The following is a 57671-nucleotide window of genomic DNA, read 5'->3' on the forward strand; positions in this document are numbered from 1 at the left end:
CGCGCGCGGCCACGCGCTGCGTCGGCTGCTTGTCTTCGATCTTCCGCACCGTCGACGCGGGGATGTAATACCCGTCGTTATCGCGCGAGCTGTAGATCACGAGCGTCGCGACGATTCCGACGAGCCCGCCGATCGCCATCCACCAGATGTGCCACACCAGCGCGAAGCCGAGCACCAGGCTGAAGATCGCAACCACGAGGCCCGCGCAGGTATTCGACGGCATGTGGATGTCGCGAATCGCTGCCGGATTCGGCCGGCCTTCACCGCGTGCCTTCATGTCCGCATACGCGTCGAGCGTGCGCACTTGCGGGATCACCGCGAAGTTGTAGTCGGCCGGCGGCGACGAGGTCGCCCATTCCAGCGTGCGGCCACCCCACGGATCGCCCGTCGTGTCGCGGTACTCGGGCAGGTTGCGGTTGCGGATGCTGACCACCAGTTGCAGCAGCTGGCATGCAATGCCGATCGCGATCAGCACGGCGCCGAATGCGGCGACCAGCAGCCACGGATGCCAGGCCGGGTTGTCGTAATGGTTGATCCGGCGCGTCATGCCCATGAAGCCGAGCACGTAGAGCGGTACGAATGCAACGTAGAAACCGATCTGCCAGAACCAGAACGCCGCCTTGCCGAGCTTCTCGTTCAGCTTGAAGCCGAACGCCTTCGGGAACCAGTAGTTGAAGCCCGCGAGATAGCCGAACAGCACGCCGCCGATGATCACGTTGTGAAAGTGCGCAATCAGGAACAGGCTGTTGTGCAGCACGAAGTCCGCACCCGGAATCGCCATCATCACGCCGGTCATGCCGCCGAGCGTGAACGTGACCATGAAGCCGATCGTCCACAGCACGGGCGTCGTGAATTCGATCCGGCCGCGATACATCGTGAACAGCCAGTTGAACACCTTCACGCCCGTCGGGATCGCGATGATCATCGTCATGATGCCGAAGAACGCGTTCACGTTCGCACCCGAGCCCATCGTGAAGAAGTGATGCAGCCACACGAGGAACGACAGCACCATGATCGCGCAGGTCGCGTACACCATCGTCTTGTAGCCGAACAGCGGCTTCTTCGCGAACGTCGAGATGACTTCCGAGAAAATGCCGAACGCCGGCAGGATCAGGATGTACACCTCCGGGTGACCCCATGCCCAGATCAGGTTCAGGTACAGCATCGCGTTGCCGCCGGCTTCGTTCGTGAAGAAGTGCATGCCGAGGTAACGGTCGAGGCCGAGCAGCGCGAGCGTCGCGGTCAGGATCGGGAACGACGCCATGATCAGCACGTTAGTGCAGAGCGCGGTCCACGTGAACACCGGCATCTTCATCAGCGTCATGCCCGGCGCGCGCATCTTGATGATCGTCACGAAGAAGTTCACGCCGGTCAGCAGCGTGCCGACGCCCGAGATCTGCAGCGCCCACAGGTAGTAGTCGACCCCTACCCCTGGACTGAACTGCAGCTCCGACAGCGGCGGATACGCGAGCCAGCCCGTCTGCGCGAATTCGCCGATCACGAGCGAAACGTTGATCAGGATCGCGCTGACCGCCGTCATCCAGAACGACAGCGAGTTGATGAACGGGAATGCGACGTCGCGCGCACCGATCTGCAGCGGCACGATCAGGTTCATCAGGCCGACCATGAACACCATCGCCATGAAGAAGATCATGATCACGCCGTGTGCCGTGAATACCTGGTCATAGTGGTGCGGCGGCAGGTAGCCGGGCCCGTTGTACGAGAGCGCGAGCTGCATGCGCATCATGATCGCGTCCGCGAAGCCGCGCAGCAGCATGATCAGCGCGACGATGATGTACATCACGCCGAGTTTCTTGTGGTCGACCGTGGTCAGCCATTGCGTCCACAGCCATTTCCACCGGCCGGTGATCGTCAGCGCGGCGAGAATGCCCAGCACGATCAGCCCCATGAAGGCACCGGCCCCCATGATGATGGGCTGATCGAACGGGATCGCCGAGAGTGTGAGTTTGCCGAACATGCGTTACCCCTTCGTGCCGCAGGCGGCGTCCTTCAGGTCGAGGACGTGGCCATCGTTGTATTTCGCGATGATGTTGTGGAAGAGTCGCGGATCGACCGACGAGAAGTAGCGCACGGGCGCCTTCTCGCTCGGCTGCGCGACGGTGCCGTACACAGTCGCGTCGAGCCGGTCCGGCGACGCCTTCACCTTCTGCACCCATGCATCGAACTGTTCGCGCGGCTCGGCGAGCGTGCGGAACTTCATGTCGGAGAAGCCGCGGCCGCTGAAGTTGGCGGACGTGCCCGCATAGTTGCCGGCCTCGTCGGCGATCAGGTGCAGGCGCGTCTGCATGCCGGCCATCGCGTAGACCTGGCCGCCGAGCTGCGGGATGAAGAACGAGTTCATCACCGAATCCGACGTGATGCGGAAGTTCACCGGCGTGCCGACCGGAATCGCGAGCTGGTTCACCGACGCGATGCCGAGTTCCGGATAGATGAACAGCCACTTCCAGTCGAGTGCGACGACCTCGACATCGATCGGCTTCACCGACGACTCGAGCGGCTTGTACGGGTCGAGCTCGTGCGTGGTCTTCCACGTGAGCACGCCGAGGAACAGGATGATCAGCGTCGGCACCGTCCAGATCACGACCTCGATCGCAGTCGAGTGCGACCAGTTCGGCGCGTAGGTGGCGTTGCGGTTCGACGCGCGGTAACGCCACGCAAACCACAGCGTGAGCAGGATCACCGGCACGACGACGATCAGCATCGCCCAGGTGGACGTCGCGATCAGCGCCTTTTCGGCAGCGCCCACGCTTCCTTTCGGATTTAGTACATCTAAATTACAGCCTGACAGGCTCAAAGCCGCGCCGATCGACATCAGCGCCACTCCGCCTTTAGAAGCTTTTCTTTTCATCACACAGCCCGAGGGTCATTGAATCCGTTTGCGTATGCCCGATGCGCATTCGATCCACGAAAGTGGCCGAATCATACGTCGCGCGAGTGCGATGAAAAACCAGCTAATGCGGAAAATCATCATTGCAGAATCTGCTGTGAGACAGATTGTCGCGGGGCAATTTCACGCAGCCGAAAGCCGGCCCGGCGCTGCCTGCGCCGGACCGCGATCGAATCGATGCGTGTGCAACGACCTCACCGCCATGCGATGCGCCCCGCTCGCGCGACGTGCTGCGATCAGCCGCGCGTCGACGCCATGTACGACGGCTGCGGCTGTGCCGGGCCGTCCCCGGTCGGCAGCTTCGAATGGCTTGCGTCTTCGATCAGCCGTCCGACGGTCGGATCGATCGCGTCGGTGAACGGCTTCGGATAGACACCGACCATCACCACGACCAGCGCGAGCGACGCGAACATCACGATCTCGCGACGGTTCAGGTCGGCAAGCTTCGCGATCCGCTGGCTCGCGACCTTGCCGAACACGACGCGCTTGAGCATCCACAGCGTGTACGACGCGCTGAGGATCAGCGTCAGCGCCGCGATGGCGCCGATCCAGAAGTTGAAGCGGATCGCGCCCATGATGACCATGAACTCGCCGACGAACCCCGACGTGCCCGGCAGGCCGACATTGGCCATCGCGAACAGCACCGTGAAGGTCGCGAAACGCGGCATCACGCCCGCGACGCCACCGTAAGCGGCAATCTCGCGCTGCTTCGTGCGATCGACGAGCACGTTCACGCACAACAGCATCGCGCCCGCGACGAAGCCATACGACACGAGCTGCACGATCGCGCCTTCGACGCCGATCCGGTTGAACAGGAACAGTCCGAGCGTGACGATCCCCATGTGCGCGACCGTCGAATACGCGAGCAGCTTGCCGAGATCGGTCTGCGCGAGCGCGATCAGGCTCGCATAGACGATCGCGAACAGCGACAGCGCGATCACGGCCGGCGCGAAGAAGTGGCTCGCATCGGGCGTGATCGGCAGCGCGAAGCGCAGGAACCCGTAGCCGCCGAGCTTGAGCATCGCGAGCATCAGCGCGGCGCCGGTCGGGCCGTCGGTATAGACGTCGCTCAGCCACGTGTGGACCGGCCACATCGGCACCTTGACCGCGAATGCGGCGAAGAAACCGAGGAACACCAGCAACTGCGGCGCGAAGCCGAGCTGCAGCGTGCGCCATACGGCCATGTCGAACGTATGCGACTGCGCGTACAGGTACAGCATCGCCATCAGCAGCATCAGCGAGCCGGCGAACGAGATGAAGAAGAACTTCACGGCCGCGTACACGCGACGCTCTCGCCCCCACGTGCCGATCAGCAGGTACAGCGGGATCAGCGTTGCCTCGAAGAAGATGAAGAACAGCAGCCCGTCCTGTGCGACGAACACGCCGACCATCAGCCCCGACAGGATCAGGAACGACGCGTAGTACTGCGCGACGCGCACCGTGACCGATTCCCACGACGCCACCACCACCACGAGCGTCGTGAACGCGGTCAGCACGACGAGCCACAGCGACGCGCCGTCGATGCCGACCCGCCATCCGGAATTGAATGCCGCCAGCCAGTTGCGGCTTTCGACGAACTGCATCGCGGCCGAGTGCGCATCGAAACCGGCAACCAGCGGCACGACTGCCGCAAGCCCCACCAGCGCGCCGATGAGCGCGATCAGCCGCGTTCGGCGTGGATGATGGTCGGAACCGGCGCGCAGCAGGCACGCGCCGAACAGGATCGGAGCCCAGATGGCCAGGCTCAGGAAGGGGAAATCATGCATGTCAACAAGGCCTTGATGAAGTCGCGCACTGCATCGGGGACAGGCGAGACGAAAGGAACGAAATCGAATCGACAGATAGATTTCGTGAATCGCCAGTGTTGGCAAAATGTAAAGCGGCATCACCGGAAAACTTGACGCCGCTCAAACGCGATCGGGTTAACCAGCATAAGGCGATTGATTATTTTCTGCATCGCAGCAGAGCATTGATTTTTGCCTTCGCCCTATGCCACTGATTTTTATGAGTAATTTTTTGTATTGCTTGGCGACGTCAATCGCGAAAATCGATGCAGCGCCGCATTTTTGACGTTGATGGGCCATTCATTAGGGTCGGAACGAGCTAATTTACGCCTGCCGAGACAGCGAATATGCGGCTCTCAATCCTTACATTATTCCTTTCATTTTTATTTCATTTGGCCTGATGCGATGCAGGTCGAGAGAATGGTCGCTCCGCCCGCATCCCGCGCTTTCCCAACCGCGATCATTGATGACTCAGGTAGCCCCATATGCGCAGCGCCACCATGCGATGGTGTTCATGTAGCGCGGGAAAACGGGCGAAGCGAGCGTCATCGCATCGACGATATTGCGCTCGTCGATCATGTCGTTTGCGGCGGTCAGATCCGACTTCGACGCCGGCGACGTGACGATCGCCTCACGTCGCCACGCGCAACATCCTGCGGTGTGTGCGGGTCGAGTACGAGTAGCAATGCGTCCTGCGCCATCGCGACAAGCGGCGCGATGTCTTTGAATCCCGCATCAGCCCTACAGCCGCTCGCCAAGCGCCAACAAGAAGTCGGCGGCAAGCCTGGTGCGTGCGGAGGCTTGCCGCGCTTTCTCATAGACCACCGACAACGGGGCGCCAATGCTCTTGAAGTCGCTCAGGACGGGAACAAGTCTCCCTGCGGCCAACGACGGCGCCACGACATAATGCGGGGCTTGCAAGATACCGCCCCCGGCTTCCGACAGCGCCAGGAGCGCCGACACATGGTCGCTGGCCAACGGCCCCACGGGAAAGTGGCTGTACTGATCCCCGCCACGAACGAACATCCAATCTCGGAACTGTCCGCTGTTGACCATCACATAACGCAGACAGGTATGGTTGACCAGGTCGTCCGGCGTATCGGGCACACCCCGCGACTGCAGGTATGCCGGCGAAGCGACCGTCACAAAGCGATGAGCGGGCAACGGGCGAGCCACCAGTCGGGAGTCGGGCACTTCCCCCAACATCACGGCCAGGTCGAAACGCTCGGCCGTCATGTCGACGTGACGATCCGTCAGTGCGAGTTCGATATCCAGCCCGGGATGAGCACCCAGCCAATCACCAAGCGCAGGCGCCAGCACATACTGGCCGAAACTCACGGGGACGCAGAGCCGCATCTTGCCCCGCCATGGTTGCGACGCACCCGCAAGCCTGCTTCGAGCGTCCGCGATGTCCGTCATTCCCTGGCGGCAGACCGCGAAGAACAATTCGCCATCTCCGGTCAAGGTGATCTGCCGCGGCGAACGGTGAAACAGCCGAACCCCCAGTTCGGCTTCCAGGCGTGCTACCGCCTTGCTCACGGCTGAAGGGCTAAGCTGAAGCAACCGTGCCGCACGCGTGAAATTGCCGGCCTCGGCAGCACGGACAAAGGTGCTGATATCGGTAAACGGATCCACTCCACCATTCCTTCAATTCACAGTAAGTCTGAATTTCAACGCCTTATCGTGACACGGGTTCGCCCATATAGTCGAACCCTCATTGATTGAAGAGGGGGTCGAGATGTTGAAATTCACGCAAAGCCGGTTCTCGCGACGGTTCTTGTTGTCCGCCATGGCAACCGGCGCCAGTGAGGCAGCGCCTCCCTCGTCGCAACCTGAAGTCAGCGTTACCGCAGTTGCACGCGAACCGATTGCGAACGTGCCGGACGACGGTCGATCTGCGCTGCTCATGATCGAGTTTGTCAATGAATGGCTTGCTCCGGAAGGCAAGTTGAGACGGCTGATCGAGGATGAGCATCAGTTCTCTCAGTCGCAGGAAGCCGCCAGGCTGGCGCTGGCGGCTGCGCGTCAAGCGGGCATGCCCGTGATTCACGCGACGCTACAGATGTCTTCGGACTACCGAGAGTTGGGGCGGGCTCGATTCGGTCTGCGTGGCGCAATTCAAAAGGCCGGCACCTGGCAGAAGCAAGAGAGTGGTTGGCAGTTCCATGGGCCGTTTGCGCCGCTTGAAAATGAATTCGTTGTCAGCGGACGGGCAGGCGCCAGTGCTTTTTCCGCTTCCGATCTGGACAACTATCTGCGCGGCCAAGGCATCACGCGGCTGTACCTTGCGGGTTATGCCACCCACGTATGCATTGAGTCGACACTGCGCGCCGCGCACGATCTAGGCTATGAACCGGTCGTGCTGAGCGATGCCACCGCGGCGTTCACCGACCAGCAGCAACAACACGTGTTGAATGAGGTCGTCCATCATTTCGGCTGGGCCATGCCGACTCGCGTCTTCGTCGACAGCATGTCGTCCACGAGCAAGATCACCGACATACCGGAAGCCTCGCCCGCTGCGCCGCCGGCAGAGCCTGCGGAAACGATGCGAACGCTGACGGCCCCTGGACAGGACATTCCTGGCATTTCTGGCGCCGTCGTTGTAAAGGGCGATCTGGCGTTACTCAGTGGACATGTCCCGGTCGCTGCCGACGGAAGCATTGCTCCCACGCTGGAAGGTCAGTTGGAGCAGGCCTTCCAGAACCTGGATAGCACATTGCATCATGCGGGTAGTTCGCTCGACCGGATTGCCCGCATGACCCTGTACGTGCGCGGCTACCGCCCTGAGCAGCTCGGCACCATTCGTACGGTTCGCGATCGCTGGCTCAAAGGGCATGCGCCAGCCAGTGCGCTCATTGGCGTTGCGTCGCTGTTTCGGCCGGACGTCCTGGTGGAAATCGACGCTATCGCGGTAATGCGCTGACCTGGAACCATCAATGCCCTCCCCTTGGCAACGATTGAACGCCTGGTGTTCAGGGACAAACGCCTCTCACGTCGCTCATCAGCGATAGCGTACGGGTAACGGTGTAGATACCGTGGCGCGACAGGGCGATGCGAACAGGCCGCTGCGCTGGCTCTCTTCGAATGAAGAGAGCGCACCAGTGATGTAGCACGGCAAGCGCCCGAAAAAGAAAAAGCCCCGCAAGTCCGAGAACTTGCGGGGCTTTGTCACCGCTTTTGGCGGAGACGGAGGGATTCGAACCCTCGATCCAGGTTTTGGCCCAGATGCTCCCTTAGCAGGGGAGTGCCTTCGACCTCTCGGCCACGTCTCCCAAACTTTCGCTCGCACCAGGGAGGCAGTGCGACGAGAACGAAATAATATAGGGTTTCGAACCGCACGTCAATTTCCGTGATGCATTTTCTTCAACGCATCACGAAAAATTCACGATGCCTGGTCGAGTTCGAATGCCTTGTGCAGCGCGCGGACGGCCAGCTCCATGTATTTCTCGTCGATCAGCACCGAAATCTTGATTTCGGACGTCGAGATCATCTGGATGTTGATGCCCTCTTCCGACAGCGTGCGGAACATCTTGCTCGCGACGCCCACGTGCGAACGCATGCCGACGCCGACGACCGACACCTTCGACACCTTCGGGTCGCCCTGCACCTGCTCGGCGTTCACGTGGCCCTTCACCTGGTTGGTGAGGATGTCCATCGCCTTCTGGTAGTCGCCACGGCCGACCGTGAACGTGAAGTCGGTCTTGCCCTGGACGCTCTGGTTCTGGATGATCATGTCGACGTCGACGTTCGCATCCGCGACCGGGCCGAGGATCTGATACGCGATGCCCGGCTTGTCGGGCACGCCCATCACAGCAATGCGTGCTTCGTCGCGCTGGAACGCGATGCCGGAAATGACTGCCTTTTCCATGGTCTCGTCTTCTTCAAAAGTAATCAGGGTGCCCGAGCGCATTTCTTCGTCGAGCGCAATCAGCGGATCGGTCAGGCTCGACAGCACACGCGTCTTCACCTGGAATTTGCCGGCGAATTCGACCGAGCGGATCTGCAGGACCTTCGAGCCGAGGCTGGCCATTTCCAGCATTTCCTCGAACGTCACGCGATCGAGGCGTCGCGCCTCTTCGACGACACGCGGATCGGTCGTGTAGACGCCGTCGACATCCGTATAAATCAGGCACTCTTCGGCACCCAGCGCAGCCGCGACCGCCACCGCCGACGTATCCGAGCCGCCACGGCCCAGCGTCGTGATGTGACCGTCCGGATCGACGCCCTGGAAGCCCGTGATGATCACGACCTTGCCTGCGTTCAGATCGGCCTTCACGCGCTCGTCGTCGATCGAGTGAATGCGTGCTTTCGTGAACGCGCTGTCGGTCTTGATCGGCACTTGCCAGCCGGCGTAGCTCACGGCCTCGACGCCGATTTCCTGCAGCGCGATCGACAGCAGGCCGACGCTGACCTGCTCGCCGGTCGACGCGATCATGTCGAGCTCGCGCGGGCTCGGCTGGCTCGAAATCTCTTTCGCAAGACCGAGCAGACGGTTGGTTTCGCCGGACATCGCCGAAGGCACGACCACCATCTGGTGCCCGGCCTGATGCCATTTTGCGACGCGTTTCGCGACGTTCTTGATGCGCTCGACCGAGCCCATCGAAGTGCCGCCGTATTTGTGTACGATGAGTGCCATTGTCGTTCTGAACTGGAGGAGAAACCGCACGGGCGCGCTGGGCAGGCCGCGTAGCCGTTCGGTCACGCGGCTTGTGGCTGTGGACGGACGACGAGGGGGACGGCTGGGACGCAACACGCAAGCGTGACGGATTTTGCCCGGAAGGCCGATCAGGCCGCGCAAACCGGGTACGTCACGCGGAAAACCTGCACAAATCGCTCAAAAATCGAGCCGAGCAAACGACCGAGCGTACCCGATAGAGGCCCGCTTGACAAGCCGCTCGCGGCGTCCGGGGCCGTTCCGGCGCTGTTTACCAAATGGTGAAAATGCGCGCGCCATCGCGCCGCCGTCAGCCTGCCGCCGTCATGCGATCAGCAGGTCCGGACGCCACTCGATCCGGCGCCATGCGCCATCACCGGACGCCCCGCCGTCGGACAAGCCGGCATCGCGATTCACGCCAAGGCGCGGCACGTAGATCAGCGAGTCACCAGCGAACAGCAGCGGCACGTCGCGCTGCCAGGCCGGCACGCCACGCTCCTGGAACAGGTTCTTCAGCGTACGGCCCGGGCCGCCCGGCGACGTGCGCATCCGCTCGCCGCCCGCGCGGGCGCGCGCCGCCAGCCGCGCGCCACGCAGCAGCGTCTCCGGCACCGCGTCGGCGCTTCCCGCATCGGCCGGCGCGAACACGAACGTGCCGCGCCAACCCGGCAGGTGCCAGATCTCCTGCCCGTCCCACGCGAGCATCGATTCCGGATGCGGGCGCCCAGTGCCGTCATCGGCCGGTTCGCTGCTGTCGCCCGCTTCCCAGTAGACGACATCGCGATACAGGCGCAGGCATTGCCCCGCGTGATCGACGCGCAGCGCATGCGCGACATTGGTGGCACGTAGCTGTCGCATCATGTTGGCGAGCCGGGCGGCCGACGCACCCGGCAGACCGAGCCGGCGCATCCAGAAGCGCAGCAGGTTCGCGCCGCGCGTATCGTCGAACGCGACCAGTGCGTCGCGCGACAGCGCCTGCCCGTCATCGCGCGCGGCAGCGGCGAAGTCGAGTTCGGCCAGATCGTCGAGCAGTCGCTGTGCGGCCGCCGCGTGCTGGGCCGCCCGGCCGAGCGCGTCGCGAAAGCCCGGGAAATGCACGGCCAGCGCCGGCAGCACGTCGATGCGCAGCGCATTGCGCGCGTAACGCGTGTCATGGTTCGATTCGTCGTCGATCCATGCCAGGTCGTGCTGCGTCGCATAGCGCTCGAGTTGCGCCCGCAACAGTCGCAGCAGCGGACGCACACGCTCGACGCTCACGCCGTCAGGGCGGTAACGCGGCGCCATTGCGGCAAGCCCCGCGATGCCCGCGCCGCGCAACAACTGCAGCAACACGGTCTCGGCCTGGTCGTCCGCATGCTGCGCGAGCCATAGCGTGGCCACGCCATGGCGTTCGCACATCTCGTCGAGCGCCGCATAGCGTCGCTCGCGCGCCGTCGCCTCGACACCGAGGCCGCTGTCGCGCGGCACGTCGACGTGCATCGACTCGAATGCGACACCGAGCCGGGCCGCACTCGCCTCGGCATGCGCAACCCACGCGTCGGCATTCGCACTCAGCCCGTGATGCACGTGCAGCGCGACGCAGCGCGACGCGCCCGCGACGCGCACGGCCGCGTCGAGCAGCACCGTCGAGTCGAGGCCGCCGCTGTACGCGATCGAGATGCGTGCATCGGGCGCCATGCCGGAAAGCGCAACGCCGACCGCGTCGAGGACGACGCGGTCGGCGGAGAATTCGGTTGGCGGAATCACGAGAGGAACGCGCGCGCAGCGGCGCGCAAATGGAGGACGCAGCCGGTCATGCGCCCGGCGTGGTTTCCTTGAACTTGCCGTAGGCCATCAGGCGCTCGAAGCGGCGCTCGCGCAGCGCATCGATGCTCATGCCCTGGAACTGGCGCAGCGAATCGGCCAGCGCACGGCGCAGCAGCGCAGCCATGCCCTTCGGATCGCGATGCGCGCCGCCGAGCGGCTCGTTGATGATCTTGTCGATCAGGCCGAGCGCCTTCAGGCGGTGCGCGGTCAGGCCCAGCGCTTCCGCTGCTTCCGGCGCCTTCGCGGCGCTCTTCCACAGGATCGACGCGCAGCCTTCCGGCGAGATCACCGAGTAGGTCGAGAATTGCAGCATCATCACGGTGTCGGCCACCGCGATCGCGAGCGCGCCGCCCGAACCGCCCTCGCCGATCACCGTCGTGATGATCGGCGTCTTCAGTTCGGCCATCACGTACAGGTTGCGGCCGATCGCCTCCGACTGGCCGCGCTCTTCCGCGCCGATGCCCGGGTACGCACCCGGCGTGTCGACGAACGTGAAGATCGGCAGACCGAACTTCTCGGCGAGACGCATCAGGCGTTCGGCCTTGCGATAGCCTTCCGGACGCGGCATCCCGAAGTTGCGCGCGGCGCGCTCCTTCGTGTCACGGCCCTTCTGATGACCGATCACCATGCACGGATGGCCGCCGAAGCGCGCGAGGCCGCCGACGATCGACACATCGTCCGCGAATGCGCGGTCGCCGTGCAGCTCGTGAAAGTCGGTAAACAGTTCCGCAACGTAGTCGAGCGTGTACGGACGCTGCGGATGCCGCGCGATCTGCGAAACCTGCCACGGCGACAGGTTCGCGTAGAGGTCTTTCGTCAGTTGCTGGCTTTTCTTCGACAGCCGCTCGATTTCTTCCGAAATGTCGACAGCCGAGTCGTCCTGCACGAATCGCAGCTCTTCGATCTTGCCCTCGAGTTCGGCGATCGGCTGTTCGAAATCCAGAAACGTGGTCTTCATGTGTTCGAATCCTTGGGTCTTGCGGCAGCGCGTATTCTACCCGCGCGGGCGACGCTCAAAACCGGCTCTCAACTATTGATGTTTAAAACCCGATAGCCGCCGCTCAGGCGTCGGCGTCGGGCGCATCGAGGCTGCGCCACATGTACCAGGTCGCGACGGTGCGCCACGGTTCCCAGTTGGCCGCAACCTCGCGCGCCTCACTGCGCGTGACGGGTTCCCCGCTGAAGTAATTGACACTGATCGCGCGGATCAGGCCCGGGTCGTCGAGCGGCAGGACGTCCGGCCGCGACAGGTTGAAGATCAGGAACATCTCGGCCGTCCAGCGGCTGATGCCGCGGATCTGCGTGAGTTCCGCGATCACGTCCTCGTCGTCCATCGACGTCCATTTGTCGACGTGCAACGCGCCCGACACGAAATGCTGCGCGAGATCGAGGATGTATTCCGTCTTGCGCTTCGACAGCCCGCACGCGATCAGCTTGTCCGCGCCGAGCCGGATCACCGGCTGCGGCGCGAGTTTCGGACAGGCATCCCCGATGCGTGCCCACAGCGACTGCGCCGACGGCACCGAAATCTGCTGGCCGACGACCGAGCGCGCGAGCGTGACGAACGGGTCGCCGCGCTTCACGAGATGCGCGGGACCGAACTTCGGAATCAGTTTCTTCAGGATCCGGTCGCGCTTGACGAGGTCCGCGCATGCCTTGTCCCAGTAAGCAGGACGCACGACGACCTCCTCGCCGTCCGTTTCGGACGCACGGGCCTTGCGGGCCGCGTCGGCAGCCGGCAGCGCAGCCGCCGGCTGCGCATGACCGTTGAGCGCGCCGTTCGGCACGGCGCGCGTCGCGTCCGTCTTCGCCGGCGGCACGCGCTTGGCTGCCGGACGCGCGGCGACCGGGGTCGCGCGCCTGACCGGCGCTTTTCTGGCCGTTGCCATCTTGCCTCCTACCTGACGGATCGGTCAGTGGAACGCACCGCGCTCATACGCGACGCCATTCGGTCGATCCGCCCGGTTTGTCTTCAAGTGCGATACCGGTCTCGAGCAGTTCCGCCCGGATCCGGTCCGCTTCGGCATAGTCCTTCGCTTGCTTCGCCGCGACGCGCGCGGCGATTTTCGCTTCGATCTCGTCGGCGGCGAGCCCGCCCGCCTGCGCGGCGCCGGACGCCTGCTGCAGGAACGCGCGCGGTTCGCGGCCCAGCAGGCCGAGCAGGCCCGCCAGCTGTTTCAGTTGCCGCGCGAGCGATGCGTCGCGCGTGCGATTCACCTCGCCCGCCAGCTCGAACAGCGTCGCCACCGCGACCGGCGTGTTGAAGTCGTCGTTCATCGCGGCCGCGAAACGCTGCGCGTGCGGCTCGTTCCAGTCGAGCGCGAGCGTGTCGGCTTCAACATCTTTCAGTGCGGTGTAGAGACGCGTGAGCGACGCACGCGCATCGTCGAGATGCACGTCGCTGTAATTGAGCGGCGAACGGTAGTGCGTGCGCACGATGAAGAAGCGCATGACTTCGGCATCGTAGCGCTCGAGCACTTCGCGGATCGTGAAGAAGTTGCCGAGCGATTTCGACATCTTCTCGTTGTCGACCTGCACGAAGCCGTTGTGCATCCAGTAATTGACGAACGTCTGGCCGGTCGCGCCTTCGCTCTGCGCGATCTCGTTCTCGTGGTGCGGGAATTGCAGATCCTGCCCGCCACCGTGGATGTCGAAATGCTCGCCGAGCAGCGTGCAGCCCATCGCCGAGCACTCGATGTGCCAGCCCGGGCGACCCATCCCGTACTTCGACGCCCACGACGTGCCTTCCGGATCTTCCGGCTTCGCGCGTTTCCACAGCACGAAATCGAGCGGATCTTCCTTCGCGTCGTTCGCGGCGACGCGCTCGCCGGCGCGCAGATCGTCCAGCGACTTGCCCGACAGCTTTCCGTAGTTCGCGAACTTGCGCACCGAGTAATTGACGTCGCCGTCGGTCGCCTGGTACGCGTAACCGTTCGTCTCGAGCGTCTCGATCATGCCGAGCATCTGCGGAATGAACTCGGTCGCGCGCGGCTCGATGTCGGGCCGCTGGATGCCGAGCGCACTTTCGTCGTCGTGCATCGCGCCGATGAACCGGTCGGTCAGCGACTTGATCGTCTCGCCGTTCTCGACCGCGCGGCGGATGATCTTGTCGTCGATGTCGGTAATGTTGCGCACATACGTGACCCGGTAACCGATCGCACGCAACCAGCGCTGGACGAGGTCGAACACGACCAGCATGCGCGCGTGGCCCACGTGACAATAGTCGTATACGGTGATTCCGCATACGTACATCCGCACTTCGCCGGACTGGCGCGGCACGAAAACTTGCTTGTCACGCGCGAGCGTGTTGTAGATGCGCAGTGATTCCATAGAGATGAACCGTGAGCCGAAGGAAACCGCCCTGGCGAAGCTCGCCCAGCATGCGAAACGGACGGACCATCTGCTGCGGCACCAGGCCGAGCGTCCTCGATATCACATGGGGCGGTCAGGCTGCAAGCACAGCGGTGACGGCCACGAGAGGCAAAGAAAGACTGTCTGCCGCTCGCCGGAACGCGCAGACGTTTTGTTAGAATGGCTCGGAGTATAACATTCCGATTTACGCCTATGAAACCTCATCGCGGCCGCGCGCAGAGCGCTGCGACCCTCGTTGCGACCACCGTCATGGGCGTCGCGCTGACGCTTTTCGCGGTCCCCGCGGCGCATGCGCAGAAGGCCCCGGCCACCGCCGACGGCACCCCCGAAATCGACGCGTCGATCGCCGGCAAGCAGTGGAAGCAGGCGCTCGCGCAGCTCGACGCGCGCATCGCATCGAACCCGCACGACGTGCAGGCGCAGTTCAAGCGCGGCACCGTGCTGGCCCGCCTGAACCGCGATGACGACGCGATCCAGCAGTTCGTCGCGATCACGCAGGCGTACCCCGAACTGCCCGAGCCGTACAACAACCTTGCGGCGCTTTACGCGAAGCATGGCCGTTACGACGAAGCGCGCACCGCGCTCGTCACGGCGACGCAATCGAACCCGAGCTACTCGCTCGCGTACGAGAACCTCGGCGATCTGTACCTGCGCCTCGCGGCCGAGTCGTACAAGCGTGCGCAATCGCTCGGCCGCACGAGCGGCGCGACCGCGCAGCGCCTCGCCGATCTCCAGAAGATCGTGTCGCCGTCGAAGGCCGCGCCGAACGCCCGCGCCGCCGCACCGACCACGCGCGACTACAGCGACCGCGCAGCCGCGAACGTGGGCACCACCACGCTGCCGATGTCGCCGACGTTCCAGTTCAGCGGTCCGTCGGGCGCACTGGCGGCGCCGTACGTCGCGCCGTCGCAATAAGCGGCGCGGCCTTCTTTCCCTCCCAACCTGAGGATCGCAATGAAACGTCTGTTGCTGGCGCTTGGCGGCGCCGCCCTTCTCGCGACCGCGACCGCACCTGCGTTCGCGCAATCGGCTACCGCGCACCCCGTCGTGCAGCTGAAGACCTCGCAGGGCGACATCCGCGTCGAGCTCTACCCGGAGAAGGCGCCGAAGTCCGTCGCCAACTTCCTCGATTACGTGAAGGCCGGCCAGTACAACGGCACGATCTTCCATCGCGTGATCAAGGGCTTCATGATCCAGGGCGGCGGCTACAAGACCAACTTCGAGGAGAAGCCGACCCGCGCGCCGATCCCGCTGGAGAGCCGCAATGGTCTGAAGAACCTGACGGGCACGATCGCGATGGCACGCACGAGCGATCCGAACTCGGCCACCGCGCAGTTCTTCATCAACACGGTCGACAACAGCGGCCTCGACTACCCGAACCCGGACGGCAACGGCTATGCGGTGTTCGGCAAGGTCGTGTCGGGTCTCGACGTCGTGAAGAAGATCGAAGGCGTCGCGACGACCTCGCGCGGCCCGATGCAAGACGTGCCCGCGCAACCGATCGTGATCGAATCGGCCAGCATCGTCTCGAAGTAAGAACCTGCCGGCACGTCCGGCGCCACACGCGGCCGCGTCGCACGACCGGCCGCGTGCCATTTAAACCGCCTCACCGAAGGAATTCATCATGGTTGAACTGCATACGAACCACGGCGTGATCAAGCTCGAGCTCGACGCCGCGAAGGCACCGAAGACGGTCGAGAACTTCCTGAACTACGTGAAGAAGGGCCACTACGACGGCACCGTGTTCCATCGCGTGATCAACGGCTTCATGATCCAGGGCGGCGGCTTCGAGCCGGGCCTGAAGCAGAAGCCGACCGATGCGCCGATCGACAACGAGGCGAACAACGGCCTGAAGAACGACAACTACACGGTCGCGATGGCGCGCACGAACGATCCGCACTCGGCGACCGCCCAGTTCTTCATCAACGTGAACGACAACGACTTCCTGAACCACTCGTCGCCGACGCCGCAAGGCTGGGGCTACGCGGTGTTCGGCAAGGTCGTCGAAGGCCAGGACGTGGTCGACAAGATCAAGGGCGTCAAGACGGGCAACGCTGGTTTCCACCAGGACGTGCCGGCTGACGACGTCGTGATCGAGAAGGCCGTCGTGGTCTGACGCGCAGTATACGGAGGCACTTCGATGTTGCAGGAGAGTCCGCCGCGAAGCGTCTCCGCGGGCGTGCCGGGCGAGCGCGAATACGCGCAAGCCGCACGCCCGTTCCTGTTTCTCTCCGATCTGCACCTGAGCGAAGCGATTCCGAAGACGGTCGCCGCGTTCGAGCATTTCGTGAAATACACCGCCGACAGCGCCGACTCGGTGTTCATCCTCGGCGACCTGTTCGAATACTGGATCGGCGACGATATCCTCGACGACGATCCGTTCGCGGCCCGCATGGCCGCGCTGATGCACACGTTCTCGGAGCGCGGCATTGCGCTCTACGTGATGCACGGCAACCGCGATTTCCTGCTCGGCCGGCGCTTCATGAAGGCAGCCGGCGCGATGCTGCTACCCGACCCTTCGCTGATCATGGCGTTCGGCCAGCGCATCGTGCTCGCGCACGGCGACGCGCAATGCACGGCCGACCGCGGCTACCAGTTGTTCCGCCGCTTCGCACGCAACCGCGTCGCGCAATGGCTGTTTCTCGCGTGGCCGTTCCGCTGGCGCCGCGCACTCGCGCAACGCATGCGCTCGAACAGCGAAGCAGGCCGGATGCGACCTGCTTCGGCGATTTACGATGTCACGCGTGAAGGCGTGGCCGCGCTGTTCCGGAAAAGCCGTGCGAGCGTGATCATTCACGGCCATACGCACCGCCCCGCGCGGCACATGGAACCGGGCGGCATCCGCTGGGTGTTGCCCGACTGGGATCTCGACCACGGCAAGCCGCGCGGCGGCTACCTGCGCGTCGATGCGGAAGGCATCCACGCGATGCCGCTGGACTGACACCGCCGCTGCCTGCGCACCGGCCGGCAGCCGCCGGCCTCCATCGCATTACGCCTGGCGTTCGACCGACTTGCCTTCCAGCACGGCCGACAGCCGGCGCAGGTCGAGACGCGCCGCATCGGCGCCCTGCAGCGTTTCCAGGTGCGTGCCGAGCCGCTCGAGCGCGGCGACGATCTCGTCGACGCGGCGGCTTTCCTTCGCCGCATGATCGATCAGTCCGTGAATCGCAAGCGACATCGGATCATCGGCATTCGGCGTGATCCCGTATGCGCAGAACGCCGCACGTTCGGGCTGCGGCTTCGGCTGCGCCGGCATCACGACGCGCGCCGGATTGCCCACCGCCGTGCCGCCTGCCGGCACCGGCTTCACGACGACCGCGTTCGAACCGATCTTCGCACCCGCACCGACCGTGAAGCCGCCGAGCACTTTCGCGCCCGCACCGACGATCACGCCGGCCTCGAGCGTCGGGTGGCGCTTGGCGCCGCGCGTGAGCGACGTGCCGCCCAGCGTCACGCCCTGATAGATCGTGCAATCGTCGCCGACGATTGCCGTCTCGCCGATCACGACACCCATCCCGTGATCGATGAACACGCGCCGGCCGATCGTCGCGCCGGGGTGGATCTCGATCCCCGTCATGAACCGGCCGGCCTGCGACGCGAAACGCGCGAGCCAGTAACGCTTCGCGCGCCAGCATGCGTGCGCGAAACGATGCAGCAAGAGCGCATGCAACCCCGGATAACAGGTCAGCACTTCCCATGCACTGCGAGCGGCGGGATCCCGCTCGCGAATCGTTGCAACGTCTTCGCGCAGTCTCGTGAACATGATGTGGTCTGGGAAAAGGCCGGCGCGCATCGCCGACAATGACCGGCCGTTATCGCGCCGGGTAATTTACTTATGACGTTTGGCGATTGTAGGGCGAGTTGCGCAGAGCCGCACGAGCCCGCGCGTTCACCCCGCCGCCGGCGCGGGTATTCGGGCGGAACGCTCGCTGTTGCCGGGTTTGCGGGGTAGTCGACCGGGTGGCGCGATCGGCCCCGGCGCTTCCGGCGGCCGACCCGGCACCTGCCGACGGGGCGATTGCCCCGCGTGCAGGGACATTCGGCACCCCGTGCGCCGACCGCTTACGCGTCGCCGTCGGGCTTGCCCGATTTCAGCAGGATGTGCTTCGCGACGCCGCGCAGGATGTTGACCTCCTCGCGCTCGAGACCCGTGCGCGCGAACAGGCGCCGCAGTCGCGGCATCAGCTTCTTCGGGTTGCGCGGATCGAGGAAATCGAGCGCGATCAGCGCGTTCTCGAGATGCACGTACATCCGCTCGATCTCGTCGCTCTGCGCAAGCGTGCCGGCTTCGCCCGACGGTTGCGCCGACGGCTCGCTCGCGTGCTCGAGAAACGCGACACGCAGCTCGTACGCGAGCACCTGCACGGCCTGCGCGAGATTCAGCGAACTGTAGGCCGGGTTCGCGGGGATATGCGCCAGCGCGCTGCACTGCTCGACATGCTCGTTCGCGAGGCCTGTGCGCTCGTTGCCGAACACGAGCGCGATGTCGCCGGTGCCGACCTGTGCGCATGCCTGCGTGGCAGCGGCACGCGGCGCCAGGCGCGGCGGCCCGTATTCGCGCGTGCGCGCGGTCAGCGCGATCGACCAGTGAACACCGGACAGCGCGTCGCCGAGCGTCGGCACGACATGCGCGGACGCGAGGACATCGTCCGCGCCGCTGGCCATCGCGATCGCCTCGGGATCGCTCTGCACGTGCGGCACGCGCGGCGCGACCAGCACGAGACGCGAGAAGCCCATCGTCTTCAGCGCGCGGGCGGCCGCCCCGACATTGCCGGGATGGCTCGGCTCGACGAGCACGAAACGGGTGGACGTGAAGCCGCCGGACGGCGGCTGGGACGAGGCCGCGCCCGGCTCGGACGGCGCGGCGGTGATCTGCGGGGTTTCCACTACGATACGACTCGGTTCATCAGAATGGCAGTATGGTATCGCCATCGCCGCGGCAAACCCACTCGTCCGGACGGATAGTGGGGGTTTCCCCGTACTCCGGTCGCCTGAAACCGCCGGAAATCGGGTAAAATCATGCCTTTACGCGCCGCACATCGTGCGACGCGGGTCGTACCCCGTTCTTTGTCAATTCGCGTCTCATCTCGCCTGCCACGCTTGCGCCGTGCCGGGCGGTTGTTCCACTTCGTGGCGGCCCGTGCCGTCAGCTACAGGATCCAGGCTCATGCATCCCATGCTCAACATTGCTGTCAAGGCTGCGCGCCGCGCCGGACAGATCATCAATCGCGCGTCTCTCGATCTCGACCTGATCGAGATCCGCAAGAAGCAGCAGAACGACTTCGTCACCGAAGTGGACAAGGCCGCCGAAGACGCGATCATCGAGACGCTGAAGACCGCCTACCCCGACCACGCGATCCTCGCGGAAGAATCGGGCGAATCCGAGAACGAATCCGAATTCAAGTGGATCATCGATCCGCTCGACGGCACGACCAACTTCATCCACGGCTTCCCGTACTACTGCGTATCGATCGCGCTCGAGCACAAGGGCGTCGTCACGCAGGCTGTCGTCTACGACCCGAACAAGAACGACCTGTTCACGGCCACCCGCGGCCGCGGCGCGTACCTGAACGACCGCCGCATCCGCGTCGGCCGCCGCGACCGCCTGTCGGACGCACTGGTCGGCACGGGCTTCCCGTTCCGCGAAAAGGACGGCCTCGACGCCTACGCGCGCCTCTTCACCGAAATGACGCAGGCCTGCACGGGCCTGCGCCGTCCGGGCGCAGCCGCACTCGATCTCGCGAACGTCGCGGCCGGCCGCCTCGACGCGTTCTTCGAACAGGGCATCAACGTGTGGGACATGGCAGCGGGCAGCCTGCTGATCACCGAGGCCGGCGGCCTCGTCGGCAACTACACGGGTGACGCCGATTTCCTGCATCGCCATGAAATCGTCGCCGCGAACCCGAAGATCTACGCGCAGATGATCCCGATCCTGAAGGGTTACACCCGCGTGCATCCGGCGGCGGAGTAAGCCCCGGCCGCGCCCGCGTGGCGCGGCTTTCGCGCATACCGCACGCAGGCATCGTCATGACGGCGCGCCGTTCGCCTCCCGGTTGCCGGGAGGCGGGACAATCTTCCCGCACAAGGGTCGCTTCGTGCGCCTATCCTGAAGTTGCTTGAGTTGTTCGGGCCGGCCAGCGTACTGCCGCTCGCACCGCCTTCCCCGCAATGACAATGAATGGTTTGCGTCCGGCATCCCCACACGGCGAACAACACCGCCGGCCCGCCGGCCCCCGCCCGTATCAACACCGCCACGACGCCGTGGCAATCGCATCCGAGTCCCCATGTTACGGCTAAGCGAAATTAAACTCCCCCTCGACCATCCCGAGAGCGCGCTCGAGGCCGCGATTCGCGAGCGCCTCGCGGAGCTTGGCGTGGCCGCGGACGGCCTCCTCCGCTACACCGTGTTCCGCCGTGCGCACGATGCGCGCAAGCGCGCCGACATCAAGCTCACGTATATCGTCGATGTCGAAGTCACGGACGAAGCGGCCGCGATCAAGCGCCTCGCCGGCAAGCCGCATTGCGGCGTGACGCCCGACATGGCGTACCACTTCGTCACGAAGGCGCCCGAGCACGGCAATTTCCTGCGCCCGGTCGTGATCGGCATGGGGCCGTGCGGCCTGTTCGCGGGGCTGATCCTCGCGCAGATGGGCTTCCGCCCCATCATCCTCGAACGCGGCAAGGCCGTGCGCGAGCGCACCAAGGACACCTTCGGCCTGTGGCGCAAGAGCGTGCTCAACCCCGAATCCAACGTGCAGTTCGGCGAAGGCGGCGCCGGGACGTTTTCCGACGGCAAGCTGTACAGCCAGATCAAGGATCCGAACCACTATGGCCGCAAGGTGCTGGACGAATTCGTCAAGGCCGGGGCGCCGGACGACATCCTGTACCTGAGCCGGCCGCACATCGGCACGTTCCGACTCGTCAGCATGGTGGAAAAGATGCGCGCGTCCATCCACGAGCTGGGTGGTGAAGTGCGTTTCGAAACGCGGGTCGACGACATCGAGATCGATCAGGGCAAGGTCCGCTCGCTGAAGCTCTCGAACGGCGAAACGCTGCAATGCGACCACGTGGTGCTGGCCGTGGGCCACAGCGCGCGCGATACCTTCCAGATGCTGCACGATCGCGGTGTCTATATCGAAGCCAAGCCGTTCTCGCTGGGTTTCCGCATCGAGCATCCGCAGGGGCTGATCGATCGCAGCCGCTTCGGCAAGTTCGCGGGCCACAAGCAGCTCGGTGCGGCCGACTACAAGGTGGTGCACCACAGCAGCAATGGCCGCGCCGTCTACAGCTTCTGCATGTGCCCCGGCGGCACGGTAGTCGCGGCGACCTCCGAGCCGGGCCGCGTAGTCACCAACGGCATGAGCCAGTACTCGCGGGCCGAGCGCAATGCGAATGCGGGCATCGTCGTCGGCATCACGCCGGACGACTATCCCGGCGGCCCGCTGGCGGGCATCGCGTTCCAGCGCAAATGGGAAGAGCGCGCGTTCGAACTCGGCGGCGGCGATTACCGCGCACCGGGCCAGTTGGTCGGCGATTTCATCGCCGGCCGGCCGTCGACGTCGCTCGGCTCCGTGGAGCCGTCGTACAAGCCGGGCGTGAACCCGACCGATCTCAGCACCGCGCTGCCGGACTACGTGATCGAAGCGATTCGCGAAGCCCTCCCCGAGATCGACAAGAAGATCGCCGGCTTCGCGATGCATGACGCGGTGCTCACCGGTGTCGAGACGCGTACGTCGTCGCCGATCCGGATTCGACGCAAGGACGATTACCAGAGCATGAACGTCGAAGGCTTGTATCCGGCCGGTGAAGGTGCGGGGTATGCCGGCGGTATTTATTCGGCGGCGATCGACGGGATCGAAGTCGCGCAGGCGGTGGCGCTCAGCATGGCGTCCGCGCAAACCGCCTAAGGCGCCGGACAGCATCGGCGCGCAGAGATCGCGCATCGCGTGTGGCCTGCCCTGGCGGGCCGCACGCGGATGATGCAGCAGTACTTATTGCCATATCTGATAAGGCTCCGCCTACAAAGCCACCCCAAAACCCGTGCCAGACCTGTTCAGGATCGGCAGTGCTCGTACTCGGTAGCGCGGCTGGGAGACCTACGCTCCCGGCATGCAGCCATCTTGTGATTGAACGTGCGCAGACCGCCGCACTTTGCCGCTGACGAAAGCGGCATCACTGGCTGCCGCTGACTTCCCGCTTGGAAAGCCAGTGCAATCGCGAATGCCAATATCAGTCCGTCGGTAGCATCTGTGGATTCCAGACTATCTCCCACAGATGGCCGTTGATATCACGAAAATATCCAGCGTAACCGCCGTAGAACGTGTCGTGCGGAGCCTTGATGATCGCTGCGCCTGCACGCTCTGCCGCATCCATCGTCTCGTCGACCTCCTTCCGGCTCAAGACATTGTGTCCTATCGTGAAGGCCGTAGGCGAGACGGGCTGCTTCGGCAGGCCCGTATCATGAGAAATATCGTCCTGCGCCCAGAGCGCGAGCTTCAGGCCGCCCGAGAGATCAAAAAAGGCAACTGCGCCATGCTCGAACTCGCGACCGATGATGCCTTCAGTCGGAAGACCGAGACCGTCACGATAGAAGGCGAGGGATTGTTCGAGATCGGCAACGCCGAGGGTGATAACTGAGATTCGAGGTTTCATGTCCATACCCATGCTATTGGCGCCTGCACAATACAGGCATCCTGATAGTCTTGGGCCGTTGCGGAGCGCAACGGAAGGACCCGCTGAGCGGGGGCCGGGCCAACCTTCCCGAGCCTAACCTGTTTTAGACGAAACTTAACTATATTCGCGCGAATATGCCGGGTCAATACGGCGTTCTCAAGGCAGCCAACGTTGCGAGAACACGGGTACGCCCGGGCACGATGTTCTGAATTGTGTCCGCATCGCGATACGACGGCCGGCGCCGTCAAGCCTGGGCATGAACGCGGATAACGCCCCCTCCTCAACTCCGGCGACTGGCCAAACGGCCAACTTCGCGCCTTCACCTGAAGCCACTGGTAAACTCGGGCAACCAAAGCAACAACCTGATGCCTGACTTATGACCACGCTGTCGCCCGACGCCTTCGCCGGCCACACCCCGATGATGCAGCAGTACCTGCGCATCAAGGCCGACCATCCCGACACGCTTGTCTTCTACCGGATGGGCGACTTCTACGAGCTGTTCTTCGAAGACGCGGCGAAAGCCGCACGCCTGCTCGACCTGACCCTCACGCAACGCGGCGCATCGGCCGGCACGCCGATCAAGATGGCCGGCGTACCGCATCACGCGGTCGAGCAGTATCTTGCGAAGCTCGTGAAGATGGGCGAATCGGTCGCGATCTGCGAGCAGATCGGCGATCCGGCCACGTCGAAGGGCCCCGTCGAGCGCAAGGTCGTCCGTGTCGTCACGCCCGGTACGCTGACCGATGCCGCGCTGCTGTCCGACAAGAACGACGTCTACCTGCTCGCGATGTGCACGGGTCATAACAAGCGCGGCGTAGCGGTGAATATCGGCCTTGCGTGGCTGAACCTCGCGAGCGGCGCGCTGCGGCTCGCCGAAATCGAACCCGACCAGCTCGCTGCCGCGCTCGAACGCATCCGGCCGGCCGAGATCCTGACGCCGGACGGCGCGACCGATGCCGTGCCGGCCGGCGCGGGCGCAAGCAAGCGCGTGCCGGCATGGCACTTCGACATCGCGTCGGGCACGCAGCGCCTGTGCGACCAGCTCGATGTCGCGAGCCTCGACGGTTTCGGTGCGCATTCGCTCACGAGCGCGTGCGGCGCAGCAGGCGCGCTGCTGCTCTATGCGGCCGCCACGCAGGGCCAGCAACTGCGGCATGTGCGCAGCCTGAAGGTCGAGAACGAAACCGAGTACATCGGGCTCGATCCGGCCACTCGCCGCAACCTCGAACTGACCGAGACGTTGCGCGGCACCGAATCGCCGACCCTGTATTCGCTGCTCGACACCTGCTGCACGACGATGGGCAGCCGCCTGCTGCGTCACTGGCTGCATCACCCGCCGCGTGCGTCGGTCGCCGCGCAGTCGCGCCAGCAGGCGATCGGCGCACTGCTCGATGCACCGGCAAACGCCAGCCTCGATGCGCTACGCAGCGCGCTGCGCCAGATCGCCGACGTCGAACGGATCACCGGGCGTCTCGCGCTGCTGTCCGCGCGCCCGCGCGACCTGTCGAGCCTGCGCGACACGTTCGCCGCGCTGCCGGCGCTGCGCGAGCGCATCAGCGCGATCGTCGCGAACGCGGACTCACTCACCCGCGTCGACGCAGCACTCGCACCGCCCGCCGAATGTCTCGACCTGCTGACGAGCGCGATTGCGCCCGAGCCGGCCGCGATGGTGCGCGACGGTGGTGTCATCGCGCGCGGCTACGACGCCGAGCTCGACGAACTGCGCGACATCTCGGAGAACTGCGGACAGTTCCTGATCGATCTCGAAGCGCGCGAGCGCACACGCACCGGCATCGCGAACCTGCGCGTCGAATACAACAAGGTGCACGGCTTCTACATCGAAGTCACGCGCGGCCAGACCGACAAGGTGCCCGACGATTACCGCCGGCGCCAGACGCTGAAGAATGCCGAGCGCTACATCACACCCGAACTGAAGACCTTCGAGGACAAGGCGTTGTCCGCCCAGGAACGCGCACTGGCGCGCGAACGCGCGCTGTACGACGCGGTACTGCAGGCGCTGCTGCCGTTCATCCCCGAGTGCCAGCGCGTCGCGTCGGCGCTCGCGGAACTCGACCTGCTCGCCGCATTCGCCGAACGCGCCAGCGCGCTCGACTGGGTCGCGCCGACCTTTACCGACGAGATCGGCATCGAAATCGAACAGGGCCGCCACCCGGTCGTCGAAGCGCAGGTCGAACAGTTCATCGCGAACGACTGCCGCTTCGGCACCGAGCGCAAGCTGCTGCTGATCACCGGCCCGAACATGGGCGGTAAGTCGACGTTCATGCGGCAGACCGCACTGATCGCGCTGATGGCTTACGTGGGCAGCTACGTGCCGGCCAAGTCGGCATGCTTCGGCCCGATCGACCGGATCTTCACGCGTATCGGCGCGGCGGACGATCTCGCGGGCGGCCGCTCGACGTTCATGGTCGAGATGACCGAAGCTGCGGCGATCCTCAACGACGCAACGCCGCAAAGCCTCGTGCTGATGGACGAGATCGGCCGCGGCACGTCGACGTTCGACGGCCTCGCGCTCGCGTGGGCCATCGCGCGCCACCTGCTGGCGCACAACGCGTGCTACACGCTGTTCGCGACGCACTACTTCGAGCTGACGCAACTGCCGGCAGAATTCCCGCAAGCGGCCAACGTCCACCTGTCGGCCGTCGAACACGGCCACGGGATCGTGTTCCTGCACGCGGTCAACGAGGGCCCGGCCAACCAGAGCTACGGCCTGCAGGTCGCGCAGCTCGCAGGCGTTCCGGCGCCCGTGATCCGCGCCGCACGCAAGCACCTCGCGTATCTCGAACAGCAGTCGGCGTCGCAGCATACGCCGCAGCTCGACCTGTTCAGCGCGCCGCCGGTGGCCGCCGACGATCTCGAATGCGCGGACGCGCCGGCGCTGCCCGACACACCGCATCCGGCGCTCGAAAAACTGCGCGACATCGATCCCGACGATCTCAAGCCGCGCGAAGCGCTCGACCTGCTGTACGAACTGCGCACGCTGGTCCGGTCGCACGATGCCGACGGGCACGCGTAAGCGCATCCCGCGCCGCCTGCCGGCTCGCACGGCCGCCGCGCTCGTCGCGGCCGTGCTGGCGCTCGCGCAGGCTGCCGCGCTGGCCGCGCCGCCGAAGCGCAGCACCACGCCCTACTCGTTCGCGGTCGTGTCGGGTGTGATCAACGCCCCTGCTGACGAACCGGCCGCCCAGCGGCTGCTCGATGCGATCGCGCGCGAGCGCAACCTCGCGTTCGTCGTCTATGCGGGCGATCTCAAGGGTTCGAAGGAAGCGTGCCGCGATGCGCTGTATTCGCAGCGCGGCGCGATCCTGGATGCGGCACGCGTGCCGCTCGTATTCATTCCCGGTCACGACGACTGGGTCACGTGCAACACCGCGGCCGGCGGCGGCTACGATCCGGTCGAGCGGCTCGACTTCCTGCGGCAGACGCTGCTCGCCGATTCGGCACTGCCCGACCCCGGCGCGCTGCAGATCACGCGGGAAAGCGAAGTCGCGCGGTTCCGGCCATATCGGGAAAACGCCCGCTGGATGCGCGACGACATCGTCTACGTCGCGCTCAACGCGCCGGCGCCGAACAACCACTACCTGACGGCCGGCGGCCGCAACGGCGAATTCGAGGACCGCATCATCGCGAACGGTTTCTGGATCGACCACGCGGCCGAATATGCGAAGCGGCGCGAGGCACGCGCGATGGTGGTGATGTTCGAAGGCGATCCGCAGTTCGAACGCTATGAACGTGCGGAACGCTTCGCATGGCTGCGTTTCAACCGGCCGCGCGTGCGCGACGGCTTCCGTGAGTTGAAACGAACGCTGGTGAAGGCGGCGGCGACATTCCGCGGCCCGATACTCGTGATGCACGCGAGCGGCGAACCACTTGCGAACGGCTTTCTGATCGACCGCCCGCTGCGAGCAGACGACGGTGAACTGGTAGGAAACGTGACGCGCGTCGCGATCGGACCGCGCCATCCGACGAATCAGTGGGTCAAGGTGAGCGTGTCGCCGGCTCGGCAAACGATCTTCAACGTGAGCCTGCAGGAGGTGCCGAAGAACCTGCCCGTGCCGCCCGCGCTGCCGCTCGTGCCGCGTGACGATGTGCCGCTGCCACAGATGCCGGAAATCCCTGCGTTGCCGGCGCTGCCCGACTCGTCGTCGGTCGCGCCGCCATTGCAGGGTGACAGCGCCGCACCAGGCGGCGCGTCATGGCCGGCGCCCGCCCCTGCGTCGGGGCCGGCACCCGGCCTGCCTGCGAGCTCAGTGCAGGGTACGCCCTGACGGCGCTTCGCCGTCTTCGTCTTCGTCCTCGTCGACGATCTCGAGCCCTTCCGCGCCATGCGCGTGCTCATGCTCGATTTCGTCTTCGGTGGCTTCGCGAACGTCCTTCACGGTGAGCGCGAAACGCAGTGCCATGCCTGCCAGCGGGTGATTGCCGTCGAGCACGACCTTGTCTTCGGCGATGTCGGTGACCGTATAGATCAGCGAATCGACTTCCTCGTCACCATCTTCCGGCGTGCCTTCGAACTGCATGCCCACTTCGAGCGGCTCGGGAAAACGATCGCGCGGCTCGATCTTCACGAGTTCGGGATCGTAGTCGCCGAACGCGTCCTGCGGTTCAAGCTGAACCTCCGCCTCGTAGCCCGGCTCATGGCCGTCGAGTTGTTCCTCGATCTTGGGGAACGTGCCATCATAGCCGCCGTGCAGATAAACCATCGGCTCGTCGCTTTCCTCGATCAGATTGCCCTGTGCATCCGACAGCTTGTAAGTGACCGACACGACAGTGTTTTTTGCGATTTTCATCCAATTCTCCCAAATACAAGTCTCATTATACGATGCGCAACCGGTCTCAAGCCGAACCGCGGGATGCCGCTGCCGCCCCGTTCGGCGCGCCGCCTTCCGATCTTCCCACACCGCTGCTCGGCGGTCTTACGCCGGCGCAATTCATGCGCGGCTACTGGCAGAAGAAGCCGCTCCTGATCCGCCAGGCGATCCCCGGCGTCGCGTCACCCGTCACGCGCGACGCGCTGTTCGAGCTCGCAGCGGACTATGACGCGGAATCGCGACTGATCACCCATTTTCGTAACAAGTGGCAACTTGAGCACGGCCCGTTCGAGCCAGGCTCGCTGCCGGCCGTCACGCGCAAGGCCTGGACCCTGCTCGTGCAGGGGCTCGACCTGCACGTCGATGCCGCGCGCGCCCTGCTCGACCGCTTCCGCTTCATCCCCGACGCGCGTCTGGACGACCTGATGATCTCCTATGCGACGGACGGCGGCGGCGTCGGCGCGCACTTCGACTCATACGACGTATTCCTGCTGCAGGTCGAAGGCCGGCGCCGCTGGCGCGTCGGCGCGCAGAAGGACCTGTCGCTGCAGCCGGACGTGCCACTGAAGATCCTCGAAAACTTCGAGCCGAGCGACGAATGGGTGCTGGAACCCGGCGACATGCTCTACCTGCCGCCGCACATCGCGCACGACGGCGTCGCCGAAGGCGAATGCATGACCTGCTCGATCGGCTTCCGGGCCCCGTCCGCCGGCGAGCTGGGCGCCCAGTTCCTGTACTATCTCGCGGAGCGTGGCGGCCTGCGCGACAGTGGCGACGACGACCTTTACCGCGATCCGAAGCAGCCGGCCGTCGACACGCCCGCCCAACTGCCCCCGGCGATGGTCGAGCGCGTTGCCGAGATCGTGGACGCGATCCGCTGGCGCAAGCGGGACGTCGCCGAATTCCTCGGCTGCTACCTGAGCGAGCCCAAACCGAACGTCGTTTTCGACCCGCCCGCCCGTCCGCTGTCCGAGTCCGCGTTCATCACGCAAGCGTCACGTCGTGGCGTGTGTCTCGACAGAAGGGCCGCATTGATGTATAACGCGCGCTCGTACTTCATTAATGGTGAAGAAGGACCGCTCGAGCAGGCCAGCGAATGGCTGCCCGAACTGGCCAATCAACGCCAGATGGAGGCGAAACGGTTTGTAACACTATCCCGGGTTCCCTCAATGACAGCCTTATTGCACGAGTGGTATCGTGCGGGCTGGATACGGGTCGGAAACCGGAATTAGTGTGAGTCGCCCCGTATGCCCGTACGGATCAAATTCTGTATGGGAAAGACAACGTATTGACCCCGCATTTGTCGACGGTCGATAGGAAAGTGCATATAATTTCCGCCCAAGCCGTAGGGAAGATTCACGCTCTAGAAGTGCATCTCCACCAGCGGCCCAGGTCGGTGTTGGAGCACATTACCGGTATTGTTTCGCGCTGTTGCTTACCTTTAACCATAAAAGGACGTGATCATGAAGAAATCCCTCCTCGTAGCTTCCCTGTTGGCTGCTGTTGCACTGGCTGCTTGCAACAAGAGCGCTGATCAAGCTGCTTCGTCGGCTGCAAGCGACGCGGCTGCTGCTGCATCGACGGCTGCTTCGGCAGTTGCTGGTGCTGCGAGCGACGCTTCGGCTGCTGCTTCGTCGGCAACGGCTGCTGCGAGCGACGCTGCTGCTGCAGTGGCGTCGGCTGCTTCGGCAGCGACGGCTGCTCCGGCTTCGGGCGCAAGCCAGTAAGCCTCAGCGTCAGCTGAAAAAAAACCGGCCCGAGGGCCGGTTTTTTTACGTCTGTCGTTTCCGCGTTTGTCGCACGGCAGTCGCACCGGGCCGCCGCAGCGGCCCTGCCCCGCTCATCCGAGCGCGAGCCAGTCGAAGCCCGCTTCCTGCGTGGCCACGACCACCTCCTCCCCGCTCGTCCCCAGTACGCCGCCAAACGCCTGGCGGACCAGTTCCGGCAGGTTGTTCTGCTGGCTCAGGTGCGCCGCGACCAGGTGCTTGAGGCGGCTGCGCTCGAGCGACGCGAGGATGTCCGCCGCGGCGTCATTGCTCAGGTGGCCGTGGTTGCCGCCGATACGCGCCTTCAGCGACTGCGGATAGCGGCTCGAGGCCAGCATCGCGGTGTCGTGGTTGGATTCGAGCACCAGCGCGTCACAGCCGCTCAGGACGGCCGTGATGTGCGGCGTGGCCATCCCGACGTCCGTCAGCACGCCGAGCCGGCTGGCGCCGTCCATAAAGACGAACTGGAGCGGCTCACGCGCGTCGTGAGGAACCGTATAGGGCATCACGGCCAGATCGCGTATCGCGACCGTCTCGTCGCCCCACAGCACGTGGAGATCGACATCGGCCTCGTCCGCGCCGACCGCGCGTGCGGTGCCCCAGCTCATGTAGAGCGGCAGCGATCCGCGACGAGCGAGCGTCAGCGCACTGCCGACGTGGTCGCTGTGTTCGTGGGTAATGAGGACCGCATCGAGATCGCCGATGCAGAGATTCAGTCGGCCGAGCCGGCGCTCGACCTCCTTGGCAGAAAAACCGCAGTCGAGCAGCACGCGGGTGGTCGTCGTGCCGCTCGAGGCCTCGACGACCAGCGCGTTGCCTTCGCTGCCGCTTCCGAGGCTGGAGAATCGCACGCGCTCAGTTCAGCTGCGCGTGGAGCAGCGAAATGATCCGCTGCGCGTCCGACGAGTTGTCAACCTGGCCGTTTGCGCCGACCACCGCAACCTGCGTGCTGCCGTTGCCCTGTGCGCGCACGTTGACCAGGAATTCCCTGCCCGGCTTCGCAGCCGACGGGCCACCGTAGAACAGCTTGCCAAACAGGCCGTCGCGCTTCAGCTCTTCCATCGTGTTCGCATAGCGCACGGTGTACACACCCTTCTCGCGATCGCGATTGTCGACCGCGAAGTTGGTGCGGTCGAGCGCCAGACCCACACGCAGCCATGCGCGGTCGAACGACTCGGCCAGTTGCAGCGTCGCCCCGCCGCTGCTCGTGTCGCTGACCTGCGTCGGCGCCGTCGCGGGATGTGCATCGGTCAGCAGCTGCTTCGCCTGCGCATCGGTCAGGCCGAACTTCTGCATCAGCTTCGACAGGAATACGGCTTCGAGCACCGGGTTGCGCGGACGCTCTTCCCAGCGCGACGACGTGCCGCCCTGCGGGCCGACCATCATTTCTTCCATCGCGCTGTGCGTGATCGAGATGTCGGTGTTGCCGTCCGACGTGCGGTTCACGAGCGTCCGGAAGCGGTCGCGCGTGCCGGACGAGTACGCGAAATCGATGACCTTGCCGATCGTGCGGCGGAACCAGTCATCGGGGATGTTCGCGCGGTTTTCAGCCCAGTCGGTGGCCATGATGCCCGTCGACGGCGCGTCGGTCTTCAGCGAGAAGCCGTTCTCCTGCCAGAACTCCTTCAGGATCGGCCACAGCTGCTCGGGCGTCCGGCCATCGACGACGAGCCAGCGGCGGTCGCCGTCGCGCTCGATGTGCATGCCAAGCGGATCCTGCGCGCTCGGGATGCCGTCGGTCGCGTTGCCGGCCTGCGTCGTGACCCGCGGGGGCAGCGTGCCGAGGCCCGCGTTGCTCGGCGGCGCGACGAACTGCTGCGTCGTCGGCACCGGCTTCAGGTCGCTCGGCACAGCGAGCGGCGGCGCCGAACCGGTGTTCTTGTAGTTGACCCGGTCAGGGGCCAGGTAGTCGTTCAGCGTATCGCAGCCGGCGAGCGCGCCCAGCGCCAGCGCCACCACCGACATCTGGATGGCGCGAGAAGAAAAGGCGAAACGTTTCATGAAATCCTTCGTCTTGCTAGAACGCTCGTCAGGAGCGGCGCCGGACGGAGCCGGCCGGTGCGGGTTGATCAGGGTTCGAGCCGGCGGCCGCAGGACGCGGCCGCCTCGGCATCAGGCGAGGACGCCGGCCTCGACGAGGGCCGAACGCACGGCTTCGTGGCAGCGCTCGTCGAGCGCCGTGAGCGGCAGCCGGATGCCGCCCTGCATCTTGCCCATCGCCTGCAGCGCCCACTTCACCGGAATCGGGTTCGCCTCGATGAACAGGTTCTTGTGCAGCGACAGCAGCTTCATGTGCAGCGCGCGAGCCGTCTGTACGTCGCCGGCCAGCGCCGCGCGGCACAGATCGCTCATCGCACGCGGTGCGACGTTCGCCGTCACCGAGATGTTGCCGTGGCCGCCAAGCAGCATCAGCGCGATCGCGGTCGGATCGTCGCCGCTGTAGATCGCGAAATGCTTCGGCGCGGCCTTGATCAGGTGCGCGGCGCGATCGATGTTGCCGGTCGCTTCCTTCACGCCGATGATGCCCGGGACTTCCGCGAGGCGCAGCGTCGTCTCGTTCGCCATGTCGGCGACCGTGCGGCCCGGCACGTTGTACAGGATCACCGGAAGATCGACCGCTTCGGCGATCGTCTTGAAGTGACGGTACATGCCTTCCTGCGTCGGCTTGTTGTAGTACGGCACGACCTGCAGCGTCGCGTCCGCGCCGACAGCCTTCGCGTGCTTCGTCAGCTCGATCGCCTCGGCGGTCGAGTTGCCGCCCGCGCCCGCGATGATCGGGATGCGTTTCGCCGCATGCTCGACCGCCGTGCGGATCATCAGGATGTGCTCTTCGACGTTGAGCGTTGCCGACTCGCCGCTCGTACCGACCACGACGAGCGCATCGGTGCCTTCCGCGATATGCCAGTCGATCAGTTTGCGAAACGCCGGCAGGTCGAGACTGCCGTCTTCGAGCATCGGGGTGACGATCGCGGGGATGCTGCCGCGGATTTGAATGCCGTCTTGGGTGCCGTTAGCCATGAAACGCGATTGAGAGTATGTACCGGTAAACGTTGAGATTGTAGCGGATTAGCCGGGCAGTTCGTAACGTGGAATTCCCGCCCCCGCCTTCGGGGTCGCGCCCTCGCGCACTGCGCAGAGACGCTGGACGAACGCCTCGCGCGGCGCGGCGACGAACCCGTCCTCGTACGCGACCACCCGCAGGCGGCCGTGCACGGCGTCCAGCAGCTCGCCCGGGGCGAGCAGGAACGCGGGGTTGGACGGTTTCCCGACCGTTTCGTTTCCTTGCGCGAAGGTTTCGTAGATGAGCACGCCGCCCGGCGCCACCGCATCAAGCAGATGGGGCCAGAGCGGACGATGCAGGTAATTCGTGACGATCACGGCCGAGAACCGCTCGCCGGCCGGCAGCGGCCACGGCGCGCCTTCGAGATCGGCGGCGCGGGCATCGACGCCCGGTATCGCCCTCAATGCGGCCAGTGCAGTCGGGTCGCGGTCGAGTGCGACGACCGGATGCCCGTGCGACGCGAACCAGCGCGCATGGCGGCCGCCGCCCGCAGCGACATCCAGCACCGCGCCGCCCGGCGGCACGAGCCGCGACCATTGCGCGACCCAGCGCGACGGCTCGGCCTGCGCGACGTGGCCGCCCGCGGCGGTCATGACGGATGCGTTCATGCGGTCGATCAGTTGTACGACAGGCCCATCGCGTCGCGCACGTCGCGCATCGTTTCCGTCGCGTACTTGCGCGCCTTGTCGCAACCGTCCGCGACGATCGCGCGCAGCAGCGACGGATCGTCCATGTACTTCTGTGCGCGCTCGAGCATCGGCTGCTGTTCGCGCAGGATGCCTTCGACGACCGGCTGCTTGCAGTCGAGACAGCCGATGCCTGCCGAGCGGCAGCCCTTCTGCACCCAGTCGTGCGTCGCTTCGTCGGTATAGACCTGGTGCAGCTGCCACACCGGGCACTTGTCGGGATCGCCCGGATCAGTGCGGCGCACACGCGCGGGATCGGTCGGCATCGTGCGGACCTTCTTCGTGATCGTCTCGGCGTCTTCACGCAGGCCGATCGTGTTGCCGTACGACTTGGACATCTTCTGGCCGTCCAGGCCCGGCATCCGCGATGCTTCGGTCAGGAGCGCCTGCGGCTCGACCAGGATGATCTTGCGCGCGCCTTCGAGATAGCCGAACAGGCGCTCGCGGTCGCTCATCGACAGGCTCTGCGATTCCTGCAGCATCGCGCGCGCCTGTTCGAGCGCCTCGTCGTCGCCCTCCTGCTGATACGCGTTGCGCAGCTCGTGATAGAGCTTCGCGCGCTTGCCGCCGAGTTTCTTCGCGGCGTCGAGCGCCTTTTCCTCGAAGCCCGGCTCGCGACCATACAGGTAGTTGAAGCGGCGCGCGATCTCGCGCGTCATCTCGACGTGCGGCACCTGGTCTTCACCGACCGGCACGAGCGAGCCGCGATACAGCAGGATGTCGGCCGCCATCAGCACCGGGTAGCCGAGGAAGCCGTACGTTGACAGATCCTTGTCCTTCAGCTTCTCCATCTGCTCCTTGTAGGTCGGCACGCGTTCGAGCCAGCCGAGCGGCGTGCTCATGCCGAGCAGCAGCGCGAGTTCCGCATGCTCGGGCACCTTGCTCTGGATGAACAGCGTGGCCTGCGCCGGATCGATGCCGGACGCGAGCCAGTCGATCAGCACGTCCCATACGTTCTTCTCGATGACCTCGGGAGTCTCGTAATGCGTCGTCAACGCATGCCAGTCGACGACGCAGAAGAAGCACGGGTACTCGGACTGCAGTTTCACCCAGTTTTTCAGCACGCCGTGGTAGTGACCGAGGTGCAGCGACCCGGTGGGTCGCATGCCGGAGAAAATACGTTCAGGGAACATGATTGTCGTTAGAGAAGCGAGGCGAATGGGGACAGGATGGCGCTCAGGACGGCGTAGCCGACGTTGACGAGCGGGCGCAGCCAGAAGTTCGTCAGCACGCCCGTCATGACCAGCACGAGGACGATGATGAAACCGTACGGCTCGATCCGCGACAGCGCGATCGATTGCTTCGTCGGCAGCAGCGCCGCAAGGATGCGGCCGCCGTCGAGCGGCGGCAGCGGGAACAGGTTCAGCACGCCGAGCACGAGGTTCGCGCTGACGCCGGCAAACGCCATCCGCGTGAAGAACGGCTCGTCGATGCCGACGGCGGGCAGCACGAGGGTCAGCAGGCCCCAGATCAGCGCCTGCACGAAGTTGCAGGCCGGGCCCGCAAGCGAGACCCACAGGCTGCCCCAGCGCGGATTGCGCAGGTTGCCGAACGACACCGGCACCGGCTTCGCATAGCCGAACAGGAACGCGCCGCCCGTCAGGAAGTACATCGCGAGCGGGATCGCGATCGTGCCGAGCGGATCGATGTGGCGCATCGGATTGAACGACACGCGCCCCATCACGTAGGCGGTGTTGTCGCCGAGCAGCCGGGCGGCGTAGCCGTGCGCGGCCTCGTGCAACGTGATCGCGAAGATCACGGGCAGTGCGTAGACGGCGATGGTCTGTATCAGGGAAGCATCCATATCGCGTTATTGTAACAAGCGCACTCGCGCAAAAAATGGAACGGCGCGCTTACGCCGCCGATAGCCCGAACGGTTCGAGCGCGCCGCGCCCCGCGCGCACGAGCTCGGGCTCCTCGCCGGTCAGGTCGATCACCGTCGACGGCTCGCGCGGGCATGCGCCGCCGTCGATCACGAGGTCGACCTGTTTCTCGAGCCGCTCGCGGATTTCTTCGGGTTCGTTGAGCGGCTCGTCGTCCGGCGGCAGGATCAGCGTCGTGCCGAGCAGCGGCTGGCCGAGCGATTCCAGCAACGCGAGCGTGATCGCGTGATCGGGCACGCGCAGCCCGATCGTCTTGCGCGACGGGTGCGACAGCCGGCGCGGCACCTCCTTCGTCGCCTGCAGGATGAAGACGTACGGGCCGGGTGTCACCGACTTGATCTGACGGTACTGGCGGTTATCGACCATCGCGAAGTTGGCGAGCTCCGACAGGTCGCGCACGAGCAGCGACAGGTGCTGCTTCTCGTCGAGGCCGCGAATCCGGCGCACGCGCTCGACCGCGTCCTTGTCGTCGAGATGGCACGCGAGCGCATAGCTCGAATCGGTCGGCATCGCGATCACGCCGCCCTTGCTGACGATTTCCACGGCCTGCTTGATCAGGCGCGGCTGCGGATTATCCGGGTGAATCCTGAAGAACTGGGACATGGGGAGTCGTAAAGGGGGAAAAGTCGGATGCGCGCCGACGGCAACGCGGACGGCAGGCCGCCGCCCAGTGTCAGAGCCAGCGCTCCCAGACCGGAGTCAGGTCGGGCGGCAACGGCGGCAGGCTGCCGAGCTCGACACGGCCCTCGCCTGGCGCATGGAAATCCGAGCCGCGCGACGCTTCGAAGCCGAAGCGGCGGGCGACGTCCGCGTATTCGCGGTACTGGTCGGGGGTGTGGCTGCCCGTGACGACCTCGATCGCGCGGCCGCCCAGATCGATGAACTCGCCGAAGAACGCGTCGAATTCGACGGGCGTGTAACGGTAGCGGCCCGGATGCGCGACCACGGCTTCGCCGCCGGCCGCCCGAATCCACGCGACAGCGTCGGGCAGCGTCGCCCAGCGGTGCGGGACGAACCCGGGCTTGCCGTCGCCGAGCATGCGATCGAACACATCGGACGTCGACGTGGCGTGACCGTTCTCGACGAGAAAACGGGCGAAGTGCGTGCGCGAGATCAGGTCGGGATTCGACACGTACTTCAGCGCGCCTTCGTACGCACCGGGAATGCCGAGCGTGGCGAGCTGCTCGCCGATCGCCACCGCGCGTGCCGCGCGGCCATGGCGCGTGCGGTACAGGCCGTCGACGAGCACCTGGTTCGCGGGATCGACATTCAGGCCGACGATGTGCACGGTGCGCGACGCCCACGTGACCGAAATCTCGACGCCGCTCAGGTAGCGCATGCCGAGCGCTTCCGCTTCGCTGCGCGCCGCTGCCTGGCCGCCGATCTCGTCGTGGTCGGTCAGCGCCCACAGGGTCACGCCGCCGGCATGGGCGCGGCGCGCGACGTCGGCAGGCGACAGCAACCCGTCGGAAACATTCGAATGGCAGTGGAGATCAGCGTTCATTGTCGGCATGGCAGGTAAGGCTTCATTCTACTGCAACGCGGCAATGCGCCGCCCGCCTGCCCCGCCGCTGCCGCCGCGCGCTTACGCGCAGAACGCCTCGATCAGCGCCGCGATCTGCTCGGGCTGGTCGTGATGCACCATGTGGCCGGCATCCTCGACGAGCTTCTCGCGCCAGTCGGGGAATGCGTTGAAACGCGCCTTGAATTCCGACAGCGGGATGTCGCCGGCGATGTGGGCCAGCGTCGGCGAATTGACGGCCTCGACGTGCAGCACCTTCGCGCGCACCTGCGCCCAGGTAGCCATCACTTCGTCGAGCCGGTACAGCAGCGGGCCCGGCATCTTGTGCGCCGCGTCGGCCAGCAGGTGGTACTGGCCGTCGTCGCCGCGCTTCGACCAGTGTGCGGCGAGAAACGCCGCACGGCGCGGATCGAGCCGCGGATTGGTCTTGGTCAGGCGCGCCGCGACGGCGTCGAGTGACGCGTAAGGACGCAGCGCGGGCGGTTCGCGCAACTCGTCCAGCCAGCCGCGCAGCCGGCGCGGCGCCTGCTCGGCCCGCGCGGGCGCGAGCCCGAAACCCTCGAGATCGACCACGCGCCGCACGCGCTCCGGCCGCGCGCCGGCATACAGGCACACGACGTTCGCGCCCATGCTGTGCCCGACCAGGTTGACTTCGCCGGTCGGCGCATAGTGGTCGATGAGCGCATCGAGGTCGCCCAGGTACTCGTGGAACCAGTAGTGACCGCCGCCCTGCCGAGCGACCGGCCAGTCGGAGAGCCCGAAACCGCGCGCATCGGGCGCGATCACCTGCCAGTCGCCCGCGAGCGCATCGACGACGAACTGGAACGACGCCGCGACGTCCATCCAGCCGTGCAGCATGAACAGCGTCGGCGCATCGGGCCGGCCCCAGCGCCGGACATGCAGCTGAACGCCGCGCACCGTGACGAAATCGGAAACAGAACTCGAGGCACTCATTGCAGCCGCCAAAAAAAAGAATGATCGTTCGATTATAGCGGCGACGCCCTCTTTCCGGCGTCCGGCAATCGAGGCGCCGCTCTAGCAACACCCGCACGCAACAGGCCATGAGGGAGCACCATGCGCCGGGGGCCCAGGAACGGCTGGCGGCAATCGAAACGCGGCCGAGCGCGAGCCGGCTAGCGTGGCGCGTTGCCGTCCACCACGTCCTGCGCGGCCAGTTCGTCGAGTTCGGCCTGCTCGAATCCGGCATCGCGGCGCGCATCGAAATTGAACGGGCCACGCAGCCGTGGCGCATGGTACTGCTCGGCGAGGCGCCGGTAGGTCGGCACGGGATCGTGGCCGGCTCCGTCGCACAGATGCCGGAACCAGCGGTTGCCGATCGCGACATGGCCGATTTCGTCGCGCAGGATCACGTCGAGGATCGCGGCCGACGCATCGTCGCCCGCCTGCACGAGCCGCGCGCGGATCGGCGGCGATGCATCGAGCCCGCGGGCCTCGAGCGTGCGCGGCACGAGCGCCATGCGCGCCAGCACGTCGCCCTTGGTCCGTTCGCACATGTCCCACAGACCGTTGTGCGCGGGAAAATCGCCGTACGCATGCCCGAATGCCGCCAGGCGGTCGGACAGCAGCGTGAAGTGATAGGCCTCCTCGGCCGCGACCTTCAGCCAGTCCGCGTAGAACGGGGCCGGCAGGCCCGTGAAGCGCCAGACCGCGTCGAGCGCCAGGTTGATCGCATTGAACTCGATATGGGCCAGCGCGTGCAGCAGCACGGCGCGCCCTGCGGGCGAACGCATGCTGCGCCGCTCGAGCTGGCGCGGCTCGACGAGCGGCGGACGCGCCGGGCGCCCGGGCAGATCGGCCGGCTCGGGCAATTCGAGCGACGGGGCGATCACCGCCTGCCCGGCCAGCAGCGCATCGTAGAGCGCGCGCACCTGGGCAGCCTTGGCCACGGGTTCGGCGTCGCGCAGCGCGGCAAGCGCGGCGCGGCGCACGCAGGCACGCGCATTGCGGAAAGAAGAAGACTCCATGCTCATAAACGGGGACACCCTGCGTGCGCATCGCGGGAGCGTACGCACGCGACGGTTTACAATAGGCGATTGTTCCGCGGCGCATGCGAATGCGCCGGGCAAACCAGACGCGCCATTCTACCGGCGCCCTTCATCGAAGAGACAAGGAGACTCCGTGACGATCTACAAGCTGGGCGATACGGCCCCGACGATCCACGAAAGCGTATTCGTCGCCGATACGGCGGCCATCATCGGCAAGGTCGTGCTCGAGGAGAACGCGAGCGTCTGGTTCGGCGCGACGATTCGCGGCGACAACGAGACGATCACCGTCGGTGCGGGCAGCAACGTCCAGGAAGGCGCGGTCCTGCATACGGACCCCGGCTTTCCGCTGACGATTGCCGAAAACGTGACGATCGGGCACCAGGCCATGCTGCACGGCTGCACGATCGGCGAAGGTTCGCTGGTCGGTATCCAGGCGGTGGTCTTGAATGGAGCGGTCATTGGCCGCAACTGTCTGGTTGGTGCCGGCGCGGTCGTGACGGAAGGCAAGACGTTCCCGGACAACTCGCTGATTCTCGGCGCACCGGCGAAAGTCGTGCGCGAGCTGTCGGCGGAAGACATTGCGCGGCTGCGCACGAACGCGCAGACGTACGTCGAGCGGCGTGCGCATTTCAAGGAGCAACTCGTGCGGATCGGGTGATTCGCACGGATTTCAAGGAAGAAGAGTGAGCGACCAGTTACAGAAATTCATGTTCAATGCGGCGCCCGTGCGCGGCGAGATCGTTTCGCTGCGCAATACGTGGCAGGAAGTGCTCTCCCGCCGCGACTACCCAGCCCCCGTGCGCACGGTGCTCGGCGAGATGATGGCCGCGTGCGCGCTGCTGTCCGCGAACCTGAAATTCAACGGCACCCTGATCATGCAGATCTTCGGCGACGGGCCGGTCCAGATGCTGGTCGTCCAGTGCGGTTCGGATCTGTCGATGCGGGCCACCGCGAAGTTCGCCGGCGATTCCGCGCAGACGATCGGCGACGACACGAGCTTCGCGTCGCTCGTCAACGCGAGCGGCCACGGCCGCTGCGTGATCACGCTCGACCCGGCCGACAAGCTGCCGGGCCAGCAGCCGTACCAGGGCATCGTGCCGCTGAACGGCGTCGACGGCGCGCACGAATCCGTCTCGCAGGTGCTCGAGCATTACATGCATCACTCGGAGCAGCTCGACACGCGGATGTGGCTCGCGGCCGATCGCGACCGCGCGGTCGGCATGCTGCTGCAGAAGCTGCCGGGCGACGGCGGCATCGTTCCGCGTAACGCCGAAACCGATATCGATACGTGGGAGCGCGTCTGCACGCTCGGCGGCACGCTGTCCGCGAAGGAACTGCTCGAAGTCGAACCGGAAGTCGTGTTCCGCCGGCTGTTCTGGCAGGAAAACGTGCAGCACTTCGAGCCGGCCGGCACGCGCTTCCAGTGCTCGTGCTCGCGCGAAAAGGTCGGTGCGATGCTGCGCATGCTCGGCCGTGAAGAAGTCGACAGCGTGATCGTCGAGCGCGGCCACGTCGAGATCCATTGCGAGTTCTGCAATCAGCGCTATGAATTCGATCCGGTCGACGTCGCGCAGCTGTTCGCGGCACCCGGCGTCGAGACGGGCATCGCGCCCGCGACCGAGCAGCGTCACTGAGCAGTGGCCCGATGCCCGCCTTCCGGGCACGGGCGCATAATGACGCACGAGCGTCGCACGCACGGCTCCGGCGCCGAAGTCACGCACTTCGGCGCAAGCCGCTTCCCGTCGTCGGCGTGCTGCAGGAGAAACACATGAATCGCCCACTTCATCGACCGTTTCATCGACCGTTCCGCACCATCGTCCTGACGAGCGTTGCCGCCGGCACGCTCGCACTCGCCGGCTGCGCGATGCCGCCGCCGACGTCCACGATCCTGAGCCGCCTGCCCGAACCCGGTGCATCGGGCGGCCAGCCGCCCGCGCTGTCGAGCGCCGAACGCAAGCGCTATGACGAGATCGACCAGCAGGTGCTGCGCGAACAGAACAGCGCGATGGCAGCCGAGGCCGCCGCGCGCGCGTGGGCCTATTACTCGCCGCCGCCGGTGACGGTCTATGGCGGGTATTACGGCGGATGGGGCAATCGCTGGGGCTCGGGCATCAGCTACGGCTACCCGGGATGGTGGTGGTGAGCGTGCATCGCTCAGCCGATTGATTACCGGCAGGAAATAAAAAAGCGCGGCATTTCCCGCGCTTTTTCAATGGATTCGAGCCATCGCGCTCAGTGATGCGCGGCCTTGCCCTTGTCGCCGCCATGATGCCGCGACGGCCTCGCGATCGACTGCGGATTCGGCACGACACGCACCGGTGCCGCGGATACGGCACCGCGCGTCGACGTATTCGACGGCGTGTTGTTCAGCGGTGCAGCAGGCGCATTCGGCGACACGAACTGCACGAATACCTCGCCGTCCTTCACCATGCCCATCTCGTAGCGCGCGCGCTCTTCGATGGCCGCGGTGCCGCTCTGCAGATCCTGCACTTCGCCTGCAGTGCGCTCGTTGCGCAGCTTCTCGTCCGCGTTCTTCTGGAGCTGGTCGTCGAGCTGCTGACGCAATTCATGCACCCGCAGCCAGCCGCCGTGTCCCCACCATAGGGGGTACTGAATGAGCGCCAGCAAGGCAATCAGGACGACAGTGACAAGCCGCATTTAAGAACCGCAGATATAAGAAGCGCCGCTCCGCGCACGTGCACAGAGCGGCGTCGATATGACGAACCCGATAGTAGCGCGTTAGCGCAGGTTATAGAAAGCCGATTTACCCGGGTAGCTTGCGATGTCGCCGAGATCTTCCTCGATGCGCAGCAGCTGGTTGTACTTCGAGATACGGTCGCTGCGCGACAGCGAACCCGTCTTGATCTGACCGGCGTTCAGGCCGACCGCGATGTCCGCGATCGTCGAATCTTCCGTTTCACCCGAGCGGTGCGAGATCACGGCCGTGTAGCCTGCGCGCTTCGCCATTTCGATTGCCGCGAACGTTTCGGTCAGCGTACCGATCTGGTTGATCTTGATGAGGATCGAGTTCGCGATGCCCTTCTCGATGCCTTCCTTCAGAATGCGCGTGTTCGTGACGAACAGGTCGTCGCCGACCAGCTGCACCTTCTTGCCGAGGCGATCGGTCAGCAGCTTCCAGCCTTCCCAGTCGCTTTCGTGCATGCCGTCCTCGATCGACACGATCGGGAACTTGTCGGCGAGCGTCGCGAGGTAGTCGGTGAATTCGGCCGACGACAGTTGCAGGCCTTCGCCCGCGAGCTGGTACTTGCCGTCGTGGTAGAACTCGGATGCCGCGCAGTCGAGTGCGAGCAGCACGTCTTCGCCCGCACGGTAGCCGGCCTTCTCGATCGCCTGCAGGATCGTCGACAGGCACTCGTCGTTGCTGCCGAAGTTCGGCGCGAAGCCACCTTCGTCGCCGACTGCCGTGCTCATGCCGCGGTCGCTCAGGATCTTCTTCAGTGCGTGGAACACTTCCGCGCCGCAACGCAGGGCTTCACGGAACGTCGGCTGGCTCACCGGGACGATCATGAATTCCTGGATGTCGAGGCTGTTGTTCGCGTGCGCGCCGCCGTTGACGATGTTCATCATCGGCACCGGCAGTTGCATGGCACCCGAACCGCCGAAGTAGCGGTACAGCGGCAGGCCTGCCTCTTCGGCGGCTGCCTTCGCGACGGCCATCGACACGGCCAGCATCGCGTTCGCGCCGAGACGCGACTTGTTGTCGGTGCCGTCCAGCTCGAGCAGCGTCTTGTCGAGGAACGCCTGCTCCGACGCGTCGAGGCCCATGATGGCTTCGGAGATTTCGGTGTTGATATGCTCGACTGCCTTCAGCACGCCCTTGCCGTTGTAGCGGCCGGCTTCGCCGTCACGCAGTTCGATCGCTTCACGCGAGCCGGTGGACGCGCCCGACGGCACCGCCGCGCGGCCCATCGTGCCCGATTCGAGCAGCACGTCGCATTCGACGGTGGGGTTGCCGCGCGAATCCAGAATCTCGCGGCCGATGATATCTACGATTGCACTCATGGGTTTCCTCTGAGAATGACGATGGATTCTTCAAACTGCGACGGCGCACGCGCCTGAACCGCTTTCGCTACAGACGCGCGAAGCCGTCGCAAGGTTCATTCGATCTTTAATTGAAATCGTTTTCCAGGAACGGATTGCGCTTCACCGCCTGGTCGAGCGTGACGAGGGTCTCCAGCAGCGCACCCATCCGGTTCAGCGGCACCGCGTTCGGGCCATCCGACTTTGCTTCGGCCGGATTCGGGTGCGTTTCCATGAAGAGGCCCGCGACGCCCGTCGCGACCGCCGCACGTGCGAGCACCGGCACGAATTCGCGCTGGCCGCCCGAGCTCGTACCCTGCCCGCCCGGCAGCTGCACCGAGTGGGTCGCGTCGAACACGACCGGCGCGCTCGTCTCGCGCATGATCGCGAGCGAACGCATGTCCGACACGAGATTGTTGTAGCCGAACGAGACACCGCGCTCGCACGCCATGAAGCGGTCTTCCGACAGCCCCGCTTCACGGGCCGCTTCGCGCGCCTTGTCGATCACGTTCTTCATGTCGTGCGGCGCGAGGAACTGGCCCTTCTTGATGTTGACGGGCTTGCCCGAGCGCGCGCACGCATGGATGAAATCGGTCTGGCGGCACAGGAACGCCGGCGTCTGCAGCACGTCGACGACCGATGCGACCTGCTCGATCTCGTCGATCGAATGCACGTCGGTCAGCACCGGCAGGCCGAGCTGGCGCTTCACCTCGGACAGGATCCGCAAGCCCTCGTCCATTCCAAGGCCACGAAACGACTTGCCCGAGCTGCGGTTCGCCTTGTCGTAGGACGACTTGTAGATGAACGGAATGTTCAGCTTCGCGCAGATCTCCTTCAGGCGGCCCGCCGTGTCGATCGTCATTTGCTCCGATTCGACGACGCAGGTACCCGCGATCAGGAAGAAAGGCTTGTCGAGACCGACCTCGAAATCGCACAGCTTCATGCTTACACTCCGCGCGCTTGCTTGTTGGCAAGCGCAGCTTCGACGAATGACTTGAAGAGGGGATGACCGTCACGCGGCGTGGACGTGAATTCCGGGTGGAACTGGACGCCGACGAACCACGGGTGCATCGAACGCGGCAGCTCCATCATTTCCGGCAGATCCTCGCTCGGGGTACGGGCGCTGATGATAAGGCCGCCGGCTTCGAGCTGGGGCACGAAGCGGTTATTGACTTCATAACGGTGGCGATGGCGTTCGTTCACGTCCTTGCCATAGATCTCTTCCGCCATCGTGCCCGGCTTGATCGGGCAGCGCTGCGACCCCAGGCGCATCGTACCGCCGAGATCGGATTCCTCGGTGCGCGTCTCGACCTTGCCGTCGCGGTCGTACCATTCGGTGATCAGCGCGACCACGCGTTCCGGCGTGTCCGGCTCGAATTCCGTGCTGTTCGCCTGCTTCAGGCCGACGACGTTGCGCGCGAACTCGATCACTGCGAGCTGCATGCCGAGGCAGATGCCGAGATACGGCACCTTGGCTTCACGCGCATAGCGGATCGCCGCGATCTTGCCTTCCGTGCCGCGACGGCCGAAACCGCCCGGCACCAGCACGGCGTCGAGGTGCTTCAGGCTGTCGACGCCGTTCGTCTCGATCTCTTCCGAGTCGATGTATTCGATGTTGACCTTGGTCGACGTGTGCAGCGATGCGTGGCGCAGCGCCTCGATCAGCGACTTGTACGACTCGGTCAGGTCGACATACTTGCCGACCATGCCGATCGTCACTTCGTGCTTCGGGTTCTCGAGCTTCTCGACGAGCTCCGACCACATGGTCAGATCGGCATCCTTCGGCGACAGCTTCAGCTCTTCGCAGATGATGCGGTCGAGGCCCTGGTCGTGCAGCATCTGCGGAATCTTGTAGATGCTGTCGGCGTCCCACACCGAGATCACGGCGTCTTCCGGCACGTTCGAGAACATCGAGATCTTCTTCGATTCGTCGTCCGGAATGCGGCGGTCCGCACGGCACAGCAGCACGTGCGGCAGGATGCCGATCTCGCGCAGCTTCTGCACGCTGTGCTGGGTCGGCTTCGTCTTCAGTTCGCCGGCCGTCGCGACGTACGGCACCAGCGTCAGGTGCACGAAGCACGCGCTGTTGCGGCCGAGGCGCAGGCTCATCTGGCGCGCGGCTTCCAGGAACGGCAGCGACTCGATGTCGCCGACCGTGCCGCCGATCTCGACGATCGCGACATCCGGCTCACCGCAGGTGGCCGACGCGGCCCCGCGCTCGATGAACGCCTGGATTTCGTTCGTGATGTGCGGAATGACCTGCACGGTCTTGCCCAGATAATCGCCGCGGCGTTCCTTGCGGATCACCGATTCGTAGATCTGGCCGGTCGTGAAGTTGTTGGCCTTGCGCATCTTCGTGCTGATGAAGCGCTCATAGTGGCCGAGGTCGAGGTCCGTCTCCGCTCCATCTTCCGTCACGAACACTTCGCCGTGCTGGAACGGGCTCATCGTGCCGGGGTCGACGTTGATGTAGGGATCGAGTTTGAGGAGGGTGACTTTCAGACCGCGCGATTCGAGGATCGCGGCGAGGGAAGCGGCGGCAATACCCTTGCCAAGGGAAGAAACTACGCCGCCGGTGACGAAAACATATTTGGTCATCGCTGGATGCTCGCGGGAAAAACGGATTATACCGTAAAGCCCACCTTTCTCTCAGCAATTGACTCGATGATCGCGCCCTTTCGTGCCGACCCGCACCAGCCGTGCGCGCCCAGGCGAAGCCGCCCGCCGGCCGGTGCAACCGTGCGTGCCGGAGGCAGCGCCCCGGCCGCCAAACCCTGCGTCAGGCGCGCTTCGCGAGCGGGGTGACGCCCTGCGACACATCGCCCTCCACCGCCTTCAGTGAATTCAGCATCCGCTGCAATGCGCGGGCGGTTTCGAGCGGCCGCTCCATCGGGAACAGGTGGCTGCCTTCCAGCCATTCGACGCGGCCGCGCGCCGCGCGACGCGTCGCATCGAGCCCGACCTGGCGCACCTCGCGCGAACGCGTGCCGGCGAGAAAGCCGAGCGGCACCGGCGCGCCGTGCGCGAGCCGCGGGCCGAGCGTGTGCGGCAGCGTCCGGTAGATCAGGTATTCGACCTGCCGGTCGAACGCGAGCGAGCGCTCGCCATCGGCGCCGGCCTGCGGAATCCCGTAGTCGATGTAGTCGGCGAGCATCCGTTCGTCCCAGCGCGCGAACGCCGGTTTCTCGCGGAAGTGCCGCCAGACTTCGTCGCGGCTCACCCAGCGCGTGCGCCGGTTGCGCGTCGCGGCGGCCGGCGACAGCCGCTCGTCGAGCCCCGCCCACTGGCTCGCGCGCAATGCGCCGGCACGCCAGCCCGCGATGATCGGCGAATCGATCATCACGACGCCGCGCACCCATTGCGGCTTCTTCAGCGCGGCCATCAGCGACAGGTAGCCGCCGAGCGAATGGCCGACGAGCCAGACGGGACGCTCGTAGCGGCTGCCGATGTCGTCGAGCAGTTGCTCGACGAGATGCGGCCAGTCGCGCGTCACCGGGTAGCGGCGGTCGTGGCCGATCCGTTCGATGTAGCGCAGCTCGTAGTCGTCGGCCAACTCGGCGAAGATCGTGCGGTACGTCGACGCCGGAAAGCCGTTCGCATGCGAGAAGTGGAGGATGTCCTTCAAACGCCGATGTCTCCTTTGTCGGCGAGAGTTAGTGCTTCAGCACTTACTCTCGTCCCATGCTTCGCGGTCGGCCCGAGTTGGCGCTTCAACGCTCACTCCGGTCTTATGCTTCGCGTTCTGCCGGGCTCACGCTTCGGTATTGTGCGCGGGTCCCGGGCCTTGTTTCCTGATACGCGGGCTCTCGCCGCGCTCATCGATCCATCCAGTACCGTCGCCGAACGTCGCGATGACGCTCGAAGGCAAACCCGCCGTTAGCCGGCGCGACGTCGAACCGCACGGCGCCGTCGCGATCGGTGCGCGGCAGCGGGATCCCGCGCGCCTCGTAACGGGCGAGAACCGTCCGGTGCGGATGTCCGAATCGATTGCGATAGCCTACAGGAAATACCGCAACGCGCGGCCCGACCGAATCGAGGAAAGGCTCAACCGACGACGTGCGGCTGCCGTGGTGCGGAACGACCAGGATCTGTGCGGCCAGCGCGTCGCGCGCCGCGTCCACGAGCCGGCGTTCGCCGCGCGCGTCGACGTCGCCCGTCAGCAGCGCGGACGTCTCGCCCGCGTCGATGCGCAGCACGCACGACTGCCCGTTCGACGAGCCCGTGCCCGGGCCGCCCGGCGGCCACAGCATCGTGAACGTGACGCCGTCCCAGGTCCAGCGCTGCCCGGCCGCGCACGGCAGCTGATCGGTGACGCCGGCGGCGGCCGCATCGCGCCACAGCCGGCTGCCCGGCGCAATGCCGGCCAGCAGCTGACGCACGTCGGCAACGGCATAGACGGCCGATGCGCCGCCCGCGTGATCGGCATCCGCGTGACTGAGCACGAGCGAATCGATCACCGCGATGCCGCGTGCACGCAACGCCGGCGCGACGATCCGTGCGCCGGCGTGGGTCGACTCCGCACCCGGCCCGGCGTCGAACAGCAAGGTTCGCCGCGCGGTCTCCACCAGCACCGACGCGCCCTGCCCGACGTCGAGAACGGTCAGCCGGAAGCCGCCCGGCGGCGGCGCATCGGCAGCCGGCGCGACGAGCGGCAGCCACGTGAGCGGGGCAGCCCAGCGCAACGGCCAGCCGCGCGGCATCAACGCCCATGCGACGCCCACGCAGGCCAGCACCAGCGTCGGCCAGTCCGGCATGCGCAGCCAGAACACGCCGGCCGGCCAGTCGGCAAGGTGCCCGAGCAACGTCATCATCGGTTCGAGCGCCGCGTGCGCAAGCCGGAACGCATACGCATCGAGCGGCGCAGGCAACGCGATGCCGGCCAGCACGACCGGCGTCACGACCGAACTGACCCACGGAATCGCGAACGCATTGCCGAACGGGCCCGACAGGGAAACTTGCGCGAACCATGCGGCCGTCAGCGGCGCGAGACCGATCGTCACCGCGTACTGCACGCGCGTGGCCTCTGCAATACGGCGTCCGGCGCGTGCACCCCACGCGCGCAACCGGCTCGACAGGCCGGCCGCGCCGTCGCCCTCCTCGCCCTCCTCGCTCTCCGCATCGGCCTCACGCGCGGCACGCCAGCCGGCGACGGCCAGCAGGATCACGACAACCGCCCCGAACGACAGCCAGAACCCGGCCGACAGCACGGCCCACGGATCGGCAAGCAGCACGCCACCGAGCGCCACGCACAGCACCGCGGAAGCCGGTACGCTGCGCCCGGCCAGGTACGCGATGCCGCCGGCCGCGATCATCCACCACGCGCGCTGCGCCGGCACGTTGAAGCCGGCGAGCGCCGCGTAGCCGGCCGCGGCCGCCAGCGCGGCGAGCGCGGCCGCGTACGGTGCCGGCAACATCAGCGTCGCGGCCCGTGCGCGCCAGCGCAGGCGGCGCCAGACCATCGATACGAGCCCGCCTGCGATCGCACCGACGAGCCCGACATGCAGGCCCGAAATTGCGACCAGATGGCTCGTACCCGTGCTGCGCAGCACGCGCCAGTCGTCATCGCCGATGCCCGACTGATCGCCGATCGCGAGCGCGGCGACGATGCCGCGATGGCCGGCGTCGCTGCCGAGCGTCTCGCCGATACGCGAGCGCAGCGCGTCGCGCAGCCGATCGATCGATGCACGCCATCCCGATGCGCGCGCATCGATCAATTCCGCCCGCCGGGGCGCGCTGACATAACCGATCGCGCGAATGCCGGCGGCCAGCCACGCCGCCTCGCTGTCGCGCACACCCGGATTGGCCTCGGCATGCGGGCGCTTCAGTCGCACGACGAATCGCCAGCGTTGCGCGGCGCGCAAATCAGGCAGTGGATCGCGTGTCGCCGATGCGCCATATGCACGCCACGACAGCCGGATCAACGGCGGAAAGCGGGCCAGCCCCGCATCGTTCGACTCGACCGCGAACAGCAACCGCGCGCCTGTCTCGTCGACCACGGGCAGCCCCCGGATCACGCCGGTGACGACGATGTCGCGCCCTTCCCACTCGACGGGCAGGTTGTCGCCCAGCCGCCATTCGGCCCGCGCAGCTGCATAGCCAAACCCGACGTCACAGGCCGCGAGCGCGCACAGCATCCATCCGAACGCGACGGTCGTACGCGTGCGCCGGCCACGCATGCTCCACGTGCCGAGCACCACGCAGCCTGCGAGCACGGCTGCACCGATCGTCCATGCGAGCGCACCCGGCAACGCCGCCTGCCGCTGCAGCACGACCACGCCGAGCGCGAACGCGATCCACCACACGCGCATCGCCCCTCCTCGTCGACCCGGCACCGCCCTTGAGCATGCGGCGCCTTCCGGCAACGATTATGCGGACGAAAGTGCGAGTCGCGGCAGCGCGGCGAGCGCGTTAGCCGAAGTGCATAGGGACACTGCGCCGGCGTCGATCCCGCGCAGTTCGGCAAGCACGTCGCCGATGCGCGGCACCTGGTCGGGCGTGTTGCGGGATTTGTACGCCCATTCGGGCGCGATGTCGGGCGCGTCCGTCTCGACGACGATCGCCTCGAGCGGCAATTGCGCCGCGAGCCGGCGGATCTGCAGCGCGCGCGTGAAGGTCACGTTGCCGCCGAAACCGAGATGAAGCCCGTGTGCGAGATACGCTTCGGCCTGCTGGAAACTGCCGTTGAACGCATGCGCGATGCCGCGCCGCACGCCGAAACGGCGCAGCCCGGCGAGCACGCGATCCTGCGACTTGCGCACGTGGCACAGCACGGGCAAGTCGAATTCGCGCGCGAGCTTGAGTTGCCCCTGGTAGAAGAACTGCTGCCGGTCTTCGTCGAGCCCGGGCACGAAATAGTCGAGCCCGATCTCGCCGATCGCGACGAAGCGCGGATCGTCGAGGCTCGCCTCGATCTCCATGCGCAACAGGTCGAGATCCTCGTCGCGTGCGCGTGGCGTATACATCGGATGGATGCCGAGCGCGTAGACCGCGCCCGGCGTGTGCTGCGCGAGTTCGCGCACCGTCGTGAAGTTGTCGCGCCCGACGCTCGGGATCACGATGCGCGACACGCCGGCCGAGCGCGCCGCGTGCGCGACCGCGTCGCGGTCGGCGTCGAACTCGGCGGCATCGAGATGGCAGTGCGTGTCGATCCACATGGCGGCAGTCCTGCGCCCTGGCGCCGCGCCGGGGCAACCCCGGCAGCAGGCCAAGCGCGTTCGCTTCTTACACCGGCAGCGCCGGCTCCTCGTGCAGCACGCCGTCGCGCAACCGCATGATGCGGTCGCAGCGCGCGGCGAGATCGGGATCGTGCGTGACGATCACGAAGCTCGTTTCGAGCGTCTCGGACAGCTCGAGCATCAGGTTGAACACCGTATCAGCCGTCGTGCCGTCAAGGTTGCCGGTCGGCTCGTCGGCGAGCACGCACGCGGGCTTCGTGACCAGCGCGCGCGCAATCGCGACGCGTTGTCGTTCGCCGCCCGACAGCTCGCCCGGCCGGTGCTTCGCACGCGGGCCGAGACCGACGCGCTCGAGCATCGTCTGCGCCTGCTCGCGCGCGTCCTCGGTCGTCATCCGGCGAATGCGCAGCGGCATCGCGACGTTGTCGAGCGCGGTGAACTCGGGCAGCAGGTGATGGAACTGGTAGACGAAGCCGAGCGCACGGTTGCGCAGTTCGTTGCGCTCGCGCTCGGCGAGTTGCGTGAACGGCTTGCCGAGCAGCGACACCTCGCCCGCGCTCGGCTCGTCGAGCCCGCCGAGCACGTGCAGCAGCGTGCTCTTGCCGGAACCCGACGCGCCGACGACCGCGAGCTTCTCGCCGCGCCGCACCGTCAGCTCGGTATTGTTGAGCACCTGCACGTTGAAGCCGCCCTGCACGAAAGCCTTCGTGACCCCGCGCGCCTGAAGCACGTATTCCTGCATACCTGCCGAATCCTGTCTGTTGTGTTGTCGTGAATCCGCGAATGCGGTCGCGCGATCATTCATAACGGAGCGCCTCCGCCGGCTTCACCTTCGCGCCGCGCCAGCTCGGATAGAGCGTCGCGATCGCCGACAGCGCGAATGCGATCAGCCCGATCCGGATCACGTCGCTCGCGACGAGTTCCGACGGCAGTTCGCTGATGAAGTACACGGACGGCGGCAGGAACTGCACGCCGAACAGGTGCTCGATCATCGGGATCAGCCACGGGATGCTCCACGCGATCAGGCAGCCGAGCGCGACGCCCGACGCCGTGCCGACGAAACCGATCGTCACGCCCTGCACGACGAAGATCTTCATGATCGATCCCGGCTGCGCGCCGAGCGTGCGCAGGATCGCGATGTCGGCCTGCTTGTTGGTCACGGTCATCACGAGCGACGACACGAGGTTGAACGCGGCCACCGCGATGATCAGCGTGAGGATGATGAACATCATCCGCTTCTCGATCTGCACGGCCGAGAACCACGTCTTGTTCTGCTGGGTCCAGTCGCGGATGTACAGGCTGCCCGACAGCGTATGCGACAGCTCGACCGCCACGTCCGGCGCCTTCTGCATGTCCTTCAGCCGCAGCCGCACGCCGGTCGGCGCGGACATCCGGAACAGCGCCTCGGCGTCGCGGATGTTGATCATCGCGAGCGTGCTGTCGTATTCATAGTGCCCGGACTCGAACACGCCGACGACCGTGAACTGCTTCAGCCGCGGCATCATGCCGGCCGGCGTGATCGACCCTTCCGGCGCGACCAGCGTGACCTTGTCGCCGACCGTCACGCCGAGGTTGCCCGCGAGCGCATCGCCGAGCACGATGCCGAACTGGCCCGGCACGAGCGCGCCGAGCTGGCCCGCCTTCATGTCCTTGCCGATGTCCGACACCTGCGGCTCGAGCGTCGGTTCGACGCCGCGCAGCATCACGCCGCTCACCGCGTCCTGGCGGGTAAGCAACGCCTGCGCATCGACGTACGGCGCCGCGCCGATTACCGACGGATTGCGGCGTGCTTCCTGCGCGGTCAGTTGCCAGTCGGGCATCGACCCCGTCGGCGAGAACACCTCGACGTGCGCGAGCACCGACAGCATGCGGTCGCGCACTTCCTTCTGGAAGCCGTTCATCACCGACAGCACGACGATCAGCGCCGCGACGCCGAGCGCGATCCCGAGCATCGACACGAGCGCGATGAAGGAAATGAAGCCGTTACCGGTCGTGCGTTTGCCGGCGCGCGTGTAGCGCCAGCCGATCTGCCATTCGTACGGAAGTTTCAAGCGAATCCTTTCTGCTGGTTACGGCGGGGAGGCGCCCCGCGGCCGGACCGCCGCCCGGTGGCGGCCACCGGCCCGGGCACGGTCGAAAAACGGCCGCCGGACGCGAACGGGCCGTCAGCCGGCCCGATCACGCGCGCAGTTTGCCATACAATGCGCACCATCATGCACGACCGACGCCTCCATTTTCTCGTTCCGTTCGCGCTGCCGTCGGCGGCCGATGCGGCCTCGTCCCTGCACACGCTGGACAGCCCCGCGCTCGAAAAGTTGCTCGCCCGCGCCAGCCTCGTCGAGCGCGTGACCGGCGAGGACTTCCAGCGCACGCTGCCGCACGAGCGCTGGCTGGCCCGCCAGTTCGGCGCAACCCAGGGCAACGCCGCGGACGAGGCGCCGCTCGCGCCCTACATGCTGCTGGCCGACGGCGGCGACCCCGGCGCGCACGCGTGGGCCTGCGTCGAGCCCGTCCACGTCGAAATCGCGCACGATCACCTGGTGCTCGTCGATCCGGCGGCCCTCGCGCTCAATGACGGCGACGCAGCCGCGCTGCTCGCGGTCGCGCGGCCGCTGATCGAAGAGCTCGGCGTCCGGCTCGAGGCGCCGAACCCGTCACGCTGGTACCTGTCGAGCGAGCAGCTCGCCCGCCTCGCCGGCGCCGCGCCGCTGCGCGCGAGCGGCCGCAACATCGAAATCTGGCTGCCGCACGAGGCCCATACGGGCGAGCGCTCGCGGATGTGGATGAAACTGCAGAACGAAGTGCAGATGGCGTGGTTCCAGCATCCGGTCAACGAGGCCCGCGAGGCGCGTGGCCTGCCGACCGTCAATTCGATCTGGTTCCATGCACAAGGCACGCTGAAGCCGGTCGGCAAGCCGTTCGCGCGCGTGCTGTCCGCGTCGCCCGCGGCGCTCGGCCTCGCGCACGCCGCGCAAGCCGACGCCGGTGCGCCGCCTGCCGCGTTCGGCACGCTGCCCGCCGCCGATGGCGCGACGCTGGTCGAACTGCCGGCGCTGACCACCCCGTTCATCGAGCAGGACTGGGCGCGCTGGCACGACGGACTCGCCGCGCTCGAGCGCGACTGGTTCGCGCCGGCCCTCGGCGCGCTGCGGAACGGCGAACTCGCGAGCGTCGATTTCACGCTGTGCGGCGACACGAGCTCCGTAACGCTGCACGCGACGCGCGGCGACCTGCGCAAGTTCTGGCGCCGCCGCGCGCTGGCCTCCCTGTTCGAATAACAAGCAGACCCCGTATGACCCGGATCGTTACCCGCCCCGTCGCGCCCGCCGACGCCGAAGTGCTCGCGCGCCACGGCCTGCATCCCGTCCTTGCGCGCCTGTACGCGTCGCGCGGCGTGCAGTCCCCCGCCGACATCGAGACCGCGCTCGCGCGGCTCGTTCCGCCCACCGAGCTGAAAGGCTGCGCCGACGCGGCATCGCTGCTCGCCGACGCGATCGCCGACAAGCGGCGCCTGCTGGTCGTCGCCGACTATGACTGCGACGGCGCAACCGCCTGCGCGGTCGCGGTGCGCGGCCTGCGGATGTTCGGCGCGCAGATCGACTACCTGGTGCCGAACCGTTTCGAATACGGCTACGGCCTCACGCCCGAGATCGTCGAACTCGCGGCCGCGCGCAAGCCCGACCTGCTGATCACCGTCGACAACGGGATCGCGAGCGTCGCGGGCGTCGAGGCCGCGAACGCACGCGGCATCGACGTGCTCGTGACCGACCACCACCTGCCCGGCGACGCATTGCCCGCCGCGCGCGCGATCGTCAACCCGAACCAGCCCGGCTGCGTGTTCCCGAGCAAGCACCTCGCCGGCGTCGGCGTGATGTTCTACGTGCTGCTCGCGCTGCGCGCCGAGCTGCGCCGCCGCGGCGCGTTCGCGAGCAAGGAAGCCGAGCCGCGCCTCGACGGCCTGCTCGACCTCGTCGCGCTCGGCACCGTCGCCGACGTCGTGCGGCTCGACGGCAACAACCGCGTGCTCGTCGCACAGGGGCTGCAGCGCATCCGCAACGGCCGCATGCAGCCGGGCATCGCCGCGCTGTTCCGCGCGGCCGCACGCGAAGCGCGCACGGCGTCGGGCTTCGACCTCGGCTTCGGCCTCGGCCCGCGCCTGAACGCCGCCGGGCGGCTCTCCGACATGTCGCTCGGCATCGAGTGCCTGATCACCGACGACATCGGCCGCGCGTGGGATCTCGCGCAGCAACTCGACGTGATGAACCGCGAACGCCGCGAGATCGAGGCCGGCATGCAACAGCAGGCGCTCGCCGATCTCGCCGACGTCGATCCCGCCGACGCGTGCACGATCACCCTCTTCAACCCCGAGTGGCACCAGGGCGTGATCGGCATCGTCGCCGGCCGGCTCAAGGAAAAATTCCACCGCCCGTCGTTCACGTTCGCGCACGCGGACGACGAAGGCAAGCGGGTCAAGGGGTCGGGCCGCTCGATTCCCGGCTTCCACCTGCGCGACGCGCTCGACCTCGTGTCGAAGCGCGAACCGGACCTGATCGTCGCGTTCGGCGGCCACGCGATGGCGGCCGGCCTCACGCTCGACACCGAGAACGTGCCGCGCTTCGCGGCCGCGTTCGAGGCCGTCGCGCGCGAATGGCTGTCCGACGACGCGCTCGCCCGCGTGATCGAGACCGACGGCGAACTCGAGGACGCATATTTCACGCCGCAGTTCGTCGGGCTGCTCGACGAGGCCGTCTGGGGGCAAGGTTTTCCGGCCCCGCTTTTCTCGGGCGAATTCGACGTCGTGTCGCAGTCGCTCGTGAAGGAAAAGCATCTGAAGCTGCAGCTGGCGCGCGGCCGGCAGCGCTTCAACGCGATCTGGTTCAACCACACGGAGCCGCTGCCGGAGAGCGCGCTGGTCGCATACCGCCTCGTCGCCGACACGTGGAACGGCGTCACGCGCGTCCAGCTGATCGTCGAACACGCGGCCGGCTGAGCGCGGGCCGCCCGGCCTGCGCAGCCCGCCGAGGCATGCACGCCGCGCCGGACGGGGCCGCGGCGCGCGTGCGAGCACCGTTTGCGTCACCGGGCAACCCTGCCGATCGGCTATAATTCCGCTTTTTTACGAAGCAAGAATAGCGAACGATCATGGAAGCGGAACGTCTCAACGCGATCGAAAGCTCCCTGCTCGACCTGCGCACCCGCGCGGGCGAGCTTCGGGGGTATCTTTGACTACGACGCCAAAGCTGCGCGTCTGACCGAAGTCAACAAGGAACTCGAAGACCCGAACGTCTGGAACGATTCGAAGAACGCCCAGGCGCTCGGTCGCGAGAAGAAGCTGCTCGAGGGCGTCGTCACGACGCTGACGGCGCTCGATAGCGACCTGCGTGACGCGCTCGACCTGTTCGAGTTGGCCCGCGAGGAAGGCGACGAGGACACCCTCGTCGCGTCGGAAGAAGACGCCGCGAAGCTCGCGTCGCGCGTCGGCGACATCGAGTTCCGCCGGATGTTCTCGAACCCGGCCGATCCGAACAACTGCTTCATCGACATCCAGGCCGGCGCCGGCGGCACCGAGGCGTGCGACTGGGCATCGATGCTGTTGCGCCAGTACCTGCGCTACTGCGAACGCAAGGGCTTCAAGGCCGAAGTGCTCGAAGAGTCCGACGGCGACGTCGCCGGCATCAAGAATGCGACGGTCAAGGTCTCGGGCGAATACGCGTACGGCTTCCTGCGCACCGAAACAGGCATCCACCGCCTCGTGCGCAAGTCGCCGTTCGACTCGTCGGGCGGCCGCCACACGTCGTTCTCGTCGGTGTTCGTCTATCCGGAAATCGACGACTCGATCGAAGTCGAGATCAACCCGGCCGACCTGCGCATCGACACGTACCGCGCATCGGGCGCGGGCGGTCAGCACATCAACAAGACCGACTCCGCGGTGCGGATCACGCACATGCCGACCGGTATCGTCGTGCAGTGCCAGAACGACCGCTCGCAGCACCGCAACCGCGCCGAAGCGATGGCGATGCTGAAATCGCGCCTGTACGAAGTTGAAATGCGCAAGCGCCAGGCCGAACAGGACAAGCTCGAATCGAGCAAGACCGATGTGGGCTGGGGCCACCAGATCCGTTCGTACGTGCTCGACCAGAGCCGCGTGAAGGACCTGCGCACGAACGTCGAAATGAGCAACACGCGCGCCGTCCTCGACGGCGACCTCGACGACTTCATCAGCGCGAGCCTCAAACAGGGCGTGTAAGCGCCGCGGCGCGACCCTGCCGGGTCGCGCCCCCTTGCCCTTCCCGTTTGCGTTGCCGCACCCACTCCGAATTCCGACCATCATGACCGAACCGACCCAAACGCAGCCCGCCGTCACCGCGGACGAAAACCAGATCATCGCCGAGCGCCGCGAGAAGCTGCGCGCCCTGCGCGAGCAAGGCGTCGCCTACCCGAACGATTTCCGCCCGACGCATCACGCAGCCGATCTGCAGACGACCTTCGCCGACTCGGACAAGGCCGCGCTGGAAGCGAACCCGGTCGAGGTGTCGGTTGCCGGCCGGATGATGCTCAAGCGCGTGATGGGCAAGGCAAGCTTCGCGACGGTGCAGGACGGTTCGGGCCAGATCCAGTTCTTCGTGACGCCGAACGACGTCGGCGCGGAAACCTACGACGCATTCAAGAAGTGGGACCTCGGCGACATCGTCGCCGCGCGCGGCGTGCTGTTCCGCACCAACAAGGGCGAGCTGTCGGTCCAGTGCAAGGAACTGCGCCTGCTGTCGAAGGCGCTGCGTCCGCTGCCGGACAAGTTCCACGGCCTGTCGGACCAGGAAATGCGCTACCGCCAGCGCTACGTCGACCTGATCGTCACGCCGGAAACGCGTGATACGTTCCGCGCCCGCACCAAGACGATCGCGTCGATCCGCAAGTTCATGGACAACGCCGAGTTCATGGAAGTCGAGACGCCGATGCTGCACCCGATCCCGGGCGGCGCGGCCGCGAAGCCGTTCGTCACGCATCACAACGCGCTCGACATGCAGATGTTCCTGCGCATCGCACCGGAGCTGTACCTGAAGCGCCTGATCGTCGGCGGCTTCGAACGCGTGTTCGAAATCAACCGCAACTTCCGGAATGAAGGCGTGTCGCCGCGTCACAACCCGGAATTCACGATGATGGAGTTCTACGCCGCGTACACCGACTATCGCTGGCTGATGGACTTCACCGAGCAACTGATCCGCCAGGCGGCGATCGATGCGCTCGGCACCGCGACGATCCAGTACCAGGGCCGCGAGCTCGACCTCGCGAAGCCGTTCCACCGCCTGACGATCACGCAGGCGATCCAGAAGTACGCGCCGGACTACACCGCCGGCCAGCTGTCGGACGACGCGTTCCTGCGCACCGAACTGAAGCGCTTCGGCGTCGACGTATCGCAGCCGGCGTTCCTGAACGCGGGCATCGGCGCGCTGCAACTCGCGCTGTTCGAGGAAACGGCCGAAGCGCAGCTGTGGGAGCCGACCTTC

General features: G+C 66.0%; 51 protein-coding genes and 1 tRNA gene (2 of these 52 cut by a window edge). 19 read left to right on the forward strand and 33 right to left on the reverse strand.

The window, feature by feature from the left end:
• The 4 genes from cyoB to BCEP18194_RS16995 all read right to left on the reverse strand — a co-directional run.
• Window positions 1-1978: the 5' portion of a cytochrome o ubiquinol oxidase subunit I gene (gene cyoB / locus BCEP18194_RS16980; RefSeq protein WP_011352506.1), read on the reverse strand. Its footprint begins 29 nt before the window's first position; the window shows 1978 of its 2007 coding nt (coding positions 1-1978); the start codon lies at window positions 1976-1978; its stop codon lies beyond the left edge, outside the window.
• Between the two features lie 3 nt (window positions 1979-1981).
• The gene (cyoA, locus tag BCEP18194_RS16985; RefSeq protein WP_041492885.1) at window positions 1982-2869 is read right to left on the reverse strand and encodes a ubiquinol oxidase subunit II; all 888 of its coding nucleotides are present in this window, start codon (window positions 2867-2869) and stop codon (window positions 1982-1984) included.
• Between the two features lie 275 nt (window positions 2870-3144).
• Window positions 3145-4674: a complex I subunit 4 family protein gene (locus BCEP18194_RS16990; RefSeq protein WP_011352508.1), complete on the reverse strand. Its 1530-nt coding sequence runs from the start codon at window positions 4672-4674 to the stop codon at window positions 3145-3147.
• Window positions 4675-5433: 759 nt separating this feature from the next.
• Window positions 5434-6327: a LysR family transcriptional regulator gene (locus tag BCEP18194_RS16995; RefSeq protein WP_011352509.1), complete on the reverse strand. Its 894-nt coding sequence runs from the start codon at window positions 6325-6327 to the stop codon at window positions 5434-5436.
• A gap of 103 nt (window positions 6328-6430) precedes the next feature.
• Between BCEP18194_RS16995 and BCEP18194_RS41870 the strand changes: the two genes are divergently transcribed.
• Window positions 6431-7615: an isochorismatase family protein gene (locus BCEP18194_RS41870; RefSeq protein WP_208860702.1), complete on the forward strand. Its 1185-nt coding sequence runs from the start codon at window positions 6431-6433 to the stop codon at window positions 7613-7615.
• 255 nt (window positions 7616-7870) lie between these two features.
• Here BCEP18194_RS41870 and BCEP18194_RS17005 read toward each other — a convergent pair.
• The 6 genes from BCEP18194_RS17005 to cysS form a co-directional block, all read right to left on the reverse strand.
• Window positions 7871-7964: transfer RNA gene (locus tag BCEP18194_RS17005), tRNA-Ser, on the reverse strand.
• A gap of 110 nt (window positions 7965-8074) precedes the next feature.
• Window positions 8075-9328 carry an aspartate kinase gene (locus BCEP18194_RS17010; protein WP_011352511.1) on the reverse strand — a complete coding sequence of 418 codons (1254 nt, stop codon included), beginning with the start codon at window positions 9326-9328 and terminating at the stop codon, window positions 8075-8077.
• 342 nt (window positions 9329-9670) lie between these two features.
• Complete coding sequence (gene tilS / locus BCEP18194_RS17015; RefSeq protein ID WP_011352512.1) at window positions 9671-11092, reverse strand: tRNA lysidine(34) synthetase TilS; 1422 nt, start codon at window positions 11090-11092, stop codon at window positions 9671-9673.
• A 46-nt stretch (window positions 11093-11138) separates the two neighbouring features.
• Window positions 11139-12110, reverse strand: a complete 972-nt coding sequence (locus BCEP18194_RS17020; RefSeq protein ID WP_011352513.1) for an acetyl-CoA carboxylase carboxyltransferase subunit alpha — start codon at window positions 12108-12110, stop codon at window positions 11139-11141.
• Window positions 12111-12213: 103 nt separating this feature from the next.
• Window positions 12214-13041, reverse strand: coding sequence for a DNA-3-methyladenine glycosylase family protein (locus BCEP18194_RS17025; RefSeq protein ID WP_011352514.1), 828 nt, complete (start codon window positions 13039-13041; stop codon window positions 12214-12216).
• A gap of 43 nt (window positions 13042-13084) precedes the next feature.
• On the reverse strand, window positions 13085-14482 hold the full coding sequence (gene cysS, locus BCEP18194_RS17030) for a cysteine--tRNA ligase (RefSeq protein ID WP_011352515.1): 1398 nt from the start codon (window positions 14480-14482) through the stop codon (window positions 13085-13087).
• Between the two features lie 234 nt (window positions 14483-14716).
• Between cysS and BCEP18194_RS17035 the strand changes: the two genes are divergently transcribed.
• The 4 genes from BCEP18194_RS17035 (at window position 14717) to BCEP18194_RS17050 (ending at window position 17465) form a co-directional block, all read left to right on the forward strand.
• On the forward strand, window positions 14717-15439 hold the full coding sequence (locus BCEP18194_RS17035) for a tetratricopeptide repeat protein (protein WP_041492886.1): 723 nt from the start codon (window positions 14717-14719) through the stop codon (window positions 15437-15439).
• 39 nt (window positions 15440-15478) lie between these two features.
• Complete coding sequence (locus BCEP18194_RS17040) at window positions 15479-16060, forward strand: peptidylprolyl isomerase (protein ID WP_011352517.1); 582 nt, start codon at window positions 15479-15481, stop codon at window positions 16058-16060.
• A gap of 88 nt (window positions 16061-16148) precedes the next feature.
• Window positions 16149-16640, forward strand: coding sequence for a peptidylprolyl isomerase (locus tag BCEP18194_RS17045; RefSeq protein WP_011352518.1), 492 nt, complete (start codon window positions 16149-16151; stop codon window positions 16638-16640).
• A 24-nt stretch (window positions 16641-16664) separates the two neighbouring features.
• The gene (locus tag BCEP18194_RS17050) at window positions 16665-17465 is read left to right on the forward strand and encodes a UDP-2,3-diacylglucosamine diphosphatase (protein WP_011352519.1); all 801 of its coding nucleotides are present in this window, start codon (window positions 16665-16667) and stop codon (window positions 17463-17465) included.
• Window positions 17466-17513: 48 nt separating this feature from the next.
• Here BCEP18194_RS17050 and cysE read toward each other — a convergent pair whose 3' ends face one another.
• Together cysE and BCEP18194_RS17060 are read right to left on the reverse strand one after the other, a co-directional pair.
• Window positions 17514-18317 carry a serine O-acetyltransferase gene (gene cysE / locus BCEP18194_RS17055; RefSeq protein WP_011352520.1) on the reverse strand — a complete coding sequence of 268 codons (804 nt, stop codon included), beginning with the start codon at window positions 18315-18317 and terminating at the stop codon, window positions 17514-17516.
• A 269-nt stretch (window positions 18318-18586) separates the two neighbouring features.
• Window positions 18587-19411: an RNA methyltransferase gene (locus BCEP18194_RS17060; RefSeq protein ID WP_041492888.1), complete on the reverse strand. Its 825-nt coding sequence runs from the start codon at window positions 19409-19411 to the stop codon at window positions 18587-18589.
• A 280-nt stretch (window positions 19412-19691) separates the two neighbouring features.
• Between BCEP18194_RS17060 and BCEP18194_RS17065 the strand changes: the two genes are divergently transcribed.
• Window positions 19692-20495 carry an inositol monophosphatase family protein gene (locus tag BCEP18194_RS17065; RefSeq protein WP_011352522.1) on the forward strand — a complete coding sequence of 268 codons (804 nt, stop codon included), beginning with the start codon at window positions 19692-19694 and terminating at the stop codon, window positions 20493-20495.
• A gap of 313 nt (window positions 20496-20808) precedes the next feature.
• Window positions 20809-22431 carry an NAD(P)/FAD-dependent oxidoreductase gene (locus BCEP18194_RS17070; protein ID WP_011352523.1) on the forward strand — a complete coding sequence of 541 codons (1623 nt, stop codon included), beginning with the start codon at window positions 20809-20811 and terminating at the stop codon, window positions 22429-22431.
• Between the two features lie 322 nt (window positions 22432-22753).
• On the opposite strand, the gene BCEP18194_RS17075 is transcribed toward BCEP18194_RS17070, so the two are convergent.
• Window positions 22754-23176, reverse strand: coding sequence for a VOC family protein (locus BCEP18194_RS17075; protein WP_011352524.1), 423 nt, complete (start codon window positions 23174-23176; stop codon window positions 22754-22756).
• Between the two features lie 397 nt (window positions 23177-23573).
• Between BCEP18194_RS17075 and mutS the strand changes: the two genes are divergently transcribed.
• Both mutS and BCEP18194_RS17085 read left to right on the forward strand, forming a co-directional pair.
• Window positions 23574-26231 (forward strand): DNA mismatch repair protein MutS, encoded by a 2658-nt coding sequence (gene mutS / locus BCEP18194_RS17080; RefSeq protein WP_011352525.1) that lies wholly within the window; start codon window positions 23574-23576, stop codon window positions 26229-26231.
• The gene (locus BCEP18194_RS17085; RefSeq protein ID WP_011352526.1) at window positions 26212-27483 is read left to right on the forward strand and encodes a hypothetical protein; all 1272 of its coding nucleotides are present in this window, start codon (window positions 26212-26214) and stop codon (window positions 27481-27483) included. The genes mutS and BCEP18194_RS17085 overlap by 20 nt, the downstream gene beginning before the upstream one ends.
• Here the strand turns inward: BCEP18194_RS17085 and BCEP18194_RS17090 are convergent.
• On the reverse strand, window positions 27463-28005 hold the full coding sequence (locus tag BCEP18194_RS17090; protein WP_011352527.1) for an FKBP-type peptidyl-prolyl cis-trans isomerase: 543 nt from the start codon (window positions 28003-28005) through the stop codon (window positions 27463-27465). The genes BCEP18194_RS17085 and BCEP18194_RS17090 overlap by 21 nt on opposite strands.
• A 32-nt stretch (window positions 28006-28037) precedes the next feature.
• Between BCEP18194_RS17090 and BCEP18194_RS17095 the strand changes: the two genes are divergently transcribed.
• From BCEP18194_RS17095 to BCEP18194_RS40770, 3 genes are read left to right on the forward strand one after another with little or no spacing between them, the layout of a single operon-like run.
• On the forward strand, window positions 28038-29258 hold the full coding sequence (locus BCEP18194_RS17095) for a cupin domain-containing protein (protein WP_011352528.1): 1221 nt from the start codon (window positions 28038-28040) through the stop codon (window positions 29256-29258).
• A 56-nt stretch (window positions 29259-29314) separates the two neighbouring features.
• The gene (locus BCEP18194_RS42365) at window positions 29315-29560 is read left to right on the forward strand and encodes a hypothetical protein (protein ID WP_075122947.1); all 246 of its coding nucleotides are present in this window, start codon (window positions 29315-29317) and stop codon (window positions 29558-29560) included.
• Window positions 29490-29753 carry a hypothetical protein gene (locus BCEP18194_RS40770; RefSeq protein WP_041493100.1) on the forward strand — a complete coding sequence of 88 codons (264 nt, stop codon included), beginning with the start codon at window positions 29490-29492 and terminating at the stop codon, window positions 29751-29753. Before BCEP18194_RS42365 ends, BCEP18194_RS40770 begins: the two co-directional genes overlap by 71 nt.
• Before the next feature lie 113 nt (window positions 29754-29866).
• On the opposite strand, the gene BCEP18194_RS17105 is transcribed toward BCEP18194_RS40770, so the two are convergent.
• From BCEP18194_RS17105 to BCEP18194_RS17150, 10 genes are all read right to left on the reverse strand, one after another.
• On the reverse strand, window positions 29867-30643 hold the full coding sequence (locus tag BCEP18194_RS17105; RefSeq protein WP_011352530.1) for an MBL fold metallo-hydrolase: 777 nt from the start codon (window positions 30641-30643) through the stop codon (window positions 29867-29869).
• Window positions 30644-30647: 4 nt separating this feature from the next.
• Window positions 30648-31793 (reverse strand): outer membrane protein assembly factor BamC, encoded by a 1146-nt coding sequence (gene bamC, locus BCEP18194_RS17110; RefSeq protein ID WP_011352531.1) that lies wholly within the window; start codon window positions 31791-31793, stop codon window positions 30648-30650.
• Window positions 31794-31904: 111 nt separating this feature from the next.
• On the reverse strand, window positions 31905-32810 hold the full coding sequence (gene dapA, locus BCEP18194_RS17115; protein ID WP_011352532.1) for a 4-hydroxy-tetrahydrodipicolinate synthase: 906 nt from the start codon (window positions 32808-32810) through the stop codon (window positions 31905-31907).
• Window positions 32811-32858: 48 nt separating this feature from the next.
• Entirely contained in the window at window positions 32859-33461 is a 603-nt protein-coding gene (locus BCEP18194_RS17120; protein ID WP_011352533.1) for a class I SAM-dependent methyltransferase, read from the reverse strand.
• 8 nt (window positions 33462-33469) lie between these two features.
• Window positions 33470-34672 (reverse strand): tryptophan--tRNA ligase, encoded by a 1203-nt coding sequence (locus BCEP18194_RS17125; RefSeq protein ID WP_011352534.1) that lies wholly within the window; start codon window positions 34670-34672, stop codon window positions 33470-33472.
• 8 nt (window positions 34673-34680) lie between these two features.
• Entirely contained in the window at window positions 34681-35343 is a 663-nt protein-coding gene (locus BCEP18194_RS17130) for a site-2 protease family protein (RefSeq protein ID WP_011352535.1), read from the reverse strand.
• 49 nt (window positions 35344-35392) lie between these two features.
• Window positions 35393-36025, reverse strand: coding sequence for an L-threonylcarbamoyladenylate synthase (locus BCEP18194_RS17135; protein WP_011352536.1), 633 nt, complete (start codon window positions 36023-36025; stop codon window positions 35393-35395).
• Between the two features lie 70 nt (window positions 36026-36095).
• On the reverse strand, window positions 36096-36926 hold the full coding sequence (locus BCEP18194_RS17140; protein ID WP_041493101.1) for a 3',5'-nucleoside bisphosphate phosphatase: 831 nt from the start codon (window positions 36924-36926) through the stop codon (window positions 36096-36098).
• A gap of 81 nt (window positions 36927-37007) precedes the next feature.
• Complete coding sequence (locus BCEP18194_RS17145; RefSeq protein WP_011352538.1) at window positions 37008-37898, reverse strand: alpha/beta fold hydrolase; 891 nt, start codon at window positions 37896-37898, stop codon at window positions 37008-37010.
• A 179-nt stretch (window positions 37899-38077) separates the two neighbouring features.
• Complete coding sequence (locus BCEP18194_RS17150; protein ID WP_011352539.1) at window positions 38078-38935, reverse strand: ferritin-like domain-containing protein; 858 nt, start codon at window positions 38933-38935, stop codon at window positions 38078-38080.
• Window positions 38936-39083: 148 nt separating this feature from the next.
• Between BCEP18194_RS17150 and BCEP18194_RS17155 the strand changes: the two genes are divergently transcribed.
• The 3 genes from BCEP18194_RS17155 (at window position 39084) to BCEP18194_RS17165 (ending at window position 41093) form a co-directional block, all read left to right on the forward strand.
• On the forward strand, window positions 39084-39608 hold the full coding sequence (locus BCEP18194_RS17155) for a gamma carbonic anhydrase family protein (protein ID WP_011352540.1): 525 nt from the start codon (window positions 39084-39086) through the stop codon (window positions 39606-39608).
• Window positions 39609-39633: 25 nt separating this feature from the next.
• Complete coding sequence (hslO, locus tag BCEP18194_RS17160; protein ID WP_011352541.1) at window positions 39634-40584, forward strand: Hsp33 family molecular chaperone HslO; 951 nt, start codon at window positions 39634-39636, stop codon at window positions 40582-40584.
• Window positions 40585-40718: 134 nt separating this feature from the next.
• Entirely contained in the window at window positions 40719-41093 is a 375-nt protein-coding gene (locus BCEP18194_RS17165; RefSeq protein WP_011352542.1) for a hypothetical protein, read from the forward strand.
• Between the two features lie 89 nt (window positions 41094-41182).
• On the opposite strand, the gene ftsB is transcribed toward BCEP18194_RS17165, so the two are convergent.
• The 9 genes from ftsB to BCEP18194_RS17210 form a co-directional block, all read right to left on the reverse strand.
• A complete protein-coding gene (ftsB, locus tag BCEP18194_RS17170; protein WP_011352543.1) occupies window positions 41183-41608 on the reverse strand; it encodes a cell division protein FtsB in 426 nt (141 codons plus the stop codon).
• A gap of 81 nt (window positions 41609-41689) precedes the next feature.
• Window positions 41690-42973 (reverse strand): phosphopyruvate hydratase, encoded by a 1284-nt coding sequence (gene eno / locus BCEP18194_RS17175; RefSeq protein WP_011352544.1) that lies wholly within the window; start codon window positions 42971-42973, stop codon window positions 41690-41692.
• Between the two features lie 106 nt (window positions 42974-43079).
• On the reverse strand, window positions 43080-43934 hold the full coding sequence (gene kdsA / locus BCEP18194_RS17180; RefSeq protein ID WP_011352545.1) for a 3-deoxy-8-phosphooctulonate synthase: 855 nt from the start codon (window positions 43932-43934) through the stop codon (window positions 43080-43082).
• Between the two features lie 2 nt (window positions 43935-43936).
• Window positions 43937-45589 (reverse strand): CTP synthase, encoded by a 1653-nt coding sequence (locus BCEP18194_RS17185; RefSeq protein ID WP_011352546.1) that lies wholly within the window; start codon window positions 45587-45589, stop codon window positions 43937-43939.
• Between the two features lie 181 nt (window positions 45590-45770).
• Window positions 45771-46616 carry an alpha/beta fold hydrolase gene (locus BCEP18194_RS17190; protein ID WP_011352547.1) on the reverse strand — a complete coding sequence of 282 codons (846 nt, stop codon included), beginning with the start codon at window positions 46614-46616 and terminating at the stop codon, window positions 45771-45773.
• A 190-nt stretch (window positions 46617-46806) separates the two neighbouring features.
• On the reverse strand, window positions 46807-49299 hold the full coding sequence (locus BCEP18194_RS17195; protein WP_011352548.1) for a DNA internalization-related competence protein ComEC/Rec2: 2493 nt from the start codon (window positions 49297-49299) through the stop codon (window positions 46807-46809).
• 57 nt (window positions 49300-49356) lie between these two features.
• On the reverse strand, window positions 49357-50145 hold the full coding sequence (locus BCEP18194_RS17200) for a TatD family hydrolase (RefSeq protein WP_011352549.1): 789 nt from the start codon (window positions 50143-50145) through the stop codon (window positions 49357-49359).
• Window positions 50146-50212: 67 nt separating this feature from the next.
• Window positions 50213-50971: a lipoprotein-releasing ABC transporter ATP-binding protein LolD gene (gene lolD, locus BCEP18194_RS17205; RefSeq protein ID WP_011352550.1), complete on the reverse strand. Its 759-nt coding sequence runs from the start codon at window positions 50969-50971 to the stop codon at window positions 50213-50215.
• Window positions 50964-52217, reverse strand: coding sequence for a lipoprotein-releasing ABC transporter permease subunit (locus BCEP18194_RS17210; protein ID WP_011352551.1), 1254 nt, complete (start codon window positions 52215-52217; stop codon window positions 50964-50966). Before BCEP18194_RS17210 ends, lolD begins: the two co-directional genes overlap by 8 nt.
• Before the next feature lie 150 nt (window positions 52218-52367).
• Between BCEP18194_RS17210 and BCEP18194_RS17215 the strand changes: the two genes are divergently transcribed.
• The 4 genes from BCEP18194_RS17215 to lysS all read left to right on the forward strand — a co-directional run.
• Complete coding sequence (locus tag BCEP18194_RS17215; protein WP_011352552.1) at window positions 52368-53444, forward strand: hypothetical protein; 1077 nt, start codon at window positions 52368-52370, stop codon at window positions 53442-53444.
• Window positions 53445-53458: 14 nt separating this feature from the next.
• Complete coding sequence (gene recJ / locus BCEP18194_RS17220) at window positions 53459-55156, forward strand: single-stranded-DNA-specific exonuclease RecJ (protein ID WP_011352553.1); 1698 nt, start codon at window positions 53459-53461, stop codon at window positions 55154-55156.
• 152 nt (window positions 55157-55308) lie between these two features.
• Window positions 55309-56413 (forward strand): peptide chain release factor 2 gene (prfB, locus tag BCEP18194_RS39810; protein WP_157687188.1). Its coding sequence is split into 2 segments (ribosomal slippage): window positions 55309-55389 and window positions 55391-56413, totalling 1104 coding nucleotides; the frame shifts between segments, so codons are not numbered across the junction.
• Window positions 56414-56495: 82 nt separating this feature from the next.
• Window positions 56496-57671, forward strand: the 5' portion of a protein-coding gene (gene lysS, locus BCEP18194_RS17230; RefSeq protein WP_041492890.1) for a lysine--tRNA ligase. The gene runs 351 nt beyond the window's last position; only the first 1176 of its 1527 coding nucleotides appear in the window; it begins with the start codon at window positions 56496-56498; its stop codon lies off the right edge, out of view.

The sequence above is a fragment of the Burkholderia lata genome, assembly GCF_000012945.1.
Classification (GTDB): Bacteria; Pseudomonadota; Gammaproteobacteria; order Burkholderiales; family Burkholderiaceae; genus Burkholderia; species Burkholderia lata.

Coding starts and splice junctions, on each gene's coding strand:
- cyoA (WP_041492885.1), bottom strand. CDS start 2,869: ATGAAAAGAAAAGCTTCTAAAGGCGGAGTGGCGCTGATGTCGATCGGC.
- BCEP18194_RS16990 (WP_011352508.1), bottom strand. CDS start 4,674: ATGCATGATTTCCCCTTCCTGAGCCTGGCCATCTGGGCTCCGATCCTG.
- BCEP18194_RS41870 (WP_208860702.1), top strand. CDS start 6,431: ATGTTGAAATTCACGCAAAGCCGGTTCTCGCGACGGTTCTTGTTGTCC.
- BCEP18194_RS17010 (WP_011352511.1), bottom strand. CDS start 9,328: ATGGCACTCATCGTACACAAATACGGCGGCACTTCGATGGGCTCGGTC.
- BCEP18194_RS17020 (WP_011352513.1), bottom strand. CDS start 12,110: ATGAAGACCACGTTTCTGGATTTCGAACAGCCGATCGCCGAACTCGAG.
- BCEP18194_RS17025 (WP_011352514.1), bottom strand. CDS start 13,041: ATGGCAACGGCCAGAAAAGCGCCGGTCAGGCGCGCGACCCCGGTCGCC.
- cysS (WP_011352515.1), bottom strand. CDS start 14,482: ATGGAATCACTGCGCATCTACAACACGCTCGCGCGTGACAAGCAAGTT.
- BCEP18194_RS17035 (WP_041492886.1), top strand. CDS start 14,717: ATGAAACCTCATCGCGGCCGCGCGCAGAGCGCTGCGACCCTCGTTGCG.
- BCEP18194_RS17040 (WP_011352517.1), top strand. CDS start 15,479: ATGAAACGTCTGTTGCTGGCGCTTGGCGGCGCCGCCCTTCTCGCGACC.
- BCEP18194_RS17045 (WP_011352518.1), top strand. CDS start 16,149: ATGGTTGAACTGCATACGAACCACGGCGTGATCAAGCTCGAGCTCGAC.
- BCEP18194_RS17050 (WP_011352519.1), top strand. CDS start 16,665: ATGTTGCAGGAGAGTCCGCCGCGAAGCGTCTCCGCGGGCGTGCCGGGC.
- cysE (WP_011352520.1), bottom strand. CDS start 18,317: ATGCGCGCCGGCCTTTTCCCAGACCACATCATGTTCACGAGACTGCGC.
- BCEP18194_RS17065 (WP_011352522.1), top strand. CDS start 19,692: ATGCATCCCATGCTCAACATTGCTGTCAAGGCTGCGCGCCGCGCCGGA.
- BCEP18194_RS17070 (WP_011352523.1), top strand. CDS start 20,809: ATGTTACGGCTAAGCGAAATTAAACTCCCCCTCGACCATCCCGAGAGC.
- BCEP18194_RS17075 (WP_011352524.1), bottom strand. CDS start 23,176: ATGAAACCTCGAATCTCAGTTATCACCCTCGGCGTTGCCGATCTCGAA.
- mutS (WP_011352525.1), top strand. CDS start 23,574: ATGACCACGCTGTCGCCCGACGCCTTCGCCGGCCACACCCCGATGATG.
- BCEP18194_RS17085 (WP_011352526.1), top strand. CDS start 26,212: ATGCCGACGGGCACGCGTAAGCGCATCCCGCGCCGCCTGCCGGCTCGC.
- BCEP18194_RS17090 (WP_011352527.1), bottom strand. CDS start 28,005: ATGAAAATCGCAAAAAACACTGTCGTGTCGGTCACTTACAAGCTGTCG.
- BCEP18194_RS17095 (WP_011352528.1), top strand. CDS start 28,038: ATGCGCAACCGGTCTCAAGCCGAACCGCGGGATGCCGCTGCCGCCCCG.
- BCEP18194_RS40770 (WP_041493100.1), top strand. CDS start 29,490: ATGAAGAAATCCCTCCTCGTAGCTTCCCTGTTGGCTGCTGTTGCACTG.
- bamC (WP_011352531.1), bottom strand. CDS start 31,793: ATGAAACGTTTCGCCTTTTCTTCTCGCGCCATCCAGATGTCGGTGGTG.
- dapA (WP_011352532.1), bottom strand. CDS start 32,810: ATGGCTAACGGCACCCAAGACGGCATTCAAATCCGCGGCAGCATCCCC.
- BCEP18194_RS17120 (WP_011352533.1), bottom strand. CDS start 33,461: ATGAACGCATCCGTCATGACCGCCGCGGGCGGCCACGTCGCGCAGGCC.
- BCEP18194_RS17125 (WP_011352534.1), bottom strand. CDS start 34,672: ATGTTCCCTGAACGTATTTTCTCCGGCATGCGACCCACCGGGTCGCTG.
- BCEP18194_RS17130 (WP_011352535.1), bottom strand. CDS start 35,343: ATGGATGCTTCCCTGATACAGACCATCGCCGTCTACGCACTGCCCGTG.
- BCEP18194_RS17135 (WP_011352536.1), bottom strand. CDS start 36,025: ATGTCCCAGTTCTTCAGGATTCACCCGGATAATCCGCAGCCGCGCCTG.
- BCEP18194_RS17140 (WP_041493101.1), bottom strand. CDS start 36,926: ATGAACGCTGATCTCCACTGCCATTCGAATGTTTCCGACGGGTTGCTG.
- BCEP18194_RS17145 (WP_011352538.1), bottom strand. CDS start 37,898: ATGAGTGCCTCGAGTTCTGTTTCCGATTTCGTCACGGTGCGCGGCGTT.
- BCEP18194_RS17150 (WP_011352539.1), bottom strand. CDS start 38,935: ATGAGCATGGAGTCTTCTTCTTTCCGCAATGCGCGTGCCTGCGTGCGC.
- BCEP18194_RS17165 (WP_011352542.1), top strand. CDS start 40,719: ATGAATCGCCCACTTCATCGACCGTTTCATCGACCGTTCCGCACCATC.
- ftsB (WP_011352543.1), bottom strand. CDS start 41,608: ATGCGGCTTGTCACTGTCGTCCTGATTGCCTTGCTGGCGCTCATTCAG.
- eno (WP_011352544.1), bottom strand. CDS start 42,973: ATGAGTGCAATCGTAGATATCATCGGCCGCGAGATTCTGGATTCGCGC.
- kdsA (WP_011352545.1), bottom strand. CDS start 43,934: ATGAAGCTGTGCGATTTCGAGGTCGGTCTCGACAAGCCTTTCTTCCTG.
- BCEP18194_RS17185 (WP_011352546.1), bottom strand. CDS start 45,589: ATGACCAAATATGTTTTCGTCACCGGCGGCGTAGTTTCTTCCCTTGGC.
- BCEP18194_RS17195 (WP_011352548.1), bottom strand. CDS start 49,299: ATGCGCGTGTGGTGGATCGCGTTCGCGCTCGGCGTGGTCGTGCTGCAG.
- BCEP18194_RS17200 (WP_011352549.1), bottom strand. CDS start 50,145: ATGTGGATCGACACGCACTGCCATCTCGATGCCGCCGAGTTCGACGCC.
- lolD (WP_011352550.1), bottom strand. CDS start 50,971: ATGAATGATCGCGCGACCGCATTCGCGGATTCACGACAACACAACAGA.
- BCEP18194_RS17215 (WP_011352552.1), top strand. CDS start 52,368: ATGCGCACCATCATGCACGACCGACGCCTCCATTTTCTCGTTCCGTTC.
- recJ (WP_011352553.1), top strand. CDS start 53,459: ATGACCCGGATCGTTACCCGCCCCGTCGCGCCCGCCGACGCCGAAGTG.